Origin of the sequence: Paraburkholderia sp. GAS38 (genome assembly GCF_050434965.1) — a bacterium.
Classification (GTDB): domain Bacteria; phylum Pseudomonadota; class Gammaproteobacteria; order Burkholderiales; family Burkholderiaceae; genus Paraburkholderia; species Paraburkholderia phenazinium_A.
In genome coordinates this window covers 1-55,857 of record NZ_JBNDJO010000019.1, presented here as the reverse complement: position 1 = coordinate 55,857, position 55,857 = coordinate 1, and the positions used below count along the sequence as shown (strand labels likewise).

Annotated in this window: 53 protein-coding genes (1 of these 53 only partly in view); 17 read left to right on the top strand and 36 right to left on the bottom strand. The window is 64.2% G+C overall.

Annotation, left to right across the window (positions count from 1 at the left end; all coding sequences use genetic code 11):
• The 3 genes from P3T42_RS32845 to P3T42_RS32835 all read right to left on the bottom strand — a co-directional run.
• Positions 1-604: the 5' portion of a TIGR03862 family flavoprotein gene (locus P3T42_RS32845; protein ID WP_074301491.1), read on the bottom strand. It extends 674 nt beyond the left edge of the window; only the first 604 of its 1,278 coding nucleotides appear in the window; the start codon lies at positions 602-604; the stop codon falls past the left edge of the window.
• A 244-nt stretch (positions 605-848) separates the two neighbouring features.
• Positions 849-2,135 (bottom strand): MFS transporter, encoded by a 1,287-nt coding sequence (locus P3T42_RS32840; protein ID WP_429308387.1) that lies wholly within the window; start codon positions 2,133-2,135, stop codon positions 849-851.
• 331 nt (positions 2,136-2,466) lie between these two features.
• On the bottom strand, positions 2,467-2,787 hold the full coding sequence (locus P3T42_RS32835) for a DNA-binding protein (protein ID WP_074301493.1): 321 nt from the start codon (positions 2,785-2,787) through the stop codon (positions 2,467-2,469).
• 391 nt (positions 2,788-3,178) lie between these two features.
• On the opposite strand from P3T42_RS32835, the gene P3T42_RS32830 reads away from it, so the two are divergent.
• Positions 3,179-4,009, top strand: a complete 831-nt coding sequence (locus P3T42_RS32830) for a class I SAM-dependent methyltransferase (RefSeq protein WP_429308386.1) — start codon at positions 3,179-3,181, stop codon at positions 4,007-4,009.
• A gap of 137 nt (positions 4,010-4,146) precedes the next feature.
• On the opposite strand, the gene P3T42_RS32825 is transcribed toward P3T42_RS32830, so the two are convergent.
• Entirely contained in the window at positions 4,147-4,713 is a 567-nt protein-coding gene (locus tag P3T42_RS32825; RefSeq protein WP_429308385.1) for a DUF1415 domain-containing protein, read from the bottom strand.
• A gap of 73 nt (positions 4,714-4,786) precedes the next feature.
• A complete protein-coding gene (locus P3T42_RS32820) occupies positions 4,787-5,431 on the bottom strand; it encodes a TetR/AcrR family transcriptional regulator (RefSeq protein WP_429308384.1) in 645 nt (214 codons plus the stop codon).
• Positions 5,432-5,589: 158 nt separating this feature from the next.
• Here P3T42_RS32820 and P3T42_RS32815 point away from each other — a divergent pair, with 158 nt between their 5' ends.
• Together P3T42_RS32815 and P3T42_RS32810 are read left to right on the top strand one after the other, a co-directional pair.
• A complete protein-coding gene (locus tag P3T42_RS32815; RefSeq protein ID WP_429308383.1) occupies positions 5,590-6,873 on the top strand; it encodes an MFS transporter in 1,284 nt (427 codons plus the stop codon).
• A 172-nt stretch (positions 6,874-7,045) separates the two neighbouring features.
• Positions 7,046-7,639, top strand: coding sequence for a nitroreductase family protein (locus P3T42_RS32810; protein WP_074301498.1), 594 nt, complete (start codon positions 7,046-7,048; stop codon positions 7,637-7,639).
• Positions 7,640-7,732: 93 nt separating this feature from the next.
• On the opposite strand, the gene P3T42_RS32805 is transcribed toward P3T42_RS32810, so the two are convergent.
• Positions 7,733-9,205, bottom strand: coding sequence for an MFS transporter (locus P3T42_RS32805; RefSeq protein ID WP_429308382.1), 1,473 nt, complete (start codon positions 9,203-9,205; stop codon positions 7,733-7,735).
• Between the two features lie 156 nt (positions 9,206-9,361).
• Between P3T42_RS32805 and P3T42_RS32800 the strand changes: the two genes are divergently transcribed.
• Positions 9,362-10,612: an Hsp70 family protein gene (locus P3T42_RS32800; protein ID WP_429308381.1), complete on the top strand. Its 1,251-nt coding sequence runs from the start codon at positions 9,362-9,364 to the stop codon at positions 10,610-10,612.
• 112 nt (positions 10,613-10,724) lie between these two features.
• Here P3T42_RS32800 and P3T42_RS32795 read toward each other — a convergent pair whose 3' ends face one another.
• Entirely contained in the window at positions 10,725-10,928 is a 204-nt protein-coding gene (locus P3T42_RS32795; RefSeq protein WP_007180251.1) for a cold-shock protein, read from the bottom strand.
• Positions 10,929-11,406: 478 nt separating this feature from the next.
• On the opposite strand from P3T42_RS32795, the gene P3T42_RS32790 reads away from it, so the two are divergent.
• Complete coding sequence (locus tag P3T42_RS32790; protein WP_429308380.1) at positions 11,407-13,002, top strand: APC family permease; 1,596 nt, start codon at positions 11,407-11,409, stop codon at positions 13,000-13,002.
• A 160-nt stretch (positions 13,003-13,162) separates the two neighbouring features.
• Here P3T42_RS32790 and P3T42_RS32785 read toward each other — a convergent pair whose 3' ends face one another.
• The 7 genes from P3T42_RS32785 to P3T42_RS32755 all read right to left on the bottom strand — a co-directional run bounded on the left by P3T42_RS32785 (position 13,163) and on the right by P3T42_RS32755 (position 19,285).
• Positions 13,163-13,948: a DODA-type extradiol aromatic ring-opening family dioxygenase gene (locus tag P3T42_RS32785; protein WP_429308379.1), complete on the bottom strand. Its 786-nt coding sequence runs from the start codon at positions 13,946-13,948 to the stop codon at positions 13,163-13,165.
• A gap of 146 nt (positions 13,949-14,094) precedes the next feature.
• On the bottom strand, positions 14,095-14,697 hold the full coding sequence (locus P3T42_RS32780; RefSeq protein WP_074301503.1) for a UbiX family flavin prenyltransferase: 603 nt from the start codon (positions 14,695-14,697) through the stop codon (positions 14,095-14,097).
• A gap of 42 nt (positions 14,698-14,739) precedes the next feature.
• The gene (gene grxD / locus P3T42_RS32775; RefSeq protein ID WP_074301504.1) at positions 14,740-15,051 is read right to left on the bottom strand and encodes a Grx4 family monothiol glutaredoxin; all 312 of its coding nucleotides are present in this window, start codon (positions 15,049-15,051) and stop codon (positions 14,740-14,742) included.
• An 85-nt stretch (positions 15,052-15,136) separates the two neighbouring features.
• Positions 15,137-15,982, bottom strand: coding sequence for a peptide chain release factor N(5)-glutamine methyltransferase (prmC, locus tag P3T42_RS32770; RefSeq protein ID WP_429308378.1), 846 nt, complete (start codon positions 15,980-15,982; stop codon positions 15,137-15,139).
• A gap of 40 nt (positions 15,983-16,022) precedes the next feature.
• Complete coding sequence (gene prfA / locus P3T42_RS32765) at positions 16,023-17,105, bottom strand: peptide chain release factor 1 (protein ID WP_074301506.1); 1,083 nt, start codon at positions 17,103-17,105, stop codon at positions 16,023-16,025.
• A gap of 120 nt (positions 17,106-17,225) precedes the next feature.
• Positions 17,226-18,512, bottom strand: a complete 1,287-nt coding sequence (gene hemA / locus P3T42_RS32760) for a glutamyl-tRNA reductase (protein WP_074301507.1) — start codon at positions 18,510-18,512, stop codon at positions 17,226-17,228.
• 65 nt (positions 18,513-18,577) lie between these two features.
• Positions 18,578-19,285 carry a response regulator transcription factor gene (locus P3T42_RS32755; protein WP_074301508.1) on the bottom strand — a complete coding sequence of 236 codons (708 nt, stop codon included), beginning with the start codon at positions 19,283-19,285 and terminating at the stop codon, positions 18,578-18,580.
• 193 nt (positions 19,286-19,478) lie between these two features.
• Between P3T42_RS32755 and P3T42_RS32750 the strand changes: the two genes are divergently transcribed.
• Genes P3T42_RS32750 through P3T42_RS32735 form a run of 4 tightly spaced genes read left to right on the top strand, consistent with a single transcriptional unit; the run spans position 19,479 to position 22,756 of the window.
• The gene (locus P3T42_RS32750; RefSeq protein WP_429308377.1) at positions 19,479-19,733 is read left to right on the top strand and encodes a hypothetical protein; all 255 of its coding nucleotides are present in this window, start codon (positions 19,479-19,481) and stop codon (positions 19,731-19,733) included.
• A gap of 19 nt (positions 19,734-19,752) precedes the next feature.
• Positions 19,753-21,567 (top strand): aminopeptidase P family protein, encoded by a 1,815-nt coding sequence (locus P3T42_RS32745; protein ID WP_074301836.1) that lies wholly within the window; start codon positions 19,753-19,755, stop codon positions 21,565-21,567.
• A gap of 17 nt (positions 21,568-21,584) precedes the next feature.
• Entirely contained in the window at positions 21,585-22,136 is a 552-nt protein-coding gene (locus tag P3T42_RS32740; RefSeq protein WP_429308376.1) for an isochorismatase family protein, read from the top strand.
• Entirely contained in the window at positions 22,133-22,756 is a 624-nt protein-coding gene (locus P3T42_RS32735) for an HAD family hydrolase (RefSeq protein WP_074301511.1), read from the top strand. Before P3T42_RS32740 ends, P3T42_RS32735 begins: the two co-directional genes overlap by 4 nt.
• A gap of 51 nt (positions 22,757-22,807) precedes the next feature.
• Here P3T42_RS32735 and P3T42_RS32730 read toward each other — a convergent pair whose 3' ends face one another.
• From P3T42_RS32730 to ugpB, 8 genes are all read right to left on the bottom strand, one after another.
• On the bottom strand, positions 22,808-24,109 hold the full coding sequence (locus P3T42_RS32730) for an MFS transporter (protein WP_429308375.1): 1,302 nt from the start codon (positions 24,107-24,109) through the stop codon (positions 22,808-22,810).
• A gap of 58 nt (positions 24,110-24,167) precedes the next feature.
• Positions 24,168-25,283, bottom strand: coding sequence for a DUF748 domain-containing protein (locus P3T42_RS32725; RefSeq protein WP_429308374.1), 1,116 nt, complete (start codon positions 25,281-25,283; stop codon positions 24,168-24,170).
• 123 nt (positions 25,284-25,406) lie between these two features.
• Positions 25,407-27,071: an energy-dependent translational throttle protein EttA gene (gene ettA / locus P3T42_RS32720; protein WP_074301514.1), complete on the bottom strand. Its 1,665-nt coding sequence runs from the start codon at positions 27,069-27,071 to the stop codon at positions 25,407-25,409.
• Between the two features lie 269 nt (positions 27,072-27,340).
• Positions 27,341-27,655, bottom strand: coding sequence for a DUF3761 domain-containing protein (locus P3T42_RS32715; protein WP_429308373.1), 315 nt, complete (start codon positions 27,653-27,655; stop codon positions 27,341-27,343).
• Positions 27,656-27,688: 33 nt separating this feature from the next.
• A complete protein-coding gene (locus tag P3T42_RS32710; RefSeq protein WP_074301516.1) occupies positions 27,689-28,777 on the bottom strand; it encodes a sn-glycerol-3-phosphate import ATP-binding protein UgpC in 1,089 nt (362 codons plus the stop codon).
• A gap of 96 nt (positions 28,778-28,873) precedes the next feature.
• Positions 28,874-29,719 (bottom strand): sn-glycerol-3-phosphate ABC transporter permease UgpE, encoded by an 846-nt coding sequence (ugpE, locus tag P3T42_RS32705; protein ID WP_074301517.1) that lies wholly within the window; start codon positions 29,717-29,719, stop codon positions 28,874-28,876.
• Positions 29,716-30,600: a sn-glycerol-3-phosphate ABC transporter permease UgpA gene (gene ugpA / locus P3T42_RS32700; protein WP_074301518.1), complete on the bottom strand. Its 885-nt coding sequence runs from the start codon at positions 30,598-30,600 to the stop codon at positions 29,716-29,718. The genes ugpE and ugpA overlap by 4 nt, the downstream gene beginning before the upstream one ends.
• A gap of 97 nt (positions 30,601-30,697) precedes the next feature.
• Complete coding sequence (ugpB, locus tag P3T42_RS32695; RefSeq protein WP_074301519.1) at positions 30,698-32,023, bottom strand: sn-glycerol-3-phosphate ABC transporter substrate-binding protein UgpB; 1,326 nt, start codon at positions 32,021-32,023, stop codon at positions 30,698-30,700.
• A gap of 312 nt (positions 32,024-32,335) precedes the next feature.
• On the opposite strand from ugpB, the gene P3T42_RS32690 reads away from it, so the two are divergent.
• The gene (locus P3T42_RS32690) at positions 32,336-33,301 is read left to right on the top strand and encodes a glycerophosphodiester phosphodiesterase family protein (protein WP_429308372.1); all 966 of its coding nucleotides are present in this window, start codon (positions 32,336-32,338) and stop codon (positions 33,299-33,301) included.
• A gap of 130 nt (positions 33,302-33,431) precedes the next feature.
• Here P3T42_RS32690 and ychF read toward each other — a convergent pair whose 3' ends face one another.
• Positions 33,432-34,526, bottom strand: a complete 1,095-nt coding sequence (gene ychF, locus P3T42_RS32685; RefSeq protein WP_074301521.1) for a redox-regulated ATPase YchF — start codon at positions 34,524-34,526, stop codon at positions 33,432-33,434.
• A 297-nt stretch (positions 34,527-34,823) separates the two neighbouring features.
• Here ychF and P3T42_RS32680 point away from each other — a divergent pair, with 297 nt between their 5' ends.
• The 4 genes from P3T42_RS32680 to P3T42_RS32665 all read left to right on the top strand — a co-directional run bounded on the left by P3T42_RS32680 (position 34,824) and on the right by P3T42_RS32665 (position 39,492).
• The gene (locus tag P3T42_RS32680) at positions 34,824-35,996 is read left to right on the top strand and encodes a UbiH/UbiF family hydroxylase (RefSeq protein ID WP_074301522.1); all 1,173 of its coding nucleotides are present in this window, start codon (positions 34,824-34,826) and stop codon (positions 35,994-35,996) included.
• Positions 35,997-36,130: 134 nt separating this feature from the next.
• Positions 36,131-36,859 (top strand): DsbC family protein, encoded by a 729-nt coding sequence (locus tag P3T42_RS32675; RefSeq protein WP_074301523.1) that lies wholly within the window; start codon positions 36,131-36,133, stop codon positions 36,857-36,859.
• Between the two features lie 82 nt (positions 36,860-36,941).
• On the top strand, positions 36,942-38,732 hold the full coding sequence (locus P3T42_RS32670) for a M61 family metallopeptidase (protein ID WP_429308371.1): 1,791 nt from the start codon (positions 36,942-36,944) through the stop codon (positions 38,730-38,732).
• 163 nt (positions 38,733-38,895) lie between these two features.
• Positions 38,896-39,492, top strand: a complete 597-nt coding sequence (locus P3T42_RS32665) for an FMN-dependent NADH-azoreductase (protein WP_074301525.1) — start codon at positions 38,896-38,898, stop codon at positions 39,490-39,492.
• Between the two features lie 214 nt (positions 39,493-39,706).
• Here the strand turns inward: P3T42_RS32665 and P3T42_RS32660 are convergent, their stop codons facing one another.
• The 8 genes from P3T42_RS32660 to rpe all read right to left on the bottom strand — a co-directional run bounded on the left by P3T42_RS32660 (position 39,707) and on the right by rpe (position 47,095).
• On the bottom strand, positions 39,707-40,546 hold the full coding sequence (locus P3T42_RS32660; protein WP_429308370.1) for a uracil-DNA glycosylase: 840 nt from the start codon (positions 40,544-40,546) through the stop codon (positions 39,707-39,709).
• Positions 40,547-40,673: 127 nt separating this feature from the next.
• Positions 40,674-41,303, bottom strand: a complete 630-nt coding sequence (locus tag P3T42_RS32655) for a CYTH domain-containing protein (RefSeq protein ID WP_074301527.1) — start codon at positions 41,301-41,303, stop codon at positions 40,674-40,676.
• A gap of 25 nt (positions 41,304-41,328) precedes the next feature.
• The gene (gene trpC / locus P3T42_RS32650; RefSeq protein WP_429308369.1) at positions 41,329-42,114 is read right to left on the bottom strand and encodes an indole-3-glycerol phosphate synthase TrpC; all 786 of its coding nucleotides are present in this window, start codon (positions 42,112-42,114) and stop codon (positions 41,329-41,331) included.
• Positions 42,115-42,133: 19 nt separating this feature from the next.
• A complete protein-coding gene (trpD, locus tag P3T42_RS32645; RefSeq protein ID WP_429308368.1) occupies positions 42,134-43,165 on the bottom strand; it encodes an anthranilate phosphoribosyltransferase in 1,032 nt (343 codons plus the stop codon).
• A 17-nt stretch (positions 43,166-43,182) separates the two neighbouring features.
• A complete protein-coding gene (locus P3T42_RS32640) occupies positions 43,183-43,776 on the bottom strand; it encodes an aminodeoxychorismate/anthranilate synthase component II (protein ID WP_074301530.1) in 594 nt (197 codons plus the stop codon).
• 13 nt (positions 43,777-43,789) lie between these two features.
• Positions 43,790-45,283 (bottom strand): anthranilate synthase component I, encoded by a 1,494-nt coding sequence (gene trpE / locus P3T42_RS32635; RefSeq protein WP_074301531.1) that lies wholly within the window; start codon positions 45,281-45,283, stop codon positions 43,790-43,792.
• 385 nt (positions 45,284-45,668) lie between these two features.
• Positions 45,669-46,409: a phosphoglycolate phosphatase gene (locus tag P3T42_RS32630; protein WP_429308367.1), complete on the bottom strand. Its 741-nt coding sequence runs from the start codon at positions 46,407-46,409 to the stop codon at positions 45,669-45,671.
• Complete coding sequence (rpe, locus tag P3T42_RS32625; protein ID WP_074301533.1) at positions 46,406-47,095, bottom strand: ribulose-phosphate 3-epimerase; 690 nt, start codon at positions 47,093-47,095, stop codon at positions 46,406-46,408. The genes P3T42_RS32630 and rpe overlap by 4 nt, the downstream gene beginning before the upstream one ends.
• 210 nt (positions 47,096-47,305) lie before the next feature.
• Here rpe and apaG point away from each other — a divergent pair, with 210 nt between their 5' ends.
• Positions 47,306-47,680: a Co2+/Mg2+ efflux protein ApaG gene (gene apaG, locus P3T42_RS32620; protein WP_074262575.1), complete on the top strand. Its 375-nt coding sequence runs from the start codon at positions 47,306-47,308 to the stop codon at positions 47,678-47,680.
• A gap of 88 nt (positions 47,681-47,768) precedes the next feature.
• Entirely contained in the window at positions 47,769-48,998 is a 1,230-nt protein-coding gene (gene mltA, locus P3T42_RS32615; RefSeq protein ID WP_429308426.1) for a murein transglycosylase A, read from the top strand.
• A 122-nt stretch (positions 48,999-49,120) separates the two neighbouring features.
• Here the strand turns inward: mltA and paaK are convergent, their stop codons facing one another.
• From paaK to paaN, 5 genes are all read right to left on the bottom strand, one after another.
• Complete coding sequence (gene paaK / locus P3T42_RS32610; RefSeq protein WP_429308366.1) at positions 49,121-50,425, bottom strand: phenylacetate--CoA ligase PaaK; 1,305 nt, start codon at positions 50,423-50,425, stop codon at positions 49,121-49,123.
• A 78-nt stretch (positions 50,426-50,503) separates the two neighbouring features.
• The gene (paaI, locus tag P3T42_RS32605; protein ID WP_074301535.1) at positions 50,504-50,965 is read right to left on the bottom strand and encodes a hydroxyphenylacetyl-CoA thioesterase PaaI; all 462 of its coding nucleotides are present in this window, start codon (positions 50,963-50,965) and stop codon (positions 50,504-50,506) included.
• A gap of 1 nt (position 50,966) precedes the next feature.
• Complete coding sequence (paaG, locus tag P3T42_RS32600; RefSeq protein WP_429308365.1) at positions 50,967-51,758, bottom strand: 2-(1,2-epoxy-1,2-dihydrophenyl)acetyl-CoA isomerase PaaG; 792 nt, start codon at positions 51,756-51,758, stop codon at positions 50,967-50,969.
• A gap of 52 nt (positions 51,759-51,810) precedes the next feature.
• On the bottom strand, positions 51,811-53,013 hold the full coding sequence (pcaF, locus tag P3T42_RS32595; RefSeq protein WP_429308364.1) for a 3-oxoadipyl-CoA thiolase: 1,203 nt from the start codon (positions 53,011-53,013) through the stop codon (positions 51,811-51,813).
• Positions 53,014-53,141: 128 nt separating this feature from the next.
• Complete coding sequence (gene paaN / locus P3T42_RS32590) at positions 53,142-54,842, bottom strand: phenylacetic acid degradation protein PaaN (protein ID WP_429308363.1); 1,701 nt, start codon at positions 54,840-54,842, stop codon at positions 53,142-53,144.
• A 137-nt stretch (positions 54,843-54,979) separates the two neighbouring features.
• On the opposite strand from paaN, the gene P3T42_RS32585 reads away from it, so the two are divergent.
• Positions 54,980-55,756, top strand: a complete 777-nt coding sequence (locus P3T42_RS32585; protein ID WP_074301539.1) for an enoyl-CoA hydratase — start codon at positions 54,980-54,982, stop codon at positions 55,754-55,756.
• Positions 55,757-55,857 lie beyond the last annotated feature (101 nt).

Sequence of the window (55,857 nt, the reverse complement as noted above, 5' to 3'; positions counted from 1 at the left end):
CCGGCACGTCGCGTTCGCTCATCAGCGGAACCCACGCCGCATCCGAGCCAAGGCGCGGCCAGCTTGCGCCGCCGAGCGCGAACACCACGGCGTCGGCACTCACCTGCTGCTCGCCCGATGGCGTCATGAAGCGCAGCGTGGGACGCGCGCCGGCCACGGTATCCGCGACATCGTCGCTGCTCCATCCCACCCACTTGTGCCGCATGTGAAAGCGCACGCCGGCCTCTTTCAGACGATGCAGCCAGGCGCGCAGCATCGGCGCCGCTTTCATGTCGGTGGGAAACACTCGGCCTGAACTGCCCACGAAGGTTTCGACGCCGAGTTCCTGCAGCCATGTGCGCAGTGCGTCCGGGCCGAATGCCGCAAGTAGCGGGGCGATCTGCGGCTGCCTCGCGCCGTAGCGCCCGAGGAACGGCTCGAGCGGCTCCGAGTGCGTGATGTTCATGCCGCCTTTGCCCGCCATCAGGAATTTGCGCCCGACCGACGGCATCGCGTCGTATACGTCGACGCGCACGCCGCCGAGCGCCAGGGCCTCGGCGGCCATCAGCCCGGCGGGGCCGCCGCCGACTACGGCGACACAAACGGATTCAGGCAAGGTGGGCATGCTGTGCATTCGGGTGAGGGGCGAGGCGGTGGGCACGAAGGTGTGAAAAAGGCGGGGTGCGCGGCCAGCTTGCCACGGCTGGCGACGCAAAGCCCGCTATTTTCACACTGCGTGCTGCCCGGGGGCAAACGCGGCACGCGGCCGCACGACTGCCCCGCGAGGACCAACTCAAGTCATGCCCGGCATTGGACGCTATCCTGCGACGTACCTGCAACGTGCCTGGTTCTTCAACCCGCACAACGAATCAAACCGGCGAGTGCACCGTCTCCGGCTCGTTGCGTCCGTCCGGCCTGGTCGGCAAGGGCTCGATCTTGCCCACAATCACGAGATAGCTGAACGCCCCCAGAAAGCAGAATCCGCCCGCGACGATCAGCGGAATCGTGAACGAGCCCTTGGTCAGCGCGACCATCACGCCGGTGAAGGTGGTGATGACGATGCCTGCCAGGTTCGACGCGAAGTTCTGGATCCCGCTGATCGACGCGACGTGGTGCGGGGTGGGGGCGACGTCGGCGGGCAGCGACCAGATGCTCGCCGCGGCGAACGCGAGGCTGCCGTAAGCGATGCCGAAGCACGCGAGCATCAGGTACACGTCCGACGTAAAGGCCGACAGGGTAATCACCGACGACATCAGCATCCCGCCCACCATGCAGGTCTTGCGCGACGCGGTGAGGCTCCAGCCGCGCCGGTACAGCGCATCGGAGACGAACCCGCCGAGCCAGCCGCCGGGAATCGAGATCAACGCCGGAATCATCCCGAGCGTGCCGAGCGATTTGAGCGAGAAGCCGCGCGTCTGCACCAGATAGCTCGGAAACCAGGTGATGAAGAAGTAGATCACGAAGTTCAGGCAGAAGAAGCCGAGCATCATGCCCCACAGCGTGCGGTGGCGAAACAGCGACACCCAGCTCGCGTGCGGCTCGCCGGCGGGTGCCTGGCGTGGCGGCACGATATCGTCGGGGCCGGTCATGTCGCCGTGGGCGGGGCTGCGGTAGATCGCCAGCCAGCCGACAATCCACACCGCGCCGAGCAGGCCGGTGACAATGAACGACGCCTTCCACCCCGCGCTGCTGATGATCAACGCAACGACCGGAATCGACAGCGCCGAGCCGACCCGCGAGCCGCTATCGAAGATGCTGGTGGCGATGGCCCGCTGCGCCGGCTTGAACCACTGCGCGACCAGTTTCGCGCACGACGGATAGGCGCCGGCCTCGCCGATGCCGAGCATCAGACGGCAGCCGAACATCGCTCCGACGCTCGTCGTGACGGCCGTGGCGGCCGTGAACAGCGACCACCAGCCCACCGCCAGCGGCAGCGCAATGCGGGCGCCGACCCGGTCGATGAACCAGCCGAACGGCATTTGCATGAAGGCATAGGTCCAGAAGAAACCGCTCAGGATGAGGCCCATTTCTGCCGGTCCGATACCGAGCGCCTTTTCGATCTGCGGTGCGGCGACCGCGAGATTGGCCCGGTCGACGTAGTTGACGGCAATGGCCAGAAAGCACAGAAAAATCACGACCCAACGCATTTTTCTCATGACAACGTCTCCTCCGTGGGCGGCATCCGGGGTGGGGATGGCGCGGTCCGCTTCGATGCCGGGCGGGTGGGGGTGGATCGGACCTGTGCGTCGCGCTCTAGCGGCGAGACTGTTTTGTGTGCGTACTGATATCGGCCTGACCCGTTGCCGATAATAGGAGGGCGCCGCTCACCTGGTCAAGCCGGTTTGCGGATACACCAGAGGGAAGTGTCTGCGGGGAAATGCGGCTCAAATGCCACTCAAATGCCGCTCACGGCCGCAGCGCTGCTGCGCATACGGCCGTATAGGGCGGGGCGGTTCACCGGTTCATCTGCTCAGGACGGTCCGAACCTCAGCCCGGATACTCTTCGTCGACCTTGAGTCCGGCGAGCTTGAAAATCACCCGCAGCGTTTGCGGCTTGATATCGCGCCGCGACGCGAGCGTGGTCATCACGAAATCGAGCACTTTCGCGTATTTGAGCATCGTCAGACAGGTTTCGAGGTCGACGCTGCCGTCGCGCATCAACTCGGCGAGGCGCAGCATCTCCACGGAGATGTCACGCGCCATTTCCAGTTCGAGCTGCTGTTTTTCTGTCCACGCAGGTGTTGCCATCAGCTTGGTCAACAGTTCCTGGAATTTCTGTTCGGCGTTGCCGTTGGGTATCGTATCCATTGCCGCCTCAATTATTCTGAGCGCGCTTCCGGTTGAGATCGCGGCGCACTGCAGGTTACGTAACGTTCGCACCCGTGTTCCGGGTCCGACCTCCCCACACGCATGCGGTTCGCCTGAACAGGCCGGCGGCCGGCTGCGTGTCTTTGTTCTTCATGCGGCCTGCCGAGGGGCTTCGGGCCGCATGCTTCGCTTGCTGCGCGTCTCGCGTCGTGTTTTGCCTACGTTCCGCACCCTTTTCAGAGCAGGAAGTGTTCCAGGAAAAACGCGCTTCGCGCATCGTTGGCGGCAATCAATCGGTGGGTGTGCCGCGCTTTGGGTAAACTGGCAGCAACTTTTCTCTTTTTCCGTCGCCTGTCGCACGTTCGCCGTGCAATCGATGGCGGTCCGTACGATGTCCAGCAAAACTCACGAAATTCGCCCCAACCAATCCGTCGAACTGCTGAAGGAACTGCATATCCTGACGCGCGACGGCAAAATGAATCAGGACAGCCGCCGCAAGCTGAAGCAGGTCTATCACCTGTTCCAGTTCATCGAGCCGCTGCTGAAAGATCTGAAAGAAACCCAGGGCGACCTGACCCTCGTCGATCACGGCGCGGGCAAGTCATACCTTGGTTTTATCCTGTATGACCTGTTTTTCAAGGAGCAACAGGATAATTCGCACATCTACGGCATCGAGACGCGCGAAGAACTGGTGACGAGTTCCGAGGCGCTGGCGGCCCGGCTCGGCTTCAAGGGGATGTCGTTTCTGAATCTGTCGGTGGCGGAGTCGATTGGCTCGGAGCGCCTGCCGGCCACGATCGATATCGTCACGGCGCTGCACGCATGCAATACCGCGACGGACGACGCGATTCGCTTCGCCTTGCGGAAACACGCGAAGTACATCGTGGTGGTGCCCTGCTGTCAGGCCGAAGTCGCCGGCGTGCTGCGTCAGAACAAGGGCAAGTCGCTTGGCAATGCGCTGACGGAAATCTGGCGCCATCCCCTGCACACGCGGGAATTCGGCAGCCAGATCACCAACGTGCTGCGCTGTCTGCAACTCGAGGCGCACGGCTATCAGGTGAGCGTGACCGAACTGGTGGGCTGGGAGCATTCGATGAAGAACGAACTCATCATTGCCCAGTACAAGGACTTGCCGCGCCGCCGCCCGTCGGAGCGGCTCAATGAGGTGATGGAGACGCTCGGGCTGGCGGACCTGCGCGAGCGGTTTTTCGTCGAGGCTTGAGGCGGCCTGACGAAGACTGAGGACGGTTGAGGGGGCCTTAGGGGGCCTGGCGAAGCCTCAGGAGGCCTGAAGATATTCGAGGCGGCAAGGCAAGGCGAGGTGAGGTGGACCCTGTTCGCCGCCTGGAACGCGGCCGCTTACTCGTCGGCGGGCTCGTTCATCCACTTTTCCCAGCCGGCCCGTCCCAACCGCCGCAGCGTTTCCTGATTGCGTTCGTAGATGTCCGCGGCGTCGGGAAACGCCTCTACCGCGCGCTCGATGCTCGCCTCCCGCAGCAGGTGCAGGATCGGATACGGGGCCCGGTTCGTGTAGTTCTCGATATCGTCCGCCTCGCTGCCTTCGAACTGGTATTGCGGATGAAAACTCGCGATCTGCAGTTCGCCTTCGAGGCGCAATTGCCTGAGCATCCGCTCCGCAAAAAACAGACAGTCGTTGTATTCGATGAAGTCGGCGAGTGCGTGCGGGAGAATCAGCAGCGTGGTATCCACTTCGGCTGGATCGGCCTGCGCGAGCGCTTGCAACTCGGCTTCGAGATCCATCAGGACGCCTTCCAGATCGGTTGCTTCGCTGATCGCGTAGTGGATCTGGTTCTTCACGTGCACGGCCTTGGCGAACGGACACAGGTTCAGGCCGATGACCGCGCGGGTCAGCCAGTGGCGAGTCGCGGCAAGGATGGTGGCGGGGGAGTCGGTGGACGGCGGCATGGTGGGGCAAGGTGCTTGAAAACGCCATTTTACCGGCGCCGCTCATTGCAACCCGCCGCCCCGGGTTGACGAGCTAGTTCGCGCCCGCTGTCTTCGAACAGGCCGCGGCGATCAACTGCGCCGCCACGCGCGGCGCGGCCAGAATCGGCCCGCAGCCCGGTCCATAAGTCTGGCTCGCGGCATACACGCCTTCGATCAGCAGCCCGAGCCAGTTGGCCAGCGCCACGGGGTCGTCGGCGCCGGCTTCGGTGGCCAGCGCGGTGATGCGCGCCATCAGACGCGCCTTGTTGCCGGCGACAAAGCGCCGTGCGGCATGGGAGGCGTCCGGAAATTCGACGGCGACGTTCACAAACGGGCACCCGCGATAGCCTTCGTTCGACGCCCGCACGGCCAGGTCGTCGAAGTACTGCACAAGCTGTCTGGCCGGCTCGCCCGGATGCTTCGCGACGCTCGCTTCGACATAGCCGAAAAACTGCGTGTCCTTGCGCTCCAGGTAAGCGAGCACCAGGTCGTCCTTCGACGAAAACTGGCGGTACAGGCTCATCTTGTTGACGCCCGCCCGCTCGACCACCGCATCGACACCCACCGCCCGCACCCCTTCCTCATAAAACAGCTCGCCCGCGGCCTGCAGCAGATGCTCCTGCGCCTGCGGCCCGGCGGTCTGGGTGCGGGCACGGCGGGTTGCCCTGGCCGGCGTAGCGGTTTCACGCTCTGACATGGTGGTCGCACACTGGGTTGTTGATGCCTTGACATGTTACCGAGCGGTAACTAAGATCGCAACACCATTGTGACTGATCTGTCACAAGTCCTTTACGAAAGCAGTAACAATAGGCGAGGCAGCGGCGTCAGGAAGACGGCGCGCCAACTGGAGATCCGATGAACTGGGCAGCGAGAATGATTGGTGGGCGCTTCCACTACGGTTGGCTGACCGTGGCGGTGGTGTTTCTGGTGTTGCTGGCCGCGGCGGGCACGCGCGCGACGCCCAGCGTGATGATGGTGCCGCTCGAGCATCAGTTCGGCTGGAGCCGGGCGACGATCTCGCTTGCGATTTCGGTGAATATCGCGCTGTACGGCCTGATGGGACCGTTCGCGGCGGCGGCGATGCAGCGCTTCGGCGTACGCCCGACGGTGCTGATCGCGCTCGCGACGATGGCGGCCGGCGTGGCGCTGTCGTCGCTGATGACGCATCCGTGGCAGATGATCCTGATCTGGGGCGTGATGGTCGGCGGTTCGACGGGTGTCGCGGCGCTGTCGCTGTCGGCGACGGTCGTGAACCGCTGGTTCACCACGCATCGCGGGCTGGTAATGGGTATCCTCACCGCCAGTTCGGCGACCGGTCAGCTGGTGTTCCTGCCCCTGCTCGCGGCGATTGCCGAGCATCACGGCTGGCGTCCGGTGGTCTGGGTGGTCGCCGGCGCGGCGGCGATCGTGTTGCCGCTGGTCGCGTTCCTGCTGCCCGAGCGCCCCGCCGACCTGACGCTGCGCCCGTTCGGCGAACCGGCCGACGCGCCGCTCAACACCCAGGTCACGAAACAGAACCCGCTGGCAATCGCCTTCGGCACGCTGGGAATGGCTAGCAAGACGCGCGATTTCTGGCTGCTGTTTTTCAGCTTCTTCATTTGCGGCGCGAGCACGAACGGCTATGTCGGCACGCATCTGATCGCCATGTGCAGCGACCACGGCTTGACCGAAGTGCAGGGCGCGTCGCTGCTGGCCGCCATGGGCATCTTCGATCTGTTCGGCACGACGCTGTCGGGCTGGCTGTCGGACCGCTTCAACAGCCGCGTGCTGCTGTTCTGGTACTACGGTCTGCGCGGCCTCTCGCTCATGTATCTGCCGCACGCGTTCGGCATCGACTTCTTCGGCCTGCCGATCTTCGCGGTGTTCTACGGTCTCGACTGGATCGCCACCGTCCCGCCTACCGTGCGTCTTGCGACCGATGTCTACGGCAAGGAAGCGGCGCCGGTCGTGTTCGGCTGGGTGGTGGCGGGACACCAGCTCGGCGCGGCCTTCGCGGCGCTCGGCGCCGGCATGCTGCGCGCGAGCCTCGGTACTTACACGGTGGCGTCGATGATCTCGGGTGGCCTGTGCCTCGTCGCATCGGTGATCGTGCTGCGTATCAACCGCGGCGAGCGTCCGGTTGTACCGCAGCCGGCGTAGGACGCGTGTAGGGCGCTAGGGGCCGCGGGGCATTGGCGGCTCGGCTCGCGCCCTACGCAGCGCTCGAATGCGCTTTATCAGTCCGTTCTGAAGCACGCGTCGGAAAGGCCGGTTATGCTATGTGGCCCCGGGCAGCCGCCCGTCGATCATGAATTTCGACTGAGAGAAACGCATGGCCAACAAACCCGCCCCAACCGCAGTTCCCATTCATGAACTGATTGCAGGCCGCTGGAGCCCGCGCGCGTATTCGAGCGAGCCGGTCAGCCGCGAGCATCTGCATGCGGTTCTTGAAGCGGCCCGCTGGGCGCCTTCGTCGTACAACTCGCAGCCGTGGCGTTTCGTCGTGTTCGATCGCAGCACCGACGAAGTCTCGTTCAAGCGCGCCTTCGCCACCCTGGTGCCGTTCAACCAGGGCTGGAATGCACCGGCGCCGGTGCTGATCGCCGTCACCACGCACACGCTCACCAGCAAAGGTGAAGTGAACCGCTGTGCCGCCTACGATGCAGGTGCGGCGGCGATGTCGCTGGTGCTGCAAGCCCACGCGCTGGGCCTCGCGGCCCACCAGATGAGCGGCTTCGACGTCCCGGCATTCCGCAAGGCGTTTGCGATCCCCGACGATGTCGAAGTGATCGCGATGATTTCGCTTGGCCATTTCGGCGAAGTCGAGAAGCTCGACCCGGTGCTGCGCGAGCGCGAGAAGTCGGTGCGAACGCGCTTCCCGCTGGGCGAGATCGCTTATAACGGCGTATGGAAGAAGGCATTCTGAGAGGTTGGCCGGCATGGCCCGGCTAAGCCGGTTTTAACGGCGTAGCCGGTCAGATGAGAAACGCGTGGTCCATCGGGCCGCGCGTTTTTTTATTTACTCGTCATCCGCCAGCGCGGATAACGGAGTGGCGACGCTCTCGAGCGATTTGCGCTCCGCATCGACGCCCCAGATCGCGGCCACCACCGCCGCGCCAACCATCAGCGCCGAGCCGATCAGATAGCCCGTAAAGACCGCGCTGCGCTGATGCGTATCGATCAGTCGTCCGAAGAATGCCGGCCCGGCAATGCCGCCGAGCGCGGTGCCGAACGCGTAGAACACCGCAATCGCCAGGGCGCGGATCTCCAGGGGGAACGACTCGCTCACCGTCAGATAGGCGGAACTGGCCGCTGCCGACGCGAAGAAGAAAATCACCATCCACGCGATGGTTTGCGTGGTGACGGTGAGCAGATTCTGTTCGAACAGGTAGCCGCTGATGGTGAGCAAAATGCCGGACAGCGCGTACGTGGTCGCGATCATCGCGCGGCGGCCGATCACGTCGAAGAGGCGTCCCAATACCAGCGGCCCGAGAAAATTGCCGAGTGCGAACGGCAGCAGATACCAGCCAATATGATCGCCCGGCACATGATAAAAATCCGTCAGCACCAGCGCGTAGGTGAAGAAGATCGCGTTGTAGAAGAACGCCTGCGCGGTCATCATCGACAGACCGACCAGCGCGCGACGCCGATGCAGCGTGAAGATCGCGTGGAACACTTCGCCGAGCGGCGTGTGGTCGCGCGTGCGCAAGCGCAGACGGCTAAGCGGCTCATCCGCCAACCGATTCCCCGCCCGGCGAAAGCGCGTTTCGATCTGCTCGACGATCGTTGTGGCTTCGCGCGCCTCGTTGTGCGTGAGCAGCCAGCGCGGGCTTTCGGGCACCCAGGCGCGCATCGGCAGGATGGCGAGCGCCAGTACCGCGCCGATAAAGAAGCACGCGCGCCAGCCCCAGTCGGCGGGCAGCAGGTGCGGGTCGAGCAGCACCAGCGAACCGGCCGCGCCAATTGCAGCACCCACCCAGAAGGTTCCGTTGATGCCGAGGTCGGTCCAGCCGCGCACGCGCGCCGGCGTGAATTCCTGGATCGTCGAGTTGATCGCCGTATACTCGCCGCCAATACCCGCCCCCGTGAGGAAGCGAAACAGCAGGAAGCTCGCCAGATTCCACGATAGCGCCGTGGCTGCGGTGGCGGCCAGATAGAGCGTCAGCGTGATGAAGAACAGCTTGCGGCGGCCGAGGCGATCGGTGAGCCAGCCGAAGCCGAGCGCGCCGAGCACGGCGCCGGCGATATAGGCGCTGCCGGTCAGGCCGACGTCGCTATTGGTAAAGTGCAGCGTCGGGCTGGCCTTCAGGGCGCTCGCCACCGCACCGGCCAGCGTGACCTCCAGGCCGTCGAGCAGCCACGTCACCCCGAGGGCGACTACGATCAGCGAATGAAACTGGCCCCACGGCAAGCGGTCGAGCCGCGAGGGCAGATCGGTTTCGATCACGGTGCTGCGTTTTTCCTGCATCGTTGCGATGGGCGGCTCGCTCATTGCGACAAGTCTCCTCATGGCGGGAAATTTGAATGGCGTATCCTGTGGAAATGAGCAATTTCCGTTCCCCCGACTTAGTTGATGCTCGCCGCGCTTTCGTGATACAAAGCCCGTCCCCTTTCTGTCCGCGCCAGCCGTGAGCGGCGATTTCCTGCCATGACCTATTGCGCGATTGACTTCGGCACCTCGAATTCGGCAGTTGCCGTGCCTGACGGCACAGCGCTACGGCTTGCGCCGGTCGAAGGTGCATACACCACGCTGCCCACCGCCGTCTTCTTCAATACCGACGAGAACACTACCGGCTACGGCCGCGCGGCGCTCGAAGCGTATATCGACGGCTTCGACGGCCGGCTGATGCGCTCGATGAAGAGCATCCTCGGCTCGCCGCTGGCGGAAAACTCGACCGACCTCGGCGACGGCTCGGCCATCAAGTACACCGACGTGATCGCGATTTTCGTCGATCACCTGAAGCGTTCCGCCGAAGCCAGCGCCGGCAGTCCGATCAGCCGTGCGGTGCTGGGCCGCCCGGTATTCTTCGTTGACGATGATCCACGCGCCGACCAGCTTGCGCAACAGCAACTGGAAGCTGCCGCGCGTTCGGTGGGTCTGAAGGAGATTCACTTCCAGTACGAGCCGATTGCCGCAGCGTTCGACTACGAGTCGCATCTGACGGAGGAAGGGCTGGTGCTGGTGGCCGACATCGGCGGCGGCACGTCGGACTTCTCGCTGGTGCGAGTCGGGCCGGAGCGCGTAAAGCGCGCCGAGCGCAAGGACGACGTGCTGGCGCATCACGGCGTGCACGTCGCCGGTACGGACTTCGACCGCCGGGTCGAGCTCGCCACCATCCTGCGGGAACTGGGCTATCAGACGCTGGATCCGGAAGGGCGCGAGATTCCGAACCGGGTCTATTTCGACCTCGCCACGTGGCACCTGATCAACACGGTCTACGCCCCCAAGCGGGTCAGCGAACTGGTGCTGATGCGGCATCTGTTTACCGAGACCCGCCACCACGACCGCCTGATGCGGGTGGTCGACCGCCGTTTGGGGCACGCGCTGGCCGCGCATGCCGAAGAGGCGAAGATCGGCGTCGCCGCGGGCGGCGAGACCATGATCGATCTGGAGCTGGTGGAAGAAGATCTGCGGCTCGCCTTCGACGAGGCGCAACTGATCAAGGCGGGGCACGACGAGACGCTGCGCATCGTGCAGGCGGCGCGGGATACCGTGCAGGCGGCCGGCGTGGCGCCCCGCGACGTGGGCGCGATTTACTTCACCGGCGGTTCGACCGGCCTCGCGTTTCTTTCCGGGGCGCTGTCCGCTGCGTTTCCGGATGCGCGGCCGGTGTTCGGCGATCGCCTCGCCAGCGTCGCCACGGGCCTCGGCATTCACGCGCGGCGGCTGTTCGGTTAATCCGCAACTGCCGCTTTTCAGCCCACGCGTGTCCGCACGCGTTGGTTTTCACCAGGCATAAAAAAACCCCGCGGCGAGGCGGGGTTTTTCGCGTCCAGAAGGAAGCGCGCGCTTACACCGGCTTGATGTTAGCTGCTTGCTTGCCCTTCGGGCCCGTCTTCACTTCAAACGTAACCTTTTGGTTTTCTTGCAGCGTCTTGAAGCCTTCCGTGCGGATTTCCGAGAAATGCGCGAACAGATCTTCGCCGCCGCCGTCGGGAGTGATGAAGCCAAAGCCCTTTGCGTCATTGAACCACTTGACGGTACCGGTTTCCATATTACTTGTTCCTAAAGATGGTAAATAAGGCCGAAGCCCAGAGGGTGCATGAAAATCAAGGAAGGGGGTAATGGGACCAACCGGAGTACCGTTGATGGGCGAACTACGAAAGACCAATTCACTCGCCGCTTGAAATCCTGCCCGAACGTTATACGGCGATTTTGAGAGAAGGTCAACAGTATCCACACATCTTTACAAGGTTTTTAGGGCCAGGCGCAGGGGTCCGACAAAACTTGCCGTCCCTTTAATTTTTTGCTAGGGATAACCCTAGCTTCGCTGCAATCTGGCGGTGCAACCGTTAAACTACGCGCCGCGCCAGGGTTGCACCTGATTCTCGGTATAAGCCCTCGCCCATCATGGCCGTCACCCCGTCTTCAGCGTCACAAGCAATGCCGCGGTGCCGACATGTTTCAGACCGCAACTGCATGGGACCGGAGTAAGCGTTGAGGCGCTAACTCTGGTCGACATAGGAGAAGACGTGAAAGGTTCTATTCAACGGAACATTGGCCCATTCGCGCTGTTGCTGACCGGCCTGGGTTCGATCATCGGATCGGGCTGGCTGTTCGGCGCGTGGAAAGCGGCAAAAATTGCAGGCCCGGCAGCCGTTTGCGCCTGGATCATCGGCGCCGTGGTGATTCTGGCGATTGCACTGACCTACGCCGAGCTTGGCGCCATGTTCCCCGAGTCGGGCGGCATGGTGCGCTACGCGCGCTATTCGCACGGCGCGCTCGTCGGCTTCATCAGCGCATGGGCCAACTGGATCGCCATCGTCTCGGTGATTCCGATTGAAGCAGAAGCGTCGATTCAATACATGAGTACCTGGCCGTATCCATGGGCGCATGCATTGTTCGTCAATGGGTCATTAACCACTAATGGGTTATTACTCTCGGCGATCCTCGTCATTATCTATTTCATGCTGAACTATTGGGGTGTGAAGCTGTTTGCGCGCGCCAATACGACAATCACGATCTTCAAGTTTCTGATTCCCGCCGCAACGATTGCCGGCCTGATGGCCACGGGTTTCCATCACGAGAACTTCGGCGAGGCGAGCACCTTCGCTCCGTACGGCTGGTCGGCGGTGTTCACGGCGGTGGCGACGAGCGGTATCGTGTTCGCGTTCAACGGTTTCCAGAGCCCGATCAACCTGGCTGGCGAAGCGCGTAACCCGTCGCGCAGCGTGCCGTTCGCGGTGATCGGCTCGATCCTGCTGGCGCTGGTGATCTACGTGCTGCTGCAGATTGCATATATCGGCGCGGTGAATCCGGCTGACGTGCTGAAGGGCTGGAGCCACTTCAGCTTTGCGTCGCCGTTCGCCGAACTGGCGCTTGCACTGAACCTGAACTGGCTGGCGTTCCTGCTGTACGTCGACGCGTTCGTCAGCCCGAGCGGCACGGGCACGACCTACATGGCGACGACGAGCCGCATGATCTACGCCATGGAACGCAACAACACCATGCCGAAGATGTTCGGCAACGTGCACCCGATCTACGGCGTGCCGCGTCAGGCGATGTGGTTCAACCTGCTGGTTTCGTTCATCTTCCTGTTCTTCTTCCGCGGCTGGAGCTCGCTGGCGGCCGTGATTTCGGTGGCGACGGTGATTTCGTACCTGACGGGTCCGATCAGCCTGATGGCGCTGCGCCGCGCGGCAACCGATCTGGACCGCCCGCTGCATATCCCCGGCATGAAGATCATTGCGCCGTTCGCTTTCGTCTGCGCGTCGATGGTGCTGTTCTGGGCGAAGTGGCCGCTGACGGGCGAAATCATCCTGCTGATGATCGTCGCGCTGCCGGTGTACTTCTACTTCCAGGCGAAGTCGGGCTTTGCCGGCTATCAGCGCGACCTGAAGGCCGCGTGGTGGCTGGTGGCTTACCTGCCGGTGATGGCGATCCTGTCGCTGATCGGCAGCAAGCAGTTCGGCGGCCATAACATCCTGCCGTACGGCTGGGACATGCTGGTTGTGGCCGTGGTTGCGCTGGGCTTCTATTACTGGGGCGTGAACGCGGGCTATCGCAGCGACTACCTCGATGAGCGTCAGGTCCATGACGAAGTGCTCGAAGGGATGGGCGCGCATTAAGCGCTCGCGCTGTCCAAGCTTCGCCCCGGACGCGGTTCCGGGATGCAGAAAAGCCCGCCTGATTTAATCAGGCGGGTTTTTTTTATGGCTTTGCGGGGCGCCCTGCGGCGCTGGGCGGTACAGGTACCGATGGCGCGCCCCGTGCGCCGCCGGTCGCCGCTTACGCCGTGCCGAACACGTAGTTCGTCATCGCCAGCGCTTTCTGATACGTCCCGAGCGACTGGATCCCGAGCGTGTAGTCGTCGTCCGCAGCGCCGAGCGCGGCGAACACCGGCAGCAGATGCTCGTCGGTCGGGTGCATCAGCGCCGCGTGCGGCGCCTGGCGCCGATAGTCGAGCAGCGCGTCGGTATCGTGCGCGGCCAGCTTCGTTTCGAACCAGTCGGTGAATTCCATGACGCGCGGGTCGGCGTCTTCCGGCCGGGCGGAGAAGTCGGCGGCGCGCAGATTGTGCGTGATCTGGCCGGAGCCGATCACCATTACGCCGTCATCCTTCAGCGCCCGCAAGGCACGACCGACGCGAAAGTGATGAGCGGCGTCCCTCTGCGGCTGGATCGACAACTGAGCCACCGGCACATCCGCGTGCGGAAACATCAGCAGCATGGGCACCCACGCGCCGTGATCGAGACCGTGCGACTGGGTGTCGGCCACCAGCCCGTGCTCGTTGAGCAGCACGGCGGCCCGTCGCGCGACATCCGGCGCACCCGGCGCCGGGTACTGGATCTCATACAACTGGCGGGGAAAGCCGTAAAAGTCGTGAATCGTCTCCGGCTGGTCGGCCGTGCTCGCCAGCGGCTGGGCGGTGCCCCAATGAGCCGACAGCATCAGGATGGCTTCAGGACGCGGCACCTGGGTGGAGAGCGCAGCGAATTCGGCTCGTGGCATGGACGGATCGATCGGCAGCGTGGGAGCGCCGTGAGACAGGAACAGCGACGGCAAGCGGGTCATGGCAGCGAAGTCCGCAGCGGGTGCGGCTCGTAAGTTGGGTTGCTACCAATATACGGGCGTACTGCCGTTTGATAAACGGCTGAAACCGGATTTGATTGTGTCGCCGGTGTTGTTAATCCGCGGTTTGCGGCGGCCGGCGCCAGGCCTTATTCGGCTGACGCGTCGCGCAGTCCCGGCCATGCTGCGGCGAGCGCCGGTCCCAGCGCGAACAGGTCCAGCACGCGCTCGACGGTGTGATCGACCATTTCGTCGATCGAGGCCGGCTGGTTGTAGAAGGCGGGTAGCGGCGGAAAGACGATGCCGCCCATTTCGGTGACGGCGGTCATGTTGCGCAGATGCGCGAGGTTAAACGGTGTTTCGCGCACCATCAGCACGAGGCGGCGGCGCTCCTTGAGCGTGACGTCGGCGGCGCGGGTGATCAGATTGTCCGACAGGCCGTGTGCAACGCTGGCCAAGGTTTTCATCGAGCAGGGCGCGACGATCATGCCGTCGGTCGTAAACGAGCCGGATGCGATGCTCGCACCCACGTCGCGCACCGAATGGACGACATCCGCGAGCGCATGCAGGTCTTCTTTGCTGAGCTGGAGTTCGTGCTGGATGTTGAGCCAGCCGGCGCTGGAGATCAGCAGGTGGCTTTCCACGCCGCCCAGTTTGCGCAGCGTTTCAAGCAAACGGACGCCGTAGATGGCGCCCGTTGCGCCGGTGATCGCGATGATCAGCCGGCGAGGCGCCGCAGCGCGTGTTTCCATGGCTCGCGGCACCGGGTTGCGTCTACTGAACGGGCTGAACGATCAGGCTGCAGCAAACAGTTGCTGCAGTTCGCCGTTCTGATACATCTCCATCATGATGTCCGAGCCGCCGATGAACTCGCCCTTCACGTAGAGCTGCGGAATGGTCGGCCAGTTGGAGAATTCCTTGATGCCCTGGCGGACTTCGTCGTCTTCGAGGACGTTGACGGTCTTGATCGTGTCGACGCCGCACGCCTTCAGGATCTGAATGGCGCGGCCCGAAAAGCCGCACATCGGAAACTGCGCAGTACCCTTCATGAAGAGGACGACGGCATTTTCGTCGACGATTTGCTTGATGCGTTGTTGCGTATCCATGACTGACCTTGCGGTTCCGGAATAAGGGGGAGATAGATTGAAATGATAGCGGATTTCGCCCGGACAGGCGGGCGGCGCTCCGGCGTCACACGTTCGCGTGCCACGAACCGCCGCTGATCCGTTCGATGCCGGCAAGATCGCGCTCCGAGCGCACGTCGGCGAAGCCTGCCTCGTCGAGCAGGGCGCGTACCGCGGCGGCCTGATCGTAGCCGTGTTCGAGCCAGAGCACGCCGCCGCGCTCCGCGAAGCGCGCGGGCGCACCGGCGACGATGGCGCGGATCGCGCTTAAGCCGTCGGCTTCGTCGGTCAACGCGCCGCGCGGTTCGAAGCGCAGATCGCCTTCGGACAGATGCGGGTCGCCACTGGCGATATACGGCGGATTGCTGACGATCACGTCAAAGTGCAGGGCGGGATCGAGCGCGTCGTACCAGTCGCTGCGCGCCAACTGCAGCGGGCCGCCGTGACGTGTCGCATCCAGCAGCCGTGCGGCGTTGCGGGTCGCGACGGCCAGCGCGTCGGCCGAGCGGTCTACGGCCCAGACCTGCGCGTCGGGCCTGACCGAGGCAAGGGCGACCGCAATCGCGCCGGTGCCGGTGCCGAGGTCGAGCACCCGCGGCCGCGTCAGGCCCTCGAGCGCGGCGAGCGCGGTCTCGACCAGCAATTCGGTTTCCGGCCGCGGGATCAGCACATCCGGCGTGACTTCGAACTCGAGCCCGAAGAACTCCCGCGCGCCGACCAGTTGCGCGACGGGCTCGCCTGCCAGACGCCGCGCTGCCAGCGCCTGATAGCGGGCCACGAGCGCGGCGTCGAGCGGCTCGTCGCTGCGCGTGATCAGCTCCGTGCGGCGCCAGCCCAGCACGTGCCCGAGCAGGATGCGCGCTTCGAGCAGCGGCAAAGCGGAGGCGCGTAACAGGGCGGCGGCGTTGTCCATGGCGGCGTGATGGGTGCGTGCGAGCGGCGTACGGTGGCGCTTAGTCCGCGTCGCCGAGCGAGGCCAGCAGCTCGGCCTGATGCTCGCTGACCAGGGCGGCGATCAGTTCGTCGAGATCGCCGTCCATGATCGATTCGAGGCGATACAGCGTCAGGTTGATGCGGTGATCCGTGAGCCGCCCCTGCGGGAAGTTATAGGTGCGAATGCGCTCCGAGCGGTCGCCCGAGCCGATCAGGCTCTTGCGGGTCGCGGCTTCCTTGGCGTGCTGCTCGTGGTACTGCTTGTCCTTGATGCGCGCGGCGAGGACCTTCAGCGCGCGGTCCTTGTTCTTGTGCTGCGAGCGGTCGTCCTGACATTCGACGACGATGCCGGTGGGCAAGTGCGTGACCCGCACGGCCGAATCGGTCTTGTTGATGTGCTGGCCGCCCGCGCCGGAGGCGCGGAACGTATCGATGCGCAAGTCGGCGGGATTGATCTCGACTTCGCCGATTTCATCCGCTTCGGGCATCACCGCAACCGTGCAGGCGGACGTGTGAATCCGGCCCTGGGTTTCAGTGGCCGGCACGCGCTGCACGCGGTGGCCGCCGGACTCGAACTTGAGCTTCGAATACGCCGCTTCGCCGGCGATTCGCACGATTGCTTCCTTGTAGCCGCCCAGATCCGATTCGCTCGCCGACATCATTTCGACCGTCCAGCGGTTGCGTTCGGCGAAGCGCAGATACATCCGCAGCAGATCGCCCGCGAACAGCGCCGATTCGTCGCCGCCGGTGCCCGCGCGGATTTCGAGGAAGATGTTGCGGTCGTCGTTGGGGTCTTTCGGCAGCAGCATTTTCTGCAGTTCGGCGCCGAGCTTGTCCATCCGTTCGCGTGCCGCGCGGATCTCGTCTTCGGCGAAGTCGCGCATCGACGCGTCGGCCAGCAGTTCCTGCGCGGTGAGCGCGTCGTTGCTGGCCTGGCGCCATAGCGCGTAATGTTCGACCACCGGCCCCAGCTCCGCGTGCTCACGCGTGAGCTTGCGGTATTGGTCGAGATTCGCGGTGATGTCTTCGCGGCTCAACAGGTCGTTCAGTTCGGCCAGCCGGGTAGTGAGCTGGTCGAGCTTGCTTTGCATGCTCGTTTTCATCGGACGGTACGGAGCGGGCTCCGGAAAGGACGGCGTAACTGGGGAGGCGGGCGCAGGCCCTGGAAGTCGGCGCCGGCCTGCCGAAACCACCTGGCAAGGCTGCGCGCAGCGGCAGCGCCGCTAACGTTCCGAAGAGTCGGAGTGTTTGTAGAAACCGCCCATCAGTTCGATGAGCTTATCGCGATTCTCGCTGCTGGCGCGATTGAGTGCGTGCGTCGGACCATGGATCAGCTTGTTGGTCAGCGCTTGCGAAAGGGCTTCGATCACGGCGGCCGGATCGTCGCCGCGGGCGAGCGCCTTTTGCGCGCGTTCGACTTCGGCGCGGCGCAGCAGGTCGGCCTGGGTGTGCATATGGCGGATCACCGGCACGATGCTGCGCGCGTCGAGCCACTGCATGAAGTTCTGCACGCGCGTTTCGATGATCGCTTCGGCCTGGGCGACGGCCGCCTGGCGCGAGGCATTGCCTTCGCGCACGATGGCGCCGAGGTCGTCGACGGTATAGAGAAACACGTCTTCGAGCTTGCCTACTTCGGGTTCGATGTCGCGCGGCACGGCCAGATCGACCATGAAAATGGGCCGGTGGCGGCGCGCTTTCACGGCACGTTCGACTGCGCCGAGGCCGATGATCGGCAAGGTGGACGCCGTGCACGAGACGATGATGTCGAACTCGTGCATGCGTGCCGGCAAATCCGCCAGGGGGATGGCCCGGCCGTTGAAGCGTTCGGCGAGCCGCGCGCCGCGCTCGGCGGTGCGGTTCGCCACCACCAGCTCGCGCGGCTGCTGGGCCGCGAAGTGGGTCGCGCACAGCTCGATCATCTCGCCCGCGCCGATGAACAGCACGCGCTGGTTGGCCACCTTGTCGAAAATGCGCTGCGCGAGCCGCACGGCCGCGGCGGCCATGGAAACCGATTGGGCCCCGATCTCCGTGGTACTGCGCACTTCCTTCGCCACCGCGAAGGTGCGCTGGAACAACTGGTTCAGATAGGTGCCGAGCGCGCCGGCTTCGGACGCGGTACGCACCGCATCCTTCATTTGTCCGACGATCTGCGTCTCGCCGAGCACCATGGAATCGAGCCCCGACGCAACCCGAAACGCGTGGCGCACCGCTTCCGACTGCGGCAAGGCGTACACATGCGGCGCGAGTTCGCTGACCGGCAGGTTGTGATAGCGCGAGAACCACTGGATGGCCGCTTCGCGGACCGCATGGTCGTCGGTGGCGCAGTAGAGCTCGGTGCGGTTGCAGGTGGAGAGGATTGCCGCTTCAGGCGCGGTCCGGGCGGTGGCGCCGAGCCAGATGTCCTTGAAGGTCGCGAGCGCAGGCTTGATCTGTTCGAGCGGAAACGCCACGCGTTCGCGCAAGGCGACGGGCGCGGTGTGGTGATTGATTCCGATCGTTAGAAGCTGCATATGCGGGGCTATGGTTTAGCCCAATATTATAGCGTTTTCGCAATTTCTTCATTCTGCCTACCACTTTAGCCGCCCGCGCCGCCCTCCGGCGGGACCGCGTCAAGCTGGTAGCCGTAGCCGTAGAGCGGCGTCAGGCAATAGCCGTGCTCGGGTCGCAGCTGCAATTTGGTCCGCACCCGCGACGCGTGCGTGTCGAGCGTGCGCGACCTTACGTCGCGCTGACGCGTCCATATTGTCTCGAGGATGTGGACGCGCGACACCGGCCGCGACACATTATTGAATAGTAGCAGCGCGAAACGGAATTCCTTGGGGGTTAGTGCCACTGTCTGTCCGTGGAATGTAACGGTAAAGTGCGCGGCGTCGAATACGTAGCCGCCGAACACGTCGCGCCTGCGGTTGGGCGGGCGGCGCAGACCGGCGCGGCGCAGCAGGGCCTCGACGCGGGCCAGCATTTCCGGACCGCGTACCGGTTTCGTCAGACAATCGTCGGCACCGGCGTGCAATGCTGCGACAATCTCGCTTTCGCGTGGCGACGACATCAGCATGATGACGGGAAGGCTGGGGAGAATGCCGCGGGCGCGGGGAATGACGTCTTCGGCGGGGCGGTCGCCTGCCCAACTATCGGTCAGCAGGAGATCGAAGAAGTGGCTGGACGCGCTGGCGAGAAACGGCGTGCTGGCAATGAAATGCTGACAGGTATGGCCGCCGGCGAAGATGAGCCGGTCGACCAGTTCCGCGTGCCGCACGTCCGGCTCGATGAGGGCGATTCGCATAGAACGCGCTTTCAGCGTGGCGGGCGAGGGTGGCAAACCTTACGGCTTGCCTAAATGTGACCCCGGCCCCTAAACTCAACCGCTACGCGGAAAGCGCCGTGCTGACCTTTATAGTTAACGAGACAAAAATGCTAGCTGCCCGAACGCTTGAAGCCTATGAGAAGAGTCCGAAAGTGAGTGAGGTTCCCCACTGATGGGATGGCCAGGTATCGTGTTATTGGGTGTGGTGATCGGCCTCGCGGGCTGGTGGCTGCATCCGCTGCGGCGGACAAGCCGCGCACGTCTCTGGGTGGCGCTGCTGGCCGGTGTGCTGTGCGCAGCGTTGGCCCGCCTGGCCGGCAACGTAGTGGGTCTCTTCCATGATGGTGATACGCTCGAATGGCCGGTATGTACGGCTGTTGCGCTGATTGCCGTTGCCGTGACGGTCGGCTTGTTCTCCCGTCGATGAACATATGCAGGTGAATCCGATGAATGCCCGACTTCCCGAAACCTCCTCTATTCCTGAGCGTATTGCTCACCTGCGCGGCGCGATGGCGCGCGAAGGCCTCGCGGCCTATCTGGTTCCGTCCGCCGATCCGCACCTGTCCGAATATTTGCCCGGACGCTGGCAAGGCCGGCAATGGTTATCGGGTTTTACCGGCTCGGCCGGCACGCTGGTCGTTACGGACGGCTTTGCCGGCGTCTGGACCGACAGCCGTTATTGGGAGCAGGCCGACGCGCAATTGGCCGGCACCGGCGTCGAATTGATGAAAATGATGGCCGGACAGCAGTCGCAACCGCACTTCGAATGGCTGGCGCAGAATCTGCCGGCCGGCAGCACCGTCGGTGTCGACGGCGCGGTGCTGGGTCTCGCCGCGGCCCGCGCGCTGACCTCGGCGTTGAGCGCGCGCGGCGTGAAGCTGCGCACGGATGTCGATCTGTTCGACGCAATCTGGCTCCAGCGTCCGACGCTGCCCACCGAAACGGTGTTCGAGCACGCTGCGCCGCATGCGACGGTCGCGCGCTCGGACAAGCTCGAGCAGATTCGCCGCGCGATGCAGGAAAAAGGCGCGCAATGGCACTTCGTTTCGACGCTCGACGACCTCGCGTGGCTGTTCAACCTGCGCGGCGCCGACGTCAGCTACAACCCGGTGTTCGTCGCGCATGCGCTGATCGGGCTGGAGCGCGTCTCGCTGTTCGTCGCCGAAGGCAAGGTGCCGCGCGCGCTGGCTGAAGCGCTCGCGCGCGACGGTATCCATGTCGAATCGTATGACAAGACGGCCGATGCGCTCGCCGCGCTGCCGGGCGGCACCACGCTGCTGATCGACCCGCGCCGGATCACGTTCGGTCTGCTGCAATCGGTGCCTTCCACGGTGAAGATCGTCGAGTCGGTGAATCCGTCCACCTTCCTCAAGTCGCGCAAAACCGAGGCGGACGCCGAACACGTGCGCGCCACCATGGACCAGGACGGCGCGGCGCTGGCCGAATTCTTCGCCTGGTTCGAAGGCGCACTGGGCCGCGAGACGATGACCGAACTCACCGTCGACGAACGCCTCACGGCGGCACGCGCGCGGCGTCCGGACTACATCTCGCTGAGCTTTGCGACCATCGCCGGCTTCAACGCGAACGGCGCGATGCCGCACTATCGCGCCACCGCCGCGTCGCACTCGATCCTCGAAGGCAACGGTCTGCTGCTGATCGATTCGGGCGCCCAATATTTGAGCGGCACGACCGACATCACGCGCGTCCTGCCTATCGGCACGCTGAGCGACGCGCAGCGGCGCGATTGCACGCTGGTGCTGAAAGGCATGATGGCGCTCTCGCGGGCGCGGTTTCCGCGCGGCATCCGCTCGCCGATGCTGGACTCGATCGCGCGTGCGCCGATCTGGGAAGCGGGCGCGGACTACGGTCACGGCACGGGGCATGGCGTCGGCTATTTCCTGAACGTGCACGAAGGCCCGCAGATCATTTCTCACTACGCGCCGGCTGAACCGTGGACGGCCATGGAAGAGGGCATGATCACCTCGGTCGAGCCGGGCATTTACCGGCCGGGTAAATGGGGCGTGCGGATCGAGAACCTGGTGCTCAACCGCGCGGCGGAAAAGACCGAGTTCGGCGATTTCCTGAAGTTCGAGACGCTCACGATGTGCCCGATCGATACGCGCTGCTTCGACCTGTCGATGCTGCGCGAGGACGAGCGCGCGTGGCTCAACGCGTATCACGAGACGGTGCGAGCACGCATTGCGCCGCATGTGTCGGGCGAGGCGAAGGCCTGGCTCGAAACGCGGACGCAAGCGATTTAAGCCGAGGAGGGCGAGCGATGCCAGGCGTGGCGGTGGTGGTGATCGATGTGCAAGAGGCATTCTTCTCCGGGCCGAACGCAGCGTATCGCGGCGCGGAGGTGATCGACGGAATCAACCGTCTGACCGCCGCGGCGCGCGCCGCCGGGGCGCCGGTTTTCATCGTCCAGCACGACGAAGAGGGTGACCCGGAAGTCGAGCACGGCAGCGCGGGCTGGCAACTGCCCGCCTCCCTCGTGCGTACCGATGACGATATCCTCGTGCGCAAATCGGTCGGCGATTCGTTTCACGAAACGCCGCTCAAGGCGCATCTCGATCGGCTGGGCGTCGACCGTCTGCTGATCTGCGGGTATGCGACCGAATTTTGCGTCAATACCGGCGCGCGCCGAGCCGCCCTGCTGGGGTATCGGACTACGATCGTCTCCGATCTCCATACCACCCAGCACACCTCCGAACTCACCCCTGAACAGGTCGTCGCGCACTACAACCTCGTGTGGACGCATTCCTCCCTGTCGGGCAACCGGGTTTCGGTGAGGCCGCTCGCCGAGGTCCTGGCAACGGAGCTCGCATGAGCATCAAAGCCGTGGTGTTCGATTTCGGCGGCGTGCTGATCGACTGGAGCCCGGAATATCTGTTTCGCGAACTGATTCCGGACGAGACGGAGCGTCGCTGGTTTCTGACGCACGTCTGCTCGATGGAGTGGGTGATCCGTCAGGATGGGGGCCAGCCGATTGCGGAAGGTACCGCCGAACTGGTTGCCCGGTTTCCCGATCACGAGCCGCTGATTCGCGCCTTTTATGAGCGCTGGCACGAGATGATCGGCGGTGTGCTCGAGGGCGGCGTGGCGACGCTCGACAAGCTCGACGCGGCAGGCGTGCCGCTGTTCGGTCTCACCAACTGGTCGGACGAGACGTTTCCCTATGCGTGGGAGCATTTCCCGGTGCTGCGGCGGTTTCGCGACATCGTGGTGTCCGGCCGCGTGAAGCTCGTGAAGCCGGATCCGGCGATCTTCGCTGAGATGCGCCGGCGTATCGAGGCGCAACTGCCCGGCATCGAAGCGCACGAACTCGTGTTCATCGACGATAACCTCAAGAACGCCGAGGCCGCGACCGCGCTCGGCTGGCACGGCGTGCATCACACGTCCGCGGCGCAGACCGAAGCGAAGCTGCGCGAACTGGGTCTGCCGGTCTGATTCTGGTTGGATTCCGCTAGTCCGGGCCGGTCGGCCCGGACCATCGCACCCTCACGCCAGTGTGGCGGCCGCGGCGCTGTCCGGGCGTTCGGCGATCGGCGCGCGCACCACGAAGATGTAGACAAGCGCCGCCGCGAACGACACGCCCGCGCTGATCAGGAAGGCGTCCACGAACGAGTGCGTCTGCTCGACCACCACACCCGTGATGAACGGCGCGAACGACCCGCCGAAATACCCACCGAAATTCTGGATGCTCCCGAGCGACGCCACCAGGTGCCGCGGCGCGGCCACACTGACGAGCGCCCACGCGCCGCCGCTTGCCATGTTGATGAAGTACATCGCCAGCGACAGATAGACGATCGCGAGCGTGGTATTCGGCGTGTAGGCGGCGGGCACCGTGAACACCGCCGCGAAAATCAGGCCGGTGCAGATCGGCCACTTACGGCTGCGGATCGGGGCGATGCCGCGCGCCATCAGTCCGTCGGCGACGAAGCCGCTCGACAGCATGCCGAGCGTGCCGAACAGATACGGAATCGAAACGACCCAGCCGGTCTTCGCGATCGACAGATGCCGTTCGTGTTCGAGATACGCCGGCAGCCAGGTGAGATACAGCCAGACCATGTAGATCACGCCCATGAAGCCGAAGATCATGCCCCACGTGGTCCGCGAGGCAAACAGGCCGCGCCATTCGGCGCCGGTCATGCGGCGCTCGGCGCGCGCGTGCGGCTCCTCTTCGGTCAGATGCGCGACCTCTGCGGGGGCGAGCGTGACTTCGCGCCGGTTGCGATACACGAGGTACCAACTGACCGCCACCGCAATCCCCATCACGCCCATCACGATGAACATCCAGCGCCAGCCGAACGCGAGCAGCAGCCCCGTCAGAATGGGCGGCGCGAGGGCGGGGCCGATAGTCGAAGAGGTGATGAAGATGCCGGTGGGCCGTCCGCGCTCGCGCAGCGAATACCACTCGCTAACGACTTTCGCACCCGCGGGAAACTGCGGTGCTTCGCCGATGCCGAGAAAGATCCGCGCAACCAGGAATTGCTGCAAGGTCTGCACGAAGCCGCCGAACAACTGCGCCACCGACCAGACGAACATCCCCACGCCGAGCATCAGCCGTGCGCCGAAGCGGTCGAGCAGCGCGCCCATCGGCAATTGCGCGAACGCGTACGAAAACGAGAACGCGGACAGCAGCAGGCCCATCTGCGAGGCAGAGAGGCCCAGTTCGCCGCTGACCGAGTGATTGGCGATGGACAGCGTGCTGCGGTCGAGATAATTGACGATGCCCGCGAGCGTCAGGAACGTGATGGCGACCCACTGGATGCGCCGTAGGCGCGGTGTCTTTGCCTGCATGGTTGTCTCCTCCAATGTTCTTAGGGTACCGCAGCGGCGTCTGCGCGCCGCCATGCCGCTACTGCCCGAGCAGGTTTTTTAGCGCGTTGCCCAAGCCCTTGACGGTTTCGCCGGCGCCCTTGGCGACGCCTTCGACGCTTACGCCCATCACTTGCGCGAAGCCGGTGCCGAGTTTGTTCAGCAGGTTTTCGTTCACCGAGAATTTCGGATCGCGCAGATTGCCGTCCAGCACGAAGTGCACGGTGATGTCGCCGTTGCGGCTCTTCAGTGCCGCGACGGCGGCTTTGGTCGGAATCGACAGGAACGTGTCGAGCGGATTGCCGCTATCGGCCAGTTGCAGTTGATGCAGCGTCAGCGTGCCCAGCGCATGCAGGTGATAGTTGCTCACCGTCGATTCGACCGTCATATCGACCGTCCCGCCCGTGACCTGGGCTTTGGCGCCGGCCTTCTTCAGGAGGTACGGGTCGAGCATCACCACGTCGACGCCGTGCAGCGTGCTGGTGGTCTGCGAATCCTTGCTGGCGATCTTGATCCAGCCGCCGAACGACACCGTGCCGGTATGCGACGGACCGACGATGGCGCCATTGACGGCGACGGTGGTCGGGTCGCTGAGCGCGGGCAGATGCAGGTTGTCGACGGTTGCACTGGCCTGCGTGACAGCCACCTTATATGCCGGCTTGCGCACCGTGTAATCGTAGAACTCGAAGGTGCCTTGCTCAAAAGCAATGTGATCGACGCGCTTCTCTCGCGGCAGCGTCGGCTCGCTAGCGCCGGCATCCGGTCGGTTCAGCGATTCCCGCAGATTAGGGAGCAGATTGAGCGTGCCGTCCGCCTCGCGCACCACCGAAAGATCGAACCCGCTCACCACCACCGAACGGATATGCACGCGCTTTTGCAGCAGTTCGCGCACGTCGGGGGTAATCGTGATCTGGTCGGCGCGCAGCGCGTCGGTGGCGGGCCAGCCGGGTGGTCCTTTGAGGCGAACGTGCGTGAGGCGCACGGAGGTCAGGCCGACGTCGATGCTTTCCGCGCTGCCGAGCGGCCCGAGTGCGGCGATCACGCGTTGCTTGGCTTCGTATTGCGCGAAGTAGAGACCGCCGAGGGCGACGACGATCAGCACCAGCACAATGCCGGCGACGGCAATGACCACACGTCTTCCCGTCGACATCGCCATGCTTGCCTCCTCGTGGCCGCGCGAAGCGCGGCTGGCCGTTGGTAGCTGAGCAAACGCCGTGCCGCGCAACCGGCGGCCGGGCGCGCCGCGTCACAGGCGGCGCGGCCCGTCCAGCAAACGCGCTTAACGCGCGATCGGCTTGTAGCGCAGACGCTTCGGCCGGGCGGCTTCTTCGCCGAGGCGGTTGCGCTTGTCCGCTTCGTATTCCTGGTAGTTGCCGTCGAAGAACGTCACTTGCGAGTCGCCTTCGAACGCGAGGATGTGCGTGGCGATACGGTCGAGGAACCAGCGATCGTGCGAGATCACCATCACCGAGCCGGCGAATTCGAGCAGGGCGTCTTCGAGCGCGCGCAGCGTTTCGACGTCGAGGTCGTTCGACGGTTCGTCGAGCAGCAGGACGTTGCCGCCGGCGATCAGCGTCTTGGCCAGATGCAGACGGCCGCGTTCACCGCCCGAGAGGTTCGAGACGATCTTCTGCTGGTCGCCGCCCTTGAAGTTGAAGCGGCCAATGTACGCCCGCGACGGCGTCTCGTAGCGGCCCACGGTCAGCACGTCGGCGCCGCCCGAAATTTCTTCGAACACGGTCTTCGAACCGTCGAGCGCGTCGCGGCTCTGGTCCACGTAGGCGAGCTTGACCGTCGGTCCTTGCACGATTTCGCCCGAATCCGGCTGTTCCTTGCCGGTCAGCATGCGGAACAGCGTGGACTTACCCGCGCCGTTCGGCCCGATGATGCCGACGATCGCGCCCGCCGGAATCTTGAAGCTGACGTTGTCGAGCAGCAGACGGTCGCCATACGCCTTCGAAACGTTCTTGAACTCGATCACTTCATTGCCGAGGCGGTCGCCGACCGGGATGAAGATTTCCGAGGTTTCGTTACGCTTCTGGTAGTCCTGGCTGTTCAGCTCCTCGAAGCGGGCGATACGCGCCTTCGACTTGGCCTGGCGGCCCTTCGGGTTCTGGCGCACCCACTCCAGTTCCTTCTTGATCGCCTTCTGGCGTGCCGATTCCGACGCCTCTTCCTGCTTCAGGCGCTCTTCCTTCTGGTCGAGCCAGCTGCTGTAGTTGCCCTTCCACGGAATGCCGTGGCCGCGGTCGAGTTCGAGAATCCACTCGGCGGCGTTGTCGAGGAAGTAGCGATCGTGGGTGACGGCGACGACGGTGCCCGGGAAGCGCGTCAGGAACTGCTCGAGCCAGTCGACCGATTCGGCGTCCAGGTGGTTGGTCGGTTCGTCGAGCAGCAGCATGTCCGGCTTTTCGAGCAGCAGCTTGCACAGCGCCACGCGGCGCTTTTCGCCGCCCGACAGGTGCTCGATCTTCGCGTCCCATGCCGGCAGGCGCAGGGCGTCGGCGGCGATTTCAATCTGCTGTTCCGCGCTGCCGTCGGCGGTGGCGAGGATCGCTTCGTACTTGGCCTGCTCGGCGGCAAGCGCGTCGAAATCCGCGTCCGGCTCGGCGTAGGCGGCGTAGATCTCGTCGAGCTTTTTCTGCGCGCCGAACACTTCGCCCAAGCCTTCTTCGACCGCTTCACGCACCGTCTTGTTCGGGTCGAGTTGCGGTTCCTGCGGCAGGTAGCCGATGTTCAGGTTCGGCATTGGCGTGGCTTCGCCTTCGATGTCCTTGTCGACGCCCGCCATGATGCGGATCAGCGTGGACTTGCCCGAGCCGTTCAGGCCGAGCAGGCCGATCTTCGCGCCGGGGAAGAACGACAGGGAGATGTCTTTGAGAATCTGACGCTTGGGCGGCACGATCTTGCCGACCCGGTTCATGGTGAAGACGTATTGGGCCATTTTGCTTGCAATAGGGTGTTGACGCCGCCGGCCGCGCTGGGGGCGGGCGGTCGTGGGGTGGATGGGAATTCGGTGTTGCCGGTTTCCGGCCGGCGCGGGCGTGAGGCCGAAGTGGCTTAAGCGGCCGAAGTGGCTTAAGCGCTCGACGCGACGCCGCGCATGGCGGAAGAGGTGTCATTGTACTTCGGGGCGCGGCGCGGGAGTCACTCAGCCGAATGGCATAGGCACGTGGCGTCGCCGCAGGCTTGATTGCGCGGGAAGCGTGAGGCTCAAAGCCACCCGGCCACGCCACCGTGCCGTGAGCAGGTGCCGCTGTGGTGGCGGCTGAAACTGTACGTACCGTCGCGGCAGCGCGCGGTGGCGCCTTCGGGCGCCTGGCCGGACAGCGAGCGGGCAGGCGAATGCACCGTCTGGCCGTCGCGGTTCGTATACGTGTTGTGATTGCTGAGGTTCGCTTCGTCGGGCGCCGAGGCGGCCCCGACGTAAGCGAAGGCGGGTGTGAGCCCGAACAGCAAGGTCGCGGCGAGACTCGCGACCACTGCGGTAGCGGAACGAAGGCGGCGGTTCGAGGCGATGCCTGTCATGGTGCGGGAGAGACCCGTTCTGGCTTGACCCGCTCAGTTGGCCCGCTTGCCGCTCGCCGGGTCGAAGAAATGCAGATGCGCCGCAGGCAAGGCCACCTGCAACGCTTCGCCGTTGCCGGGACGGTGCGTGTGCGGCAGCCGCACCGTTACATCGTGCTTGCCCCAGCGCCCGTGAACCAGGTTGTCCGCGCCGAGCAGTTCGCACGAGTCGACCGTGAGGGTCGCATGGGCGGCCTCGGGTTGCCCCGGCGACATATGTTCCGGCCGGATGCCGAGGACCCACTCGCGCCCGGCCGCCACTTCGCGACCGACGCACGCCACGCCCGCGAGCGGCAGCTTCGGGCCGTTGCCGGCGACTTCGAACGCGGCGCCGTCATCGGAGACGCGGCCTTCCAGCAGGTTCATCCCGGGCGAGCCGATAAAGCTGGCGACGAACACCGTAGCCGGCCGCTCGTAGACCTCGGTGGGCGCGCCGATCTGCTCGGCGTGGCCGCGGTTCATCACGATCACGCGCTGCGCCAGCGTCATCGCTTCGATCTGGTCGTGGGTGACGTAGAGGCTCGTCGTCGCCAGACGCGCATGAAGGCGCTGGATTTCGAGGCGCATCTGCACGCGCAGCCGGGCGTCGAGGTTCGACAGCGGTTCGTCGAACAGAAATACGGCCGGTTCGCGCACAATCGCACGGCCCATTGCCACCCGTTGCCGTTGCCCGCCGGACAACTCGCGCGGCTTGCGCTGGAGCAGCGCTTCGAGTTCGAGAATCTGCGCGGCGGCCTGCACGCGCCGGTCGATTGCGGCACGGTCCACGCCGCTGATCTTCAGTGCGTAGCCCATGTTTTCCGCGACGCTCATGTGCGGATACAGCGCGTAGTTCTGGAACACCATCGCGATGTTGCGGTCTTTCGGCTCGAGGCGGTTGACCACCGTGTCGTTGATCGAGATCGTGCCTTCGGAGATGCTCTCGAGTCCTGCCACCATCCGCAGCAAGGTCGACTTGCCGCAGCCCGACGGGCCGACCATCACGACGAATTCGCCGTCGGCAACGTCCACGTCGATGCCGTGCAGTACGAACTGTTTGCTGTCGTAGCTTTTCTTTACGCCCTTTAGCGTCAATGCAGCCATTCCATCCACCTTTGTTTGCTTCTGCGCTCACGCCTGGCCCGAAGGCCGCGTGTCGTCGCGAGGTTGTTCAGTTCATCGGCCGGTTGTCTGGCCGGGTTACTTTTCGGAGTCCACGAGACCGCGCACGAACCAGCGCTGCATCGTCAGTACGACGGCGAGCGGCGGCAGCATGGCGAGCAGCGTCGCGGTCATCACGAGATGCCATTCGGTGGCCGTGTCGCCCGACGCGATCATGCTCTTGATGCCCACCACGGCGGTGGTCAGCGATTGCTGGCTGGTGATCAGGATCGGCCACAGATACTGGTTCCAGCCGTAGATGAAGGTGATCACGAAGAGCGCGGCAATATTGGTCTTCGACAGCGGCAATACGATGTCCCAGAAGAACCGCAGCGCGCCGGCGCCGTCGATGCGCGCAGCCTCCATCAGCTCATCGGGCAGCGTCATGAAGAACTGCCGGAACAGGAACGTGGCGGTGGCCGACGCAATCAGCGGCAGCGTGAGGCCGGCGTACGTGTTGGACAGATGCATCGACGACACGACCTGCACGGTCGGGAAGATACGCACTTCGACGGGCAGCATCAGCGTGACGAAGATCAGCCAGAACGCGAGGTTCCTGAACGGGAAGCGGAAGAACACGATCGCGTAGGCGGAGATCATTGAAATGGCGATCTTGCCGATGGAAATCACCAGCGCCATCACGAGGCTATTCAGCAACATGCTGCCGAACGGCGCTGCGGCATTGCCGCTGCCGTGGGCCCACACGTTCGCGATGTTTTCAAACAGATGGGTGCTCGGCACCAGCGACAGCGGCACGGTGAAGACTTCGTGCTCGCTCATGGTGGCCGCGCAGAACGCGACGTACACCGGAAACACCACCAGCACGACGCCGAGAATCAGCACGGCGTGGCAGAACAGGTCGAAACCGCGGCGATTTTCGATCATGAGTATTGAACCCTCCGCTCGACGAAACGGAATTGCACCACCGTCAGCCCAACGACGATCAGCATGAGCACGACCGATTGCGCGCCCGAACTGCCGATGTCGAGGCCCTGGAAGCCCTCGGCGAAGATCCGGTAGATCAGCGTGCGCGTCGCCTGGCCGGGGCCGCCGCCGGTGGCCGCATCGATAATCGGAAAGGTGTCGAAGAACGCGTAGACCAGATTGATGACGAGCAGGAAGAAGCTCGTCGGCGACAGCAGCGGCAAGGCAATGCCGAAGAAGCGCCGCACCGGCCCGGCGCCGTCGATGGCGGCCGCCTCGATCAGCGAGCGCGGAATTGCCTGCAAGCCGGCGTAGAAGAACAGGAAGTTGTAGCTGACCTGTTTCCAGACGGACGCGAGCACGACGAGGAACATGGCCTGGCCCGGGTTGAGCGCGTGATTCCAGACGATGCCGCATTTGGCGAGCGCGTAGGTCACGAGCCCGATGCTCGGATTGAAAAGGAACGACCACAGCACGGCCGCAATTGCGGGCGCGACCGCATACGGCCAGATCAGCAGCGTTTGATAGGCCTTGGCGCCGCGCGTCACGCGGTCGGCGCAGACGGCGAGCAGCAGCGAAATCACGAGTCCGCTGACGGTGACGAGCGCGCTAAAGATCAGCGTGGTCTCGAACGACGCCAGATACAGCGGATCGGCGAAGATTTGCTTGAAGTTGGCGAGGCCGACGAATTCGCTCGACGTGCCGAACGCGTCCTGGCTTTGCGTGGACTGCCACAGCGCCACGCCGGCCGGCCACAGAAAGAACACGAATGTGATCGCGAGTTGCGGGCCGACCAGCAGATACGGCAGCACGCCTGTGCCGAAGCGGGAGCGCTTTTCCATTAGGACATCTCTCTTAAAAAAGCGGCGGGCGGCCCCCAGAACGTCGCGTCCCCTTGGGGACCTGGCGCGACGCGCCAGGTTGGGCCGCCCGATATGCTTAACTACCGGCTTTCTCGAAACGCCGCAGCAATTCGTCACCGCGCGAGACCGCGGAGTCGAGGGCTTCCTTAGGCGTCTTCTTCTCCGCCCAGACCTGCTCGAGTTCCTCGTCGATGATCGTGCGGATCTGCGGCATGTTGCCCAGACGCAGACCCTTGGTGAACGGCAGCGGCGGTTTGTTGAGCATCTGCTTGATGGCGGTGTCGCTGCCCGGATTCTTCGCGTAGAAGCCCTGCTGCTGCGTCAACTGATAGGCTGCGGTGGTGATGGGCAGATAGCCGGTGTCCTGATGCCATTTGGCCGCCACTTGCGGCGTGGCCAGGTAGGCGAGGAATTTCGCTACGCCCTTGTAGACTTCCGGATCTTTACCGGACAGCACCCACAGGCTCGCGCCACCGATGATGGCGTTCTGCGGCGCGCCTTTCACGCTGGCGTCGTAGGGCATCATGCCGGTGCCGAAGTCGAACTTGGCGTACTTCTTGATGTTGGCAAGCGAACCCGACGAGTTCGTGATGATGCCGCAGTCGCCGCTATAGAACTTCGACACCGGTTCGTCCTTGCGGCCGACATAGCTGAACGTGCCTTCCTTCGCCATGTCCTGCAGGAACTGGATGTGCGCGATCTGCTGCGGCTTGTTGAATTCGAGTTGGGCGTCGGCGCCGTCGAAACCGTTGTTCTCCGTCGCGAACGGCAGGCCATGCCAGGCACTGTAGTTCTCGAGCTGGATCCAGCTCTGCCAGCCCGACGAATAGCCGCACGACATGCCCGACGCCTTCAGCTTCTGCGCATCCTTGCGCAGTTCGTCCCACGTGCGCGGCGGCTGGTTCGGATCGAGCCCGGCCTTCTTGAACGCGTCCTTGTTGTAGTACAGGACCGGCGTCGAGCTGTTGAACGGCATGGAGATCAGCGCGTCCGTTTTGGAGTCGCTGTAGTAGCTCGCGATGGTCGGCACGAAGGCCTTTTCGTCGAGCGGCACGCCGGCCTGCTTGAATACCTCGGACACCGGAATGACCGCCTTCTTGGCCTGGATCATCGTGGCGGTGCCCACTTCGTACACCTGCAGGATTGCCGGCGCGTTGCCGCTGCGATAGGCGGCAATGCCGGCCGCGAGCGTCTGGTCGTACGAGCCTTTGAAGACCGGCACGATCTTGTAGTCGCTCTGCGAGGCGTTGAAATCATTGGCAATGACGTTCAGGCGCTCGCCGAGGGCGGCTTCCATGGCGTGCCAGAACTGGATTTCCGTCGCGGCCTGAGCGGCCTGATTGGCGCCGACGGCGAAAACTGCCGCCACGGCGAGCGTACGGAACAGGGGTTTGCAACTCATCTATGGTCTCCTTGGTCGGAAGGCACTTAGCCTAGGGTTGCGCGATTCTAGTTGGGCTCGATGACAGCCAGAAGTAGTGTTTTGTTCTCTTCGCACCGTGCCTGACGTTTCGTGCAGGACGGTCGCGCCGGATTGGCCGCGGCCGGCTGCAGCGGCGCTGGAAGCCGCAATGTAACACTGGCCAATTTGAAACAGAAGCGAGCCGGCGGAGGACGCCGCCGAAGCTGAGCGGATGCGGGCGCCGTCTTGTTTTGAGATGGGTGAACCTTAAGATGGATGTCCCAGTCCCACCCGTTCTAGTCAGGAGTCCAGATGCCACGTTCAATTTGCGTTGGGTTAGTTTTTGCTTTCTGTTCCGCGTTGCTGAGCGGTTGCGCAGCGCCTTCTGCCGCGTCCAGGGAGGCAGCGGTGACCTCATTGCCGGAGATCGTCGCCCATCGCGCCGGCACGGGCGATGCACCCGAGAACACGCTGGAGGCGATTCGCCTTGCGCTCGGGCATCACGCCGACGCGATGTGGTTGAGCGTACAACTAACTAAGGATGGCGTGCCGGTGCTGTACCGGCCGGCGGATCTGTCGGCGCTGACGAATGCCAGCGGACCGGTGTCCGCGCATACCGCGGCGGAGCTTGCCCACGTCAACGCCGGGTGGAGTTTCAGTCGGACTGGCGCCGACGGGGTCCAGGTCTATCCGTATCGCGACCGGCCAGTTGGCATTCCTACATTGCGTGAAGCGTTGCGCGCCATTCCGGTGACGATGCCGGTCATCCTCGATATGAAGGCGCTGCCTGCCGAGCCACAGGCGCAGGCGGTCGCGCGAGTGTTGAGCGAGGAAAACGCGTGGTCGCGCGTGAGGCTTTATTCGACTGAGGCCGAGTATCAGCGCAGCTTTGCGGCTTATCCGCAGGCGCAGTTGTTCGAATCGCGCGACGCCACGCGCACCCGTCTGGTGCGTGTGCTACTCAATGAGGGCTGTGTCGACGCGCCGGCTGCACATGCAAGGGCCGCGTTCGAGTTGCATCGAACAGTGACAGTGGTGGAGGCATTCACGCTGGGCGAGGGGCGCTCGGAGGTGAACGCGACGCTTTGGACGCCCGCGACTGTGGCGTGCTTCCGGCAGCGGCCGGATGTGCATCTTGTCGCGATTGCGGTGAACAACGCGGACGACTATCGCGCGGCGGCGTGTCTCGGGATGGACGCGGTGCTGGCGGATTCGCCGGCGAAGATGACGGCGATTCGGGCGGGGATCAGGTTGCCGTTGCGGTGTGTCACCGACTGACACTCAAGGAGTACCGATGACGCGCACTATTCGCTTGCTAGCGTGCGCCTTCAAAGAAAAACCCCGTAAGTGCGCAAGGCACTACGGGGTTTTCTACGCCATGGCGTGACGAATCAGCCCGGGCTGGCCGTTAAACGTTGAACAGGAAATTCATCACATCCCCGTCGTGCACGACGTACTCCTTACCTTCCGCGCGCATCTTGCCGGCTTCCTTCGCGCCCTGTTCGCCCTTGTAGGTCACGAAGTCATTGAACGCAATGGTTTGCGCACGGATGAAGCCGCGCTCGAAGTCGGTGTGAATCGCGCCCGCAGCCTGCGGTGCCGTGTCGCCAATATGGATCGTCCACGCGCGCACTTCCTTCACGCCTGCCGTGAAGTACGTCTGCAGGCCGAGCAGCTTGAAGCCCGCGCGGATCACGCGGTTCAGGCCCGGCTCTTCCATGCCGAGGTCGGCGAGGAACACCTGCTTGTCTTCGTCGTCCAGATCGGCGATTTCCGCTTCGATAGCCGCGCACACCGCGACGACCGGCGCCTTCTCGGCGTCCGCGAACTTGCGCACCGCATCCAGATGGGGGTTGTTCTCGAAGCCGCTTTCCTTCACGTTGGCGACGTACATGGTCGGCTTGGCGGTGATCAGACAGAACGGCTTCAGCAGCACCTTCTCTTCATCGGACAGGTCGAGCGCACGCACCGGCTTCGCCTGGTCGAGCTGCGCACGGACCTTTTCCAGCACGGCGGCGAGCTTGATGGCTTCCTTGTCGTTGCCCGACTTGGCGGCCTTCGAGTAACGCGTGAGCGACTTTTCGACCGTGGCCAGATCGGCGAGCGCCAGTTCGGTGTTGATGACTTCGATGTCCGACAGCGGATCGACCTTGCCGGCGACGTGAATCACGTTGTCGTCTTCGAAGCAGCGCACCACGTGCGTGATGGCGTCGGTTTCGCGGATGTTGGCGAGAAACTGGTTACCGAGGCCTTCGCCCTTGCTGGCGCCGGCCACGAGGCCGGCGATATCGACGAATTCCACCACGGCCGGCAGGATGCGCTCGGGCTTGACGATGTCCGCGAGCGCCTTCAGGCGCGCGTCCGGCACTTCGACGATGCCGACGTTCGGTTCGATGGTGCAGAACGGATAGTTCTCGGCGGCAATGCCCGCCTTGGTCAGCGCGTTGAACAGGGTGGACTTGCCGACGTTAGGCAGGCCGACGATGCCGCATTTGAGGCTCATGGAGTTTCTCTAGAAATCAGTGGGTTGCGTCGTGTGTCGGGTCGTCAGGTGAGGGTGCCGGGGGCACTCATCAAGACGCTGCCGCGCAGCGCAACGGGACGAGACAGCGCAGCAAATCGGGGCGTTGGCTCAACGATTCTGTGCGGGTTTTGTCACGGAAGCCGCAATTGTAACTCTTTCAGGCGGCCCGCCCACCGGCGGAGCGTGGAAGACGGGCGCCGGCGTGAGCCTCCAGCCGGCCCAAATGCCGCATTTCCCGATCCGGCCCCGCCACCCCCCCACGGCTATAATGTGTGCATGACTGCACACCTTCAGACCTTTGACGTCGCCGTGATCGGCGGCGGGCTCGTCGGCAAGACTGCGGCGCTTGCGTTGACGCAAGGCGGCTTGCGCGTGGCGCTCCTCGCGCAGCCCTGCGCGCCGCTGCCGGCCGGCGCGGCTTTCGACGCGCGGGTCTACGCCCTGTCCGCCAGTTCGCAGGCCCTGTTGGAACGCTTGCGGGTCTGGCAGGCGCTCGACACCTCGCGCCTCGGCCCCGTCTACGACATGCGCGTCTATGGCGACGCCCACGCCGAGCTCCATTTCTCGGCGTTCCAGGCATCCGTGCCGCAGTTGGCGTGGATTGCGGAGTCGTCGCTGATCGAGCGCGCACTTGATGCCGCGCTGCGCTTCCAACCCAATCTGGAATGGATCGACACGCGTGCCCAAGGGCTCGACGTCAAGCCTGACGGCGCGACCATCGGCCTTGCCAACGGCAAGGTGCTGGAAGCGGATCTGGTGGTCGGCGCGGATGGCGCCCATTCGTGGGTGCGGGCGCAGATCGGCTCCAAGGTCATCCGGCGCGACTACAAGCAGACCGGCGTGGTCGCCAATTTCAAGGCTGAAAAGCCGCACGGCGAGACGGCGTACCAATGGTTCAAGGACGGCGAGATCGTTGCCTTGCTGCCGCTGCCTGACGGACACGTTTCGCTCGTCTGGTCGGCGCGCACCGAGCATGCGGACGAACTGCTCGCGCTCGATCCGGCGCAACTGGCTGCGGAAGTGGAGCGCGTGACTGGCGGCCAGGTCGGTGCGCTCGACTGCGTGACGCCCGCGAAGGGCTTTCCGCTTGCGCTGCAAACCGTCGACCGGCTCGTGGCGCCGCGCGTCGCGCTGGTGGGCGACGCGGCGCATCTGATTCATCCGCTCGCCGGCCAGGGCATGAACCTTGGACTGCGCGACGTCGCGGCGCTGGCCGACACGGTCGCCGGCAAGGAAGCGTTCCGCGATCTCGGCGACACCGTATTGCTGCGCCGTTACGAACGGGCGCGCCGTGAGGACATCCGCGCGCTGATGGTCGCTACCGACGGCCTGCAAAAGCTCTTTTCGGTGCCCGGCCCGGTGGCTCGCGTGCTGCGTAACACCGGTATGGCTTTCGTGGGGGCGCAGCCGCTGCTCAAGCGCTGGCTGGTTTCGGCGGCGCTGGGGTAGGGGTTGTAGCCTGTTCGGTCCGCCACATTAGGCCGGCGGCGCGCGAGTATGATGAACGGATGGGCCGCACGCCTGTCCGAGACGTACAGATCGAAGACGCGTGACGCGTGTTCGAATGAACCAGGGAATTCAGTATGAAAAAGCACTTCCGTATCGCCGCGCTTGCATTGACCGTGGCCATTGCGACGCTCGGTTGCTCCGCGCAGGCCGACCAGGTTACCGACAAGCTCAAGACCACCTTGCAGGCGCGCCTCGGTGACGACGCAACCATCAAGAGCATCGCGAAGTCGCCGATCGCCGGCTTGTACGAGGTCAACCTCGGCACGCAGATCGTGTATAGCGACGCCAACGGCGACTATCTGGTGCTGGGCGATATCGTCGACGCGAAAACCCGCAAGAACCTGACCGAAGCGCGTCTGTCCGAAACCAACCGGATCGACTTCGCCAGCCTGCCGTTTGCGAACGCGGTGAAAGTCGTGAAGGGCAACGGCAGCCGCAAGATCGCGGTGTTCTCGGACCCGAACTGCCCGTATTGCAAGCAGCTCGAAACCACCCTCAAGTCGGTCGACAACATCACGGTGTACACCTTCCTGTATCCAGTGCTGTCGCCGGATTCGGCGGTGAAATCGAAGTCGATCTGGTGTTCCACCGACCGCGCCAAGGCCTGGGAAGCGTGGATGCAGGACCGTCAGGCGCCGACCGCCGCCGGCACGTGCGACACCGCCGCCATCGACAAGAATCTCGCCCTCGGCCACGCCATGAACGTGGACGGCACGCCTACCGTATTCCTCGCCGACGGCCGCCGCCTGCCGGGCGCGGTGCCGGCCGACCGGCTGGACAAGGAACTCGCCGCGGTGCATTGAGCATCGCGCATCGTCAGACAGGAGGCGCACTTTGCGCCTCCTGCCGTTTCAGGCCCCCTCATTCTTCTAACCACCCTCGCAGATGAAGCCGATCCGCTACAGCATCGTTCCGAAGCAACCCGCCGCCCACCTCTTCGAAGTCACCGTCACGGTCACCGATCCCGATCCGTCCGGTCAGCGTTTCATGCTGCCGGTGTGGATCCCCGGCAGCTACATGGTGCGCGAGTTCGCCCGCAACATCGTGACGCTGCGCGCCTTCAACGAGGCTGGCCGCAAGGTGCGCGTCGAAAAGACCGACAAGCACACGTGGCAAGCGGCGCCGGTCAGCGGTGCGCTGACGCTGCGCTACGAGGTCTACGCCTGGGACCTGTCGGTGCGGGCGGCGCATCTGGACGATACGACCGGCTTTTTCAACGGCACCAGCGTGTTCCTCGCGGCGGTCGGCCACGAAGATGCCCCGTGTCTCGTGGATATCCAGAAGCCCGCCGGTCCGGCTTACCGGAACTGGCGCGTCGCGACGGCGCTGCCGGAGGCGCGCGGTACCAGGCGCTATGGCTTCGGCGAGTACAGCGCGCAGAACTACGACGAACTGGTGGACCACCCGGTCACGCTCGGCGAGTTCGCGCTCACCACCTTCAAGGCGCACGGCGTGCCGCACGACATCGTGATTGCCGGCCGTGTCGTGGCGCTCGACATGGCGCGCCTCGCCGCGGACCTGAAGCGCATCTGCGAAGCCCAGATCGCGCTGTTCGAACCGAAGTCGAAGAAAGCGCCGGTGGAGCGCTATGTGTTCATGACCCAGGCCGTGAGCGACGGCTACGGCGGTCTCGAACACCGGGCTTCGACCGCGCTGATCTGCAACCGCACCGATTTGCCGGTGGAAGGCCGCCCGCAGACCACCGAGGGTTACCGGACCTACCTCGGCCTGTGCAGCCACGAGTACTTCCACACCTGGAACGTGAAGCGCATCAAGCCGGCCGCCTTCGCGCCGTACGACCTGACGCGCGAGAACTACACCTCGCTGCTGTGGCTGTTCGAGGGGTTCACGTCCTACTACGACGATCTGATCCTCGTGCGCAGCGGCCTCATCAAGCCCGAAGAGTATTTCTCGCTGCTCGGCAAGGTAGTGGGCGGGGTGCTGCGCGGCAGCGGCCGCCTGAAGCAGACCGTCGCCGAAAGCTCGTTCGATTCCTGGATCAAATACTACCGGCAGGACGAGAACGCGCCGAACGCCATCGTCAGCTACTACACCAAGGGCTCGCTGGTCGCGCTGGCGTTCGATCTGTCGATTCGTGCCCAGACCGGCAACCGCAAGTCGCTTGACGACGTGATGCGCCTCTTGTGGCAGCGCTTCGGTCGTGACTTCTATCGCGGCAAGCCCGTCGGCGTGACCGAGAACGAAGTCGAGGCGCTGTTCGCCGAGGCAACCGGCGCCGAGCTGGGTGCGCTGTTCGAGCAGGCGGTGCGCAGCACACGCGACCTGCCGCTCGACACGTTGCTCGAACCGTTCGGCATTTCACTCGCACCGGAGGCGGACAGGAACGCCAGGCCGTCGCTGGGCGCACGCCTGCGCGGCGGGGCGGATTGCACGCTGGCCGCCGTGCATGACGGCAGCGCGGCGCAGAAAGCCGGCCTGTCGGCGGGCGACGTGCTGGTGGCGATCGACGGCCTGCGCGTCACTGGCGCGAATCTTGACGCGCTGCTCTCGCGCTACCTGCCGGGCGCGAAAGTGGAGGTTCACGCGTTCCGCCGCGACGAGCTGCGCACCGCGCAAGTCAAGCTGGACGGGCCTGAGGTGTCGCGCTACACGCTTGCCGTCACCGACAAGCGCACGGCGGCGCGCAACTGGCGCGAGCGCTGGCTGGCGGGCTGAGCGCGGCGAAATGCGGTTGGGGCCTGCTTAAATCCCGGAATTCGGCGGCGGATTGTTCTACCCTTGCAACAATCCGTCGCTGCGGAATGGCTTTTTCGCGGACCAGTAAAAAAACACAATGGCTCCACTCGCGCAACACTGCGCGCCCCAACTGGAGTCAACCATGACCACGATCCTGCAAATCAACTCGGCAGCCCGCTCGCAAGGCGCGAACTCGACGCTGCTCGTCAACGAACTGACGGAAAAGCTGCAACAATCGAATCCGGGCGCGAAAGTCGTCGTCCGCAACCTGCAAGCCGAACCGCTGCCGCATCTGGACGACGCCGTCCTTGGCGCGTTCTTCACGCCCGCTGACCAGCGCACGCCGGAACAAGCCGCCATCGCTGCACGTAGCGAAGCGCTGATCGCCGAACTGCAAGCCGCCGACGTCGTCGTGATCGGCGCACCGATGTACAACTTCGGCATCTCGTCGCAACTGAAGACGTACTTCGACTTCATCGCACGCGCCGGCATCACGTTCCAGTACACGGCGAACGGTCCGGAAGGCCTCGTGAAGGGCAAGAAGGTGTTCGTGGTATCGGCACGCGGCGGCAAGTACCTCGGCACGCCGAACGACAGCCAGACGCCTTACCTGAAGAGCTTCCTCGGCTTCCTCGGCATGACGGACGTGAACTTCATCTACGCTGAAGGCCTGAACATGGGCCCGGACGCCGCTTCCGCCGCGCTGGCTGGCGCACGCGAAGCGATTGCTGCTGCGTAAGCATGGCGGAACGGTCGAGGTCCGCGTCGCGGATCTGGGCTGTTGACCGTTGACCGTGACGATGCGGCTGCTTTTAGTAAGCGGCGCGCGCTGCGGGGCATAAAGAAACGCCACGGAAGTTATGGGCTTCCGTGGCGTTTTTGTTTCTGCGGCTGTTTCGTCGTTGCCGGTTTGGGTCACGCGGCGTTGCCGCGTCCGGTTCGCGCGGGCGTGCTTAAGCGAGCATCTGCGCTTCGTCGGGCAAGCGCCAATCGATCGGCTGACGGTGGTGCTCGCTGAGATACGCATTGGCAAGCGCAAAGTGCCCGCAGCCGAGAAAGCCGCGGTGTGCCGAGAGCGGCGACGGATGCGGCGCCTCCAGCACGTAATGCGATTTGCCGCCGAGCAGCGCCCGCTTGGCCTGCGCGTGCGCACCCCACAGCATGAACACCAGTCCATCGTGGCGCGTTGCCAGTTCGTGGATCAGCGTGTCGGTGCATTTCTCCCAGCCGCGTTTCGCGTGGCTGGCCGCTGCGTCGCGTTCGACCGTCAGCACGGTGTTCAGCAGCAGCACGCCCTGTTTCGCCCAGGCATCGAGGCAGCCGTGACGCGGCGGCTCGTGGCCCAGACTCGCGGCGATCTCCTTGAAGATGTTGCGCAGCGACGGTGGCGGCCGCACGGCCGGCGGCACGGAAAACGCCAGCCCGTGAGCCTGCGGTGTGCCGCGGTCCTCGCCGTGGTACGGGTCCTGGCCGAGGATCACTACTTTGACTTCGTCCGGGCTGGTGAGTCGTAGAGCGCGGAACACGTCGGCAGGATAGACCGTCTTGCCGGCGGCACGCTCGCCATCGACGAAACGGCACAGCGGCGCGTAAGCGTCGCTGTCCGTGAACGGTCGCAGATGCGCGCGCCATGCGGGCGGCAATGCGTCGAACTGGGCTTCGAGCGAGAGCGGCGGAGCCGATTGCGCGGAGGGCGGTAACGGCGTTTGCGGTGCAGCAACCGGATTAGACGGTTCGTCGCCAAACAGCGAGGTTTGCGACGACGGAGAACGGGTGCGGGAGGCAGAGGTCATGACGCGCAAGTGTCGCAGCAAACGGGGCGTAGCTCAAGACGCACATGGGGTGCGCGGTTGTGGTCGCGAGGCACCCATGGCAAACCAACAGCACGCCAGCCGTCATCCGCAAGCGCGGAGGTGGCGCCTACTGTTGTTCGCGCAGTCGATACCCGCGCTGAGCCTTGCTGATATTGTCCGGGGCAAGACCGGGCACGTGTGCGCGGAGCTCATCGGCCAACGCATGCAACGCCGCCTCGTCACCGCTCTTCAACTCCAGCTCGACTTCGAGAATCGGCGCGCGCCGCGTCTCACCGTTGACCTTGGCGATCACTTCGCCCTGATCGATCGCGGCTTCGATCGTCGTGTCATGGCTGGTCACTTGCCACAGCGTCCGGGTGAAATTGGTGCGGAACAACTCGATCAGATCCGGCGCGGCCCCGCGCAGCGCCGCCGCGACTGTGGGTTCGTCGCAGGCCTGCAGCAGGGTCTCGATTTCCAGCGCTTCGCCCGCGATCGGCATTTCCCACTCGTGCCGGCTATGCATGCCGGCGCTCGCCTCGCCAGCCGTCTTGAAGGTCTGCAGCCAGCCGTCCGGCGTGTGGCGCAGGCGCAGCGCGCTTTTCGAGCGTGCCAGCGTCAAAACCGGCGTGTCGAAGTAGATGTTCGCCAGCGCGACCGGATGCCCTGCGGCGCCGGTGCGCGCGACGAACCAGCGCGTCGCCGCGCTCAACTGCTCAGCAGGCAGTGCCAGCTTGATTTCACGTTCGATGCCCATGGCGGTGGTTTCCAGGCAGGTCAGATCAGAAAAACATCCGCGCAAGTTCCGAACCCGGCTCGTCGGCGCGCATGAACGCTTCGCCGACGAGGAACGTGTGCACGTCCATCTCGCGTAAGCGGTCCACGTCCATGCGCGACAGGATGCCCGACTCGGTGACGACGATGCGATCGTCAGGGATCGATTCGAGCATGCCGATCGTGGTTTGAATCGACGTCTCGAACGTGCGCAGGTTGCGGTTGTTGATGCCGATCAGCGGAGTCTTCAGCGTCAGCGCTTCCATCAGCTCGTCCTTGTCGTGCACTTCCACGAGCACTGCGAGCCCCAGCGAATGTGCAAACGCTTCGAGGTCCTGCATTTGCGCGGTTTCGAGTGCGGCGGCGATCAGCAGGATCGCATCGGCGCCCATCGCGCGCGCTTCGACGATCTGATACGGATCGATGATGAAGTCTTTGCGCAGCACCGGCAGGTCGCAGGCGGCGCGCGCCTCTTCCAGATAGGCGGTGCTGCCCTGGAAAAACTGCACGTCGGTGAGGACGGACAGGCAGGCCGCGCCATGTTTCGCGTACGAACGGGCGATGTCAGCCGGCACGAAATGCTCGCGCAGCACGCCTTTGGACGGACTCGCCTTCTTCACTTCGGCGATCACCGCGGCGTGACCGGCGGCATGTTTGGCGCGCAACGCGCCGACGAAGTCGCGCTTGTCGCGCGCCGAGGCTTCGAGGCGCAGTGCTTCGAACGGTGCGCTCAGTTCGGCCGCACGGACCTCTTGGCGCTTGACGTCGATGATGCGTTCCAGAATGTCGCTCATAGGTCTCTCGATACGGAATTTAGTGCTTGAATTGCCGGGTGAAGCGAACCAGATCGTCGACTTTCGAACGAGCCTTGCCGCTTGCTATCGCTTCGCGGGCCAGTTCGATGCCGTCGGCAATCGACGCCGCCACGTTCGCCGCATAGAGCGCCGTGCCCGCGTTGAGCGTGACGATTTCACGCGCGACGCCGGGCTTGTTGTCGAGCGCTTCGAGCAGCATCAGCTTGGACTCGGCGGCGTCCGCCACTTTCAGCGTGCGGTTCGACACCATCTGCATGCCGAAATCCTCAGGGTGAATCTCGTACTCGTGCACTTCGCCGTCGCGCAACTCGCCGACCTGCGTCGCCGCACCAAGCGAGACCTCGTCCATGCCGTCCATGCCGTAGACGACCAGCACGTGTTTGGCGCCGAGGCGCTGCATCACGCGCACCTGGATGCCGACGAGGTCCGCATGGAACACGCCCATCAACTGGTTGGGCGCGCCGGCCGGGTTGGTGAGCGGGCCGAGGATGTTGAAGATGGTCCGTACGCCGAGTTCGCGGCGCACCGGCGCGATGTTCTTCATGGCCGGGTGATGGTTCGGCGCGAACATGAAGCCCATGCCGGTTTCAGCAATGGATGCCGCCACCTGTTCGGGCTGCAGATCGATATTGACGCCTAGCGCTTCGAGCACATCCGCGCTGCCCGACTTGCTCGATACGCTGCGCCCGCCGTGCTTGGCGACCTTGGCGCCGGCTGCGGCGGTGACGAACATCGTCGCCGTGGAGATGTTGAAGGTGTGCGCACCGTCGCCGCCGGTACCGACGATATCGACAAAGTTCGAGTTGTCCTGCACCTCCACGTGCCGGGCAAATTCACGCATCACCGTGGCGGCCGCGGTGATCTCGCCGATGGTCTCTTTTTTGACGCGCAGGCCCGTAATGATGGCGGCTGCCATCACCGGCGACAGTTCGCCGCGCATGAGGAGCCGCATCAGATGCAGCATTTCGTCGTGGAAAATCTCGCGGTGCTCGATCGTGCGCTGCAACGCTTCCTGAGGGGTAATCGTCATGATGTCGCCTCGGGTGATCAAGCGTTGCGCTGGGCCGACGCGGCCTTCGACTGCTTCACGAAGTTCTCGAGCAGTGCGTGACCGTGTTCCGACAGAATGGATTCCGGGTGGAACTGCACGCCTTCGACGGCCAGTTCCTTGTGACGCACGCCCATGATCTCGCCGTCGTCGGTCCATGCGGACACTTCGAGGCAATCGGGCAGCGACTCGCGTTCGATCGCGAGCGAGTGATAGCGCGTCACGACGAAGTGCTTCGGCAGGTCGGCGAAGACGCCTTTGCAGTCGGTTTCGATCGTGCTGACCTTGCCGTGCATGATGGTCTGCGCGCGCACCACGCGGCCGCCGAATGCTTCGCCGATGGCCTGATGGCCGAGGCACACGCCGAGAATCGGCGTCTTGCCGGAGAATTCGCGCAGCACGTCGAGCGTGATGCCGGCATGTTGCGGATTGCTCGGTCCCGGCGACAGGCAAATGCGCTCCGGGTTGAGCTTCGCGATTTCGTCCAGCGTGATTTCGTCATTGCGATAGGTCCGTACGTCTTCGCCGAGTTCGCCGAAGTACTGGACCAGGTTGTAGGTGAATGAGTCGTAGTTGTCGATCATCAGCAGCATGGTCTGTCTCCGGTCAGAAGTCGCTATCGAGGCCGTCTTGCACCTGCTCGGCGGCGCGCAGCACTGCGCGTGCCTTGTTCTCGGTCTCTTGCCATTCGGATTCGGGCACCGAATCCGCGACGACACCCGCTGCCGCCTGCACATACAGATTACCGTTGCTGATCACGCCGGTGCGGATCGTGATGGCCAGATCCATCTCACCGGTGAACGACAGGTAGCCGACCGCGCCGCCGTACAGGCCGCGCTTCACCGGCTCGAGCTCGTCGATCAGTTCCATCGCGCGGACCTTCGGCGCGCCGGACAGCGTGCCGGCCGGGAAGGTGGCGCGCAGCACGTCGAAATTGGTGGTGCCGGGCTTCAGCTTGCCTTCGACCGAACTCACGATGTGCTGCACGTGCGAGTACTTTTCGATCACCATCTTGTCGGTCACGATCACTGAGCCGATCTGCGCGATGCGGCCCACGTCGTTGCGCGCGAGGTCGATCAGCATGACGTGTTCGGCGATTTCCTTCGGATCGTTCAGCAGTTCGGTGGCGAGTTCGGCGTCGCGCTCCGGCGTGTTGCCGCGCGGACGGGTACCGGCGAGCGGACGGATGGTGACGATGCGATCTTCGCCGCGTTTTTCCTGACGCACCAGAATTTCCGGCGACGCGCCGACCACGTGGAAGTCGCCGAAGTTGTAGTAGTACATGTACGGCGACGGATTCAGCGAACGCAGCGCGCGGTACAGGGAGAGGGGATTGTCGCGATACGGTTTCGTCAGACGTTGGCCGACTTGCACCTGCATCAGCTCGCCGGCGGCGATGTATTCCTTCGCCTTGCGCACGGCGGCCAGATAGTCGTCTTTGGCAAATTCGCGGTAGGTCTCGGTGCGCACGCTGGCGGACGTCACCGGCGGCTGCACGGTCGTGCGCAGGCGCTGGCGCAGATCGCGCAGACGCTGCTTGGCGCGGGTATAGGCCTCGGGCGTGGTCGGATCCGCGTAGACCACCAGATACAGCTTGCCCGCGAGGTTGTCGATCACCGCGACTTCTTCGGTCAGCAGGAGCTGGATGTCGGGCAGGTTCAGATCGTCCGGCGGCGCCGTGTGCGCGAGCTTTTTCTCGATGTAGCGCACCGCGTCATAGCCGAAGTAGCCGGCCAGACCGCCTGCGAAACGCGGCAGTCCCGGCCGTTGCGCTACTTTGAAGCGGCCCTGGAACTGCTGGATGAATTCGAGCGGATCGCCCTCGTGCGTTTCGACGACCGCGCCGTCCCGCACCACTTCCGACACGCCATTGCGCGTGCGCAGCAGGGTGCGAGCCGGCAAGCCGATGAACGAATAGCGGCCGAACCGCTCGCCGCCCACCACCGATTCGAGCAGGAACGAGTTGGCGCCGTTGCGCTCGGGTTGCGCGAGCTTCAGGTACAGTGAGAGCGGCGTTTCGAGGTCGGCGAGCGCTTCGGCGATCAGCGGGATGCGGTTGTAGCCCTCGTTCGCGAGGGACTGGAATTCGAGTTCGGTCATGTTCCGATCCTGTTTCATAGGTCCGGGCGCGGCGTGCGTCGGACAAAGCGGGGCGATGCGCTGTCGGCGTGGCCGGCTGGGCGAAACCTGGTCTTGTCTCGTGGTGCTAAGGACAAGGTTAGGCCAACCGGCGCGAGCTTTCCCGCGAAGCATCCAGGTTACAGGCGTGCCACGGTACCCGGGGTACACGACGGCCGCATGAACCGATGCGACGAAAGCTGATGGGAAAGGCGCGTGAGCGCAGCGAAGCAAAAAACGGTGCCGAAGACGAGCTTCAGCGTACCTCAGGAGAGGTTAGCGCGACCAGCGACGCCAGGGCCAGGCTCCCCGGTCGATGCTGCTCAGACTCCGTTTTTTGTTCAGAAACATGAGGATGAAGGACTTGTTAAGTCGATGTAGGGTGTACTGCTTGGTGCGCTGCGATCGCCTTGGCGGCGTCCAGCAGCGAGGCAACTATACCATCCGATTTTATTGTTTGTATAGCCTGGCCATGGTTGTAGCCGTAGGGGACGGTGAGCGTTGCCATGCCCGCCGCGCGGCCGGCCAGCGCGTCGTTTTCCGAGTCGCCGATCGCCACTGTGGCCTCGGGCGCGACGTGCAACTGGGCGCAGGCGGTCAGCATGGGCAGCGGATCGGGCTTCTTTTTCGCCAGGCTGTCGCCGCCGAGCACGACGCTGAAATAGCCGATCAGCCCGTATTGCCGCAGCAGTTCCATGGCGAAGCGGTGCGGCTTGTTCGTGACGCACGCGAGTTCGAGGCCGGCGTCGCGCATGGCGATCAGCCCCGCCTCGACGTCCGGGTACAGACGCGTGTGGCGGCCATTGATCCGGGCGTACTCTTCCTGATAGATCGCGAGCGCCTCGTCGAAACGGTCCTGCGCGTGGGCCGCCTCGAAGCGCGGCGCGAGCACGCTGCGGATCAGGTGTTCGGAACCCTTGCCGACATAGCCCACCACTTCCTCACGCGACGTTTCCGCTGCGTCGAGCTGGGCCAGCATGCCGTTCAGGCCGGCGGTGAAGTCGTCCGCGGTGTCGATCATCGTGCCGTCGAGGTCGATGATCGCCGCGCGGATACGCGGTCCGGTGAATACCGGCGCGGGAAATTGCGGCGCGGCGCTGGTGGTCATGCCTGTTGCCCGACTTTTGCCAGTTCGGCGCGCATCTCGGCGATCACCGTCTTGTAGTCGTGATGGCCGAAGATCGCCGAGCCGGCCACGAAAGTGTCCGCGCCCGCTGCCGCGATTTCGGCGATGTTGTCGATCTTCACGCCGCCGTCCACTTCCAGATGGATCTCGCGGCCGGTCTTCTCGTTGTACGCGTCGATGCGCTTGCGGGCTTCGCGCAGCTTGACGAGCGCCTCGGGGATGAACGACTGGCCGCCGAAACCCGGATTCACCGACATGATCAGCACCAGATCGACCTTGTCCATCACGTAATCGAGGTAGCTGAGCGAGGTGGCGGGATTGAACACGAGACCGGCCTTGCAGCCGTGGTCGCGGATCAGCGACAGCGTGCGGTCGATGTGGTCCGAGCCTTCAGGGTGAAAGCTGATCACGTTGGCGCCGGCTTTGGCGAAGTCGGGCACGATCCGGTCGACGGGGCGCACCATCAGATGCACGTCGATCGGCACGTCCACGTGCGGGCGCAGCGCTTCGCACACCAGCGGGCCGATGGTCAGGTTCGGCACATAATGGTTGTCCATCACGTCGAAGTGAATCCAGTCGGCGCCGGCGGCGACGACATTGCGAACTTCTTCGCCGAGCCGCGAGAAGTCGGCCGACAGAATGCTGGGAGAGATGCGGAATTGCGTCATGGCAGGGGGCGGGCGGTAGGCGGAAAACGCTATTTTACCGTCTTGTGGGCCTCGAAGCCTTGTCCAGATGGGATTGCCCGGTTGCGGGCATGCCCTGCATGGGCCAGAATGCGGAACCATCGTAGTGGGCTTTGCCGGCGTGCCTGAAAGCATTGGCGCCCGGGCCTCTCGCAGACTTTCACGAGATTGTTTCACCAGACCGGAATCAGGATGAGCCAGTACGAATTCAGCGTAGCGGCGCAGGTACAGTACCTGCCCGACGAGTCGGACCCGGAGCGCCGCCAGTATGCGTTCGCCTATACGCTGACCATCCGCAATAGCGGTCAGGTTCCGGCACAACTGATTGCGCGCCATTGGGTGATCACCGATAGCGACAAACACGAGCAGGAAGTGAAAGGGCTTGGCGTGGTCGGCCATCAGCCGCTGCTCAAACCCGGCGAGCAATTCGAATATACGAGCTGGGCGGTGATCGCGACGCCGGTCGGCACCATGCGCGGGGAGTATTTCTGCGTGGCCGAAGACGGCGAGCGTTTCGAAGCGCCGGTGCCCGAGTTCGTGTTGCGCATGCCGCGCACGCTGCATTGAACCGGCGGCGTCGCACGCGGTCTTTAAACTGCTTTAGCGTTGTTTGTCGCGGTTTGCTTTGTTCTTGCCGGACGACATATAGACAATGATGAACACCAGCAGGAAGAGCGCAACCAGCAATTCCGGCACGAACATGAGCATCGGGTATTCGTCGAACAGATCAGACATGGCGGTTTCCATCAAGAACGAACATTGTATGCGTCTGGCCGGCAAGGCCGCCGGCTGGCTGGGGGCGCTTTCCATCGCGGTGTTGCTGGCTTCGTGCGGCGGTAGCGGTGTTGTGCGGACTTCAGCGCCGCCCACCGGCGCCGCGATCATCCCAGGGCAGATCGCCTCGGCGCGGCTTACGCAGGTAGCGTGGCAACAGGTGCCGGGCTGGCAAGACGACTCGCTGATCGGCGCGACGGCCGCACTACGGCAGAATTGCCTGCGGCTCGCCCGTCAGCCGAACTGGCAGCGCGCTTGCGCGGCGGCCGAGCAGATCGACGATCTGGATCTGACCAGCGCCCGTGCCTTTTTTGAAGCCTATTTCACTCCGTATCAGTTTGCCAATACCGACGGCACGCTCGACGGTCTCGTGACCGGCTATTACGAGCCGTTGCTGCGCGGCTCGCGCACCCGGCATGGGGTTTATCAGACGGCGCTGTATCGCTGGCCGGCGGGTTATCGCACGGGCGGCGAGTTGCCGAGCCGCGCGCAACTCGAGCGCTCAGGCGTGCTCGATGGCAACGAACTCGTGTGGGTCGACGATCCCATCGAAGCTTTTTTCCTGCAGGTACAAGGCTCGGGGCGAGTGGTGATGGAAGACGGCAGCGTGATGCGGCTCGGTTTCGGCGGCACCAATAACCAGCCGTATAAGTCGATTGGGCGCTGGCTGCTGGATCGCGGCGAACTGACGCCCGCCCAGGCGACGATGCAGGGCATCAAGGCGTGGGCTCGCGCCAATCCGACGCGCGTCGACGGCTTGCTGGATACCAATCCGCGCTTCGTGTTCTTCCGCGAGATGCCTTCGGGCGAGAGCGTTCCGGGCGGTGGTGCTGATGGTCCGATCGGTGCGTTAGGCGTGCCGTTGACGCCGGAGCGCTCGATCGCGGTCGACCCGTCGTCGATCCCGTTGGGAACGCCGGTCTTTCTGCAGACGACCCGTCCGCTGACCAATTCGCCGATGAACCGCCTGGTGTTTGCGCAGGACACCGGCTCTGCGATCAAGGGTGGTGTGCGTGCCGACTATTTCTGGGGTTTGGGCGACGACGCGGGCGATCTGGCCGGCAAGATGAAGCAGGCCGGGCGGATGTGGTTGTTGTTGCCGAATTCGTGATGCACCCGCGCCTGCACCCGCACCCGCCCTGCACTTGCAGCCGCGGCAGGTCCAACGCCGCCAGCGAGCGCAAATAATGAGCGGTGCTTGAGCCGGAACCGGCTCAAGCACCGCCGGCACTCTCAGGCGCTCACCTTCCGCTTGTCGACCACTCGCCGCGCCTTCCCCACCGACCGCTCAATACCGTTCACCGCCAACACGTTCACAACAGCACTAATTCCGATCAGGGCCTTGATGTCGTAAGTCAGCGCCTGCTTTGCCGTACTCAGCGCGGCAGTGTCGGGCGCCGTCTCGGGGCAGGGTTCGACGTTGAGGGTCAGCACATCCAACGGACCCTCTTTCGTCAGAACGATCTGGTAGTGCGGTGCAAGCGCATGCTGCTTCAGCAGTAGTTCTTCGATCTGTGTCGGGAAGACGTTCACGCCGCGCACGATCATCATGTCGTCCGAACGGCCGGTGATTTTCTCCATCCGGCGCATCGTACGCGCGGTGCCGGGCAGCAAACGTGTGAGGTCACGCGTGCGGTAGCGGATGATGGGCAGCGCTTCTTTCGTGAGCGACGTGAACACCAGCTCGCCCAGTTCGCCGTCCGGCAGCACCTCGCCGGTTTCCGGGTCGATGATCTCCGGGTAAAAGTGATCTTCCCAGATGGTCGGACCGTCCTTGGTTTCGGCGCATTCCGAGGCCACGCCCGGGCCCATCACTTCGGACAGGCCATAGATATCCACCGCATCGATGCCCATGCGTTTCTCGATGGCGCTGCGCATGTCGTTGGTCCAGGGCTCGGCCCCGAAGATGCCGATGCGCAGCGAAGACTGAGCCGGATCGATGCCCTGTCTTTCCATTTCATCGGCGATCGACAGCATGTAGCTCGGCGTCACCATGATGATGTCGGGCCAGAAGTCCTGGATGAGCTGGACCTGCTTTTCGGTCTGGCCGCCGCCGAACGGGATCACGGTCAGACCCGCGCGTTCCGCGCCGTAGTGGGCACCCAGTCCGCCCGTGAAGAGGCCATAGCCGTAGCTCACATGCACCTTGTCGCCACGCCGTGCGCCGGCGGCGCGGATCGAACGGGCGACCACGTTGGCCCACGTGTCGATATCCCGCGCCGTGTAGCCGACCACCGTCGGCTTACCCGTCGTACCCGAAGAGGCATGGATCCGCGACACCTGTTCCTGCGGGACGGCGAACATGCCGAAAGGGTAGTTGTCGCGCAGATCCTTCTTGGTCGTGAAGGGGAAACGCGACAGGTCTGCGAGCGTTTTCACCTCACGTGGATGGACCCCGGCTTCATCGAACTTGCGCCGATAGACCGGCGAATTCTCGTAAGCGTGCGTGAGCGACCATTTCAGCCGCTCGAGCTGGAGGGCGGCGAGTTCGTCGCGGCTCGCCGTTTCTATCGGCTCGAGCGGGAGCGTGGTGTTCATCGAGTGTCTCCTTGCTTCTTCAGAATGGGGTGCAGTGCGCGCGGTTGGGTTGGGATGGGCGCGTGCGAGCTGCAGGGTTCAGCTTTCGGTCGGGATCAGGTTGCCTTTGATCTGCGCAGATTTGCCGCGAAACATCGCGACGGTTTCGCCTGCGCGATTCGTGACGCGAATGTCGTAGATGCCGGTGCGCCCGCTTAGCGTCTGCTCCACGGCCTCGGCGGTCAGCACGTCGCCGCCTGGCACCGGACGCAGAAATTCGATCGAGCAACCTGACGCCACCGTGTTGATGTTGTAGCTGTTGCACGCGAACGCGAAGGTGGAATCGGCAAGCGTAAAGATCAGGCCGCCGTGGCAGATCTGATGACCGTTGAGGAAGTCCGCGCGTACGGCCATGCGCAAGCGCGCGTAACCGGGCCGAACTTCCAGCAGTTCGAGTCCTAGCGCGCGGCTGCAGGCATCGGCCGCGTACATGGCCTCAGCCGTGGCGCGGGCCAGTTCGTCGGGCGACAGCGCTGCGCTGCGATCGGGTTGAGTCGACATGTCAGCGGCCCTCGAAACGCGGTGCACGTTTTTCGATGAAGGCTTGCACGCCTTCAGCGTAGTCGCGGGATGCGCCTAGCTCACGCTGCAGATCGCGCTCGAGGTCGAGCTGCTGATCGAGCGTTTGCGTAGCGCCGGCGCGCATGGCCTGCTTGATCGCGGCGATTGCGCGGGTTGGCTGTTGGGCGAGCTGGGCGGCAAGTTTGGCCGCTGTGGCGGCGAGGTCCGCGTCATCGACCACCTGCCAGACGAGTCCCCAGCTTTCGGCCTTCTCCGCGCCCAGCTTGTCGCCGGTAAGGGCGAGGCCGAGTGCGCGGGCCATACCGACGCGCTGCGGCAGGAACCATGTGCCGCCTGAATCGGGTACGAGGCCGATTTTCACGAACGCCTGAATGAAACTGGCCGAGCGCGCCGCGAGCACCAGGTCGCAGGCGAGTGCCAGATTGGCGCCCGCGCCTGCCGCCGTGCCGTTTACTGCGGCGATTACCGGCAGGGGCAACGCCTGAAGCCGGCGGATCAGCGGATTGAAATGCTCGTCGATCAACTCGCCGAGGTCCGTCATTGCGCCGGGCGTGAAGTCCAGGTCGGCGAGGTCCTGGCCCGCGCAAAAGCCGCGGCCGGCGCCCGTCAGCACGAGAGCACGCGCACCGGCGACGACGACTTCGTCGAGCGCGGCGCTGAGCTCGCGATGCATCGACCGGGTGAAGCTGTTGAGCTTGTCGGGGCGGTTCAGCGTCACGGTGGCGACGCGGCTCGAAGCGTCGAAGTCGACGCGGATCGCTTCATATGACATCGGTTGTCTCCTCCTGGCTATTGGATAGCCTTGCAGCGAAATACGGTTTGCGTCAGACCCGCTCGATGGCCAGTGCAATGCCCTGGCCTACGCCAATGCACATCGTGCACAGCGCAAACCGGCCGTTGATGCGTTCGAGTTGATAGAGCGCGGTGGTGATAAGCCGCGCGCCCGAGGCGCCAAGCGGGTGACCGAGGGCAATGGCGCCGCCGTTCGGGTTGACGCGCGGATCGTCGTCGCGCAAGCCGAGCGTGCGCAGTACCGCCAGCCCTTGCGAGGCGAAGGCTTCGTTCAGTTCAATCACGTCGAATTGCTCGAACGACATGCCGAGTTGCTTCAGCAGCTTTTGCGTAGCCGGAGCGGGCCCGATGCCCATGATGCGCGGCTCGACCCCGGCCGTTGCCATACCGATGACGCGCGCCCGGCGGCGCAGCCCGTATTGATCGGCCGCAGCCTGATTGGCGAGCAACAGGGCGCAGGCGCCGTCGTTCACGCCCGACGCATTGCCGGCGGTTACGCTGCCGTCGGGCCGCACCACGCCTTTGAGCTTGCCAAGTGCTTCCAGTGAGGTCTCGCGGGGATGCTCATCCAGCGTGACTCGAATCGGCTCGCCTTTCTTCTGTGCGATCTCGACCGCGACGATCTCTTGCGCGAGCGTGCCGTCGCGTTGTGCTTGCGCGGCCTTTTGCTGGCTACGCAGGGCGAACGCGTCCTGATCGGCGCGGCTCACGCCGAACTCGATCGCAACGTTCTCAGCCGTTTCGGGCATCGAGTCGACACCGAAGTCGCGCTTCATGAGCGCGTTGACGAAGCGCCAGCCGATCGTCGTGTCATGAATTTCGGCTTGCCGCGAGAACGCGCTGGTTGCCTTGCCCATCACGAACGGCGCACGCGTCATGCTCTCCACGCCGCCTGCGATCATCAGGCGTGCTTCGCCCGCCTTGATGGCGCGAGCGGCGGTGCCAACCGCATCCATGCCGGAACCGCAGAGCCGGTTGATGGTGGCGCCGGGTGCGTCCGTGGGCAAACCGGCGAGGAGGGCGGCCATGCGCGCGACGTTCCGGTTGTCTTCGCCGGCCTGATTTGCGCAGCCGTAGATCACGTCGTCGAGCGCGCGCCAGTCCACACCGGGGTTGCGTTCGATCAGCGCCTTGATCGGCACCGCACCCAGGTCGTCGGCGCGGACATCTTTCAAGGCGCCGCCGTAGCGGCCGAACGGGGTGCGAATCGCGTCGCAGATGAAAGCGTCGTTCATGCTGGATTCCTGCTGATGGCGAACCGGGCTGGAATGCCGGTCTCGTGTTTCATCTTAGTTGCGGCAGGTCGGGCGTTCCATTCGGCCAAACGGCCTAAGACGCATCGACCCTTTTCGTCCTATATCTTTCAGCCGACTGCCACCGGGGCCGCTTTCGGTTCAACATGAACGCGACTTTGAACGACGCGGAAGCGGTTTGCGACGAATGCGGCATCGGCCAGCGCGGCGTTGGCGGCCGGGTTCGCGCCGGTGCCGTGGAAATCGGAGAAGGCCGCCGACTGATTGACGAACACGCCACCCGTCAGATTGATGGACAGCGCAACGCCGCCGCGAATCGATGCTTCATGGGCAGCTTCGATAACGGCTTCGTCAATGCTGTACACCGACAACGTTAGCGCACCGTGTTCTGCGGCGAGCTTGCCGGCAAGCTCGAGCGACTGCGCCGTCGAATCGGTTGCGATGACGAACGAGATCGGACCGAACCATTCCTTGGTGAATTTTGCCGAGTCGATAGCCGCATCAAGCTGCAGGACGAGCGGCGTGCGTACACGTGCACCCGCAAAAGCGGGGTGTTCGAGCGATTGACTCTCGACCAGTACGTGGCCCAGCGTGCGGGCTTCCTCGATGCGCTGCACGACGCCGTCATTTTGGATCGCGCCGAGCAATTCGACTGCGCGAGCGGGGTCGGCAACCAGTTTTTGCACGGCGTCGGCGAGCGCTTGCGCAACTGCGTCGAAGCTGAGCGTGCCGTCGGCGGTGCGGATGCCGTCACGCGGGATGTAGATGTTTTGCGGAGCAGTACACATCTGACCGGAATAGAGCGCCAGCGAGAAAGCAATGTTCCGCGCGACGGCCTTGATGTCGGCCGCCGAGTCGATCACGATCTGATTGACGCCGGCTTTCTCCGTGTACACCTGCGCCTGGTGAGCATGGCGTTCGAGCCAGGTGCCGTTTTGCGTGCTACCGGTGAAGTCGATCAGTTTGATCTCGGGGCGCAGCGCGAGATCCTGGACGAGCGCGCCGTCGTTCGGGTTGGTTGCGAGCAGGGTCACGACGTTCGGATCGAAACCGGCTTCGCGCAAGACGTCACGTGCGATGCGTACGGTAATTGCCAGCGGCAGGATGGCGCCTGGGTGGGGTTTGACGATGACTGCATTGCCCGTTGCCAGATCGGCGAAGAGGCCCGGGTAACCGTTCCACGTCGGGAAGGTGCAGCACCCGAGTACGAGCCCGGTGCCGCGCGGTACGACTGTGTAGCGCTTGTGCATCGCGAGCGGCGGGTTTTTGCCTTGTGGCTTTTCCCAGTGCGCGTCAGCCGGGATTCGGCGCAACTGGTCCCACGCGTACACGACCGCCTCGAGCGCCCGGTCCTGGGCATGCGGCCCGCCTGCCTGGAACGCCATCATGAACGCCTGACCGGTGGTGTGCATGACGCTGTAGCCGATCTCGAAGCTCGCACGGTTCACGCGCGCCAGAATTTCGAGGCTCACGCCGGCCCATGCCTGCGGGCCGGCAGCGCGCCAGCTCGCTTGTGCGGTGGCAGCGGCCGCAAGAAGGGTGTCTGGGTCAGCTTTGGGGTAGCGGATGCCGAGCGGGAAGCCAAACGGGGAAACCTCAGCGCCGACGGTTTCCCCGGTAGTGGGTTGGTCAAGTTCGAAGGTCTGATTCAGGAGCGCCTTGAACGCTGCCTCACCATCGGCGTTCGCTGTTTCCCCGTACACTTTCGGACTGGGCATCTCGGCGAACGGGCTCCAGTAGCCGCGCGTCTCGATGGCGGCGAGCGCCTTTTGCAGCGTGTCTTCGTGCTTGGAAAATAGCGGATGTGTCATGGCAAAAGTGGAGGCTGAAGGTTAGGAGAAACCTTGTCGAATAATTGACCGACCGGTTGGTTGGTGAATGTTAGCATTATTAAGACGGCGGCGCGAAGCGTTTTCGTGCGACGTACTCTTCATACAAAGGAGGCTGCATGGCTTACGAGAATATTCTGGTCGAGACCCGTGGACGGGTCGGTCTTGTCACGCTGAATCGCCCGAAAGCGCTGAATGCGCTGAACGATGCGTTGATGGATGAGTTGGGCGCGGCTCTGAAGGCCTTCGACGCGGACGAGGGAATTGGGGCGATCGTCATCACGGGCAGCGAAAAGGCGTTCGCCGCTGGCGCCGACATCGGCATGATGGCGACCTACACCTATATGGATGTCTACAAGGGTGACTACATCACCCGTAACTGGGAGACCGTGCGCTCAATCCGCAAGCCGATCATTGCGGCGGTCGCAGGCTTCGCGCTTGGCGGCGGATGCGAGCTGGCGATGATGTGCGACATCATCCTGGCCGCAGATACGGCCAGGTTTGGCCAGCCGGAAATCAAACTCGGCATCATGCCCGGCGCGGGCGGCACGCAACGGTTGCCGCGCGCAGTGTCGAAGGCGAAGGCCATGGATCTTTGCCTGACGGCGCGCTTTATGGATGCGGCCGAAGCAGAGCGCGCGGGATTGGTGTCGCGGGTCGTTCCCGCCGCGTCGTTGCTCGACGAAGCGGTTGCTGCTGCGGCGACGATCGCTGAATTTCCGTTGCCCGCAGTCATGATGGTCAAGGAGTCGGTGAATCGTGCCTATGAAACGACGCTTGCAGAGGGCGTCCATTTCGAGCGGCGGCTGTTCCATTCGCTGTTCGCAACCGAGGATCAGAAGGAAGGGATGGCTGCCTTCGTGGAGAAGCGCAAGCCGGTGTTCAAGCATCGGTAACAGGGCTATCAAAATAACGCTTGCCAGGCCCGGGTGGGGTCGCTAGAATCTCGTTCTTTCGCGTTCCGGACACCGGAGCGCGGGGACGGGAGAGCCAGCAG

Excerpts from the sequence above, each read along its gene's own strand:
- P3T42_RS32840 (WP_429308387.1), bottom strand. The coding sequence starts at position 2,135 with ATGAGAAAAATGCGTTGGGTCGTGATTTTTCTGTGCTTTCTGGCCATT.
- P3T42_RS32835 (WP_074301493.1), bottom strand. The coding sequence starts at position 2,787 with ATGGATACGATACCCAACGGCAACGCCGAACAGAAATTCCAGGAACTG.
- P3T42_RS32830 (WP_429308386.1), top strand. The coding sequence starts at position 3,179 with ATGTCCAGCAAAACTCACGAAATTCGCCCCAACCAATCCGTCGAACTG.
- P3T42_RS32825 (WP_429308385.1), bottom strand. The coding sequence starts at position 4,713 with ATGCCGCCGTCCACCGACTCCCCCGCCACCATCCTTGCCGCGACTCGC.
- P3T42_RS32820 (WP_429308384.1), bottom strand. The coding sequence starts at position 5,431 with ATGTCAGAGCGTGAAACCGCTACGCCGGCCAGGGCAACCCGCCGTGCC.
- P3T42_RS32815 (WP_429308383.1), top strand. The coding sequence starts at position 5,590 with ATGAACTGGGCAGCGAGAATGATTGGTGGGCGCTTCCACTACGGTTGG.
- P3T42_RS32810 (WP_074301498.1), top strand. The coding sequence starts at position 7,046 with ATGGCCAACAAACCCGCCCCAACCGCAGTTCCCATTCATGAACTGATT.
- P3T42_RS32805 (WP_429308382.1), bottom strand. The coding sequence starts at position 9,205 with ATGAGCGAGCCGCCCATCGCAACGATGCAGGAAAAACGCAGCACCGTG.
- P3T42_RS32800 (WP_429308381.1), top strand. The coding sequence starts at position 9,362 with ATGACCTATTGCGCGATTGACTTCGGCACCTCGAATTCGGCAGTTGCC.
- P3T42_RS32795 (WP_007180251.1), bottom strand. The coding sequence starts at position 10,928 with ATGGAAACCGGTACCGTCAAGTGGTTCAATGACGCAAAGGGCTTTGGC.
- P3T42_RS32785 (WP_429308379.1), bottom strand. The coding sequence starts at position 13,948 with ATGACCCGCTTGCCGTCGCTGTTCCTGTCTCACGGCGCTCCCACGCTG.
- P3T42_RS32780 (WP_074301503.1), bottom strand. The coding sequence starts at position 14,697 with ATGGAAACACGCGCTGCGGCGCCTCGCCGGCTGATCATCGCGATCACC.
- grxD (WP_074301504.1), bottom strand. The coding sequence starts at position 15,051 with ATGGATACGCAACAACGCATCAAGCAAATCGTCGACGAAAATGCCGTC.
- prmC (WP_429308378.1), bottom strand. The coding sequence starts at position 15,982 with ATGGACAACGCCGCCGCCCTGTTACGCGCCTCCGCTTTGCCGCTGCTC.
- prfA (WP_074301506.1), bottom strand. The coding sequence starts at position 17,105 with ATGAAAACGAGCATGCAAAGCAAGCTCGACCAGCTCACTACCCGGCTG.
- hemA (WP_074301507.1), bottom strand. The coding sequence starts at position 18,512 with ATGCAGCTTCTAACGATCGGAATCAATCACCACACCGCGCCCGTCGCC.
- P3T42_RS32755 (WP_074301508.1), bottom strand. The coding sequence starts at position 19,285 with ATGCGAATCGCCCTCATCGAGCCGGACGTGCGGCACGCGGAACTGGTC.
- P3T42_RS32750 (WP_429308377.1), top strand. The coding sequence starts at position 19,479 with ATGGGATGGCCAGGTATCGTGTTATTGGGTGTGGTGATCGGCCTCGCG.
- P3T42_RS32745 (WP_074301836.1), top strand. The coding sequence starts at position 19,753 with ATGAATGCCCGACTTCCCGAAACCTCCTCTATTCCTGAGCGTATTGCT.
- P3T42_RS32740 (WP_429308376.1), top strand. The coding sequence starts at position 21,585 with ATGCCAGGCGTGGCGGTGGTGGTGATCGATGTGCAAGAGGCATTCTTC.
- P3T42_RS32735 (WP_074301511.1), top strand. The coding sequence starts at position 22,133 with ATGAGCATCAAAGCCGTGGTGTTCGATTTCGGCGGCGTGCTGATCGAC.
- P3T42_RS32730 (WP_429308375.1), bottom strand. The coding sequence starts at position 24,109 with ATGCAGGCAAAGACACCGCGCCTACGGCGCATCCAGTGGGTCGCCATC.
- P3T42_RS32725 (WP_429308374.1), bottom strand. The coding sequence starts at position 25,283 with ATGGCGATGTCGACGGGAAGACGTGTGGTCATTGCCGTCGCCGGCATT.
- ettA (WP_074301514.1), bottom strand. The coding sequence starts at position 27,071 with ATGGCCCAATACGTCTTCACCATGAACCGGGTCGGCAAGATCGTGCCG.
- P3T42_RS32715 (WP_429308373.1), bottom strand. The coding sequence starts at position 27,655 with ATGACAGGCATCGCCTCGAACCGCCGCCTTCGTTCCGCTACCGCAGTG.
- P3T42_RS32710 (WP_074301516.1), bottom strand. The coding sequence starts at position 28,777 with ATGGCTGCATTGACGCTAAAGGGCGTAAAGAAAAGCTACGACAGCAAA.
- ugpE (WP_074301517.1), bottom strand. The coding sequence starts at position 29,719 with ATGATCGAAAATCGCCGCGGTTTCGACCTGTTCTGCCACGCCGTGCTG.
- ugpA (WP_074301518.1), bottom strand. The coding sequence starts at position 30,600 with ATGGAAAAGCGCTCCCGCTTCGGCACAGGCGTGCTGCCGTATCTGCTG.
- ugpB (WP_074301519.1), bottom strand. The coding sequence starts at position 32,023 with ATGAGTTGCAAACCCCTGTTCCGTACGCTCGCCGTGGCGGCAGTTTTC.
- P3T42_RS32690 (WP_429308372.1), top strand. The coding sequence starts at position 32,336 with ATGCCACGTTCAATTTGCGTTGGGTTAGTTTTTGCTTTCTGTTCCGCG.
- ychF (WP_074301521.1), bottom strand. The coding sequence starts at position 34,526 with ATGAGCCTCAAATGCGGCATCGTCGGCCTGCCTAACGTCGGCAAGTCC.
- P3T42_RS32680 (WP_074301522.1), top strand. The coding sequence starts at position 34,824 with ATGACTGCACACCTTCAGACCTTTGACGTCGCCGTGATCGGCGGCGGG.
- P3T42_RS32675 (WP_074301523.1), top strand. The coding sequence starts at position 36,131 with ATGAAAAAGCACTTCCGTATCGCCGCGCTTGCATTGACCGTGGCCATT.
- P3T42_RS32670 (WP_429308371.1), top strand. The coding sequence starts at position 36,942 with ATGAAGCCGATCCGCTACAGCATCGTTCCGAAGCAACCCGCCGCCCAC.
- P3T42_RS32665 (WP_074301525.1), top strand. The coding sequence starts at position 38,896 with ATGACCACGATCCTGCAAATCAACTCGGCAGCCCGCTCGCAAGGCGCG.
- P3T42_RS32660 (WP_429308370.1), bottom strand. The coding sequence starts at position 40,546 with ATGACCTCTGCCTCCCGCACCCGTTCTCCGTCGTCGCAAACCTCGCTG.
- P3T42_RS32655 (WP_074301527.1), bottom strand. The coding sequence starts at position 41,303 with ATGGGCATCGAACGTGAAATCAAGCTGGCACTGCCTGCTGAGCAGTTG.
- trpC (WP_429308369.1), bottom strand. The coding sequence starts at position 42,114 with ATGAGCGACATTCTGGAACGCATCATCGACGTCAAGCGCCAAGAGGTC.
- trpD (WP_429308368.1), bottom strand. The coding sequence starts at position 43,165 with ATGACGATTACCCCTCAGGAAGCGTTGCAGCGCACGATCGAGCACCGC.
- P3T42_RS32640 (WP_074301530.1), bottom strand. The coding sequence starts at position 43,776 with ATGCTGCTGATGATCGACAACTACGACTCATTCACCTACAACCTGGTC.
- trpE (WP_074301531.1), bottom strand. The coding sequence starts at position 45,283 with ATGACCGAACTCGAATTCCAGTCCCTCGCGAACGAGGGCTACAACCGC.
- P3T42_RS32630 (WP_429308367.1), bottom strand. The coding sequence starts at position 46,409 with ATGACCACCAGCGCCGCGCCGCAATTTCCCGCGCCGGTATTCACCGGA.
- rpe (WP_074301533.1), bottom strand. The coding sequence starts at position 47,095 with ATGACGCAATTCCGCATCTCTCCCAGCATTCTGTCGGCCGACTTCTCG.
- apaG (WP_074262575.1), top strand. The coding sequence starts at position 47,306 with ATGAGCCAGTACGAATTCAGCGTAGCGGCGCAGGTACAGTACCTGCCC.
- mltA (WP_429308426.1), top strand. The coding sequence starts at position 47,769 with ATGAACACCAGCAGGAAGAGCGCAACCAGCAATTCCGGCACGAACATG.
- paaK (WP_429308366.1), bottom strand. The coding sequence starts at position 50,425 with ATGAACACCACGCTCCCGCTCGAGCCGATAGAAACGGCGAGCCGCGAC.
- paaI (WP_074301535.1), bottom strand. The coding sequence starts at position 50,965 with ATGTCGACTCAACCCGATCGCAGCGCAGCGCTGTCGCCCGACGAACTG.
- paaG (WP_429308365.1), bottom strand. The coding sequence starts at position 51,758 with ATGTCATATGAAGCGATCCGCGTCGACTTCGACGCTTCGAGCCGCGTC.
- pcaF (WP_429308364.1), bottom strand. The coding sequence starts at position 53,013 with ATGAACGACGCTTTCATCTGCGACGCGATTCGCACCCCGTTCGGCCGC.
- paaN (WP_429308363.1), bottom strand. The coding sequence starts at position 54,842 with ATGACACATCCGCTATTTTCCAAGCACGAAGACACGCTGCAAAAGGCG.
- P3T42_RS32585 (WP_074301539.1), top strand. The coding sequence starts at position 54,980 with ATGGCTTACGAGAATATTCTGGTCGAGACCCGTGGACGGGTCGGTCTT.